This window comes from Proteiniphilum propionicum (genome assembly GCF_022267555.1).
Classification (GTDB): domain Bacteria; phylum Bacteroidota; class Bacteroidia; order Bacteroidales; family Dysgonomonadaceae; genus Proteiniphilum; species Proteiniphilum propionicum.
The window spans coordinates 461,372-519,042 of sequence record NZ_CP073586.1; the positions used below are offsets into that span (position 1 = coordinate 461,372).

The following is a 57,671-nucleotide window of genomic DNA, read 5'->3' on the forward strand; positions in this document are numbered from 1 at the left end:
AACGACGAACTAAATATTCAAAAAGGCGATACCGTTACCATAATGGGACGAACGGATGAAATTGCCTTTGTGGATTTTAACATTAAAACAAAAGACGGAAAGACCGGGACAGTAGGCCATGATGGAATAATAAGCGTCACAGGTAAAAAACTGGCAAAATATAATCTCAACGATAGAAGGGCTTTTTATATGACAAAGCAAAAGTTTGAACGGTTATATATGGGCAGGACTTTCGATGAAGTCGAAAATCTGTATTGTAATGCATTCATTATAATGAACAAAGGCAAAAACAAAGAGGCTGTTTATCCACTGAGGGTTTTCAATAAATCGGACGGGAAGTTCTATAAACCAACCCTTGTTTTTGAAGATAGCATCGCGAAGTCGTATTCCATGGAAACGGTTCATTATCATAAAAAATCATGGTTTCCCAAAAATTATCTTTTCTTGAAATACCTGCCGCTCTCAGGCACTATTTTAGACATCGATTTATTTGCGAACATGATAAACGGGCTTATGTTCGAGAGTGAAATTGTTGATGATTTTACCGATACACCTATCCGAAAAACCTTGGGTATAATTATGGCGATTTTTGTAGGATTAGGAGCACTCTTGTGGATATTTTCCACTAACCTTGCTATTCCGCTTTTGCTTTTCGGGTTGTTGAAATTCCGCTATCCTTTACTATTTGTGAGCAATAAGGCTTTCCCAATTACATTTTTGGTGGTTAGCATTATTACCACATACATATGGATAGTTTTGGGACTGAGCTATCAGTTCTTTTGGTGGTTCTTTATCCCAGTTGTTTTGTATCTGTTTTTCTTTTCATATAGACAAATCAACGATTTTTTTGATGAATTTCCCTATAACCGCTGTCCCGACTGCAAGCATCTGTACACCATCAATTATAATGCTAAAAATCTTATCAAAAAATACGAAGAATGGCGGCCCAAAACAGAAAGAGGCAAGCTTTTAGATTCGCATACTGAAAGATGGCAAACAGGCGACAAGGTTACAACATACGATCAATATAGCGATGGCTCAAGAAGAAACTACCAAACAAAAATAGAAAATATTCAAAATCACTCTCGTACAATTAATGTGTATCAATACAATGAGTATAATGTTTTATATAAGGTGTATGAATATGAGCATGTTTACAAATGCACAAAATGTGGTTATGAGCAATATTCGCACTCTGAAGAGTTGGAGGAACTCGACCGTAAATTTGTAAAATCATACGCAAAATAAAAATATTTAAAAGCATGCTTGTCAAAACAGACCTGATTTGCGATATTGGCTGCGTAAGGCAGAAGAACGAAGACATAATACTGCTGGATGGAGAGTTGTATCGTGATAAATCGGCACAGAGCAAGTACGAGCTCACCCCGGAAGTCCGCTTTGTAGCCATAGTTGCCGACGGCATGGGCGGACACAAGGGAGGTGATGTTGCCTCCGAGATTGTCGCTCAGCAATTCAACGAGTTTGTTTACAACCTGCCCGGCAAATTGAGTCAAGAGGAAGTAATTTCGCGAATAAAAGATTGGACACAAGCAACACATCAGCTTCTTGTCCACTTAAGCAGTGTGAATAGGGAGTTGGAAGAGATGGGTTCTACTTTTTGCGGTATGCTGTTTTACGAAAAGATGATTTTCATTCTCAATATCGGCGACAGCAGGATTTATCGATTTCGCGACGGTATATTCAAGCAACTAAGCACCGATCACTCTTTGCGTCAGCTCACGGGCGATATGTCCATACCCAACAACATTATCTACAACTCGTTTGGCGGCAACGATGATGTTTATATTGATGTGAAAAACATCTCCGGACAAGTTTTTGAAAACGATATTTTCCTGATATGCTCCGATGGACTGGCAGATATGGTTTCTGACACTGAAATAGAAAAGACTTTGATAGAGACTGTTTCGGCACAGAAATTAGTGGATAAAGCCAAACAAGCGGGCGGAAAAGACAATATAAGCGTAATAATAATGCAAATCTGCCAATCAACTAACTCCGGCCTATGATTGAGATTTCTTACGAACTTAAAAACGCCCTAATTCCTTTGCTTAACTCAAAGCAGAGTTTTGAACTGTTCGATGCGAATAAAACGTGCTTGCACACCACGGTCTTGTCTTTCTTTAGGTATTATGATTTGATTTCGGCTCGCACCTTCTCAACCATTCCGCCGGTAACGATGGAATACCTCTGGAACCGAAACAACAACCATATTATTAAGTTAGACGGCACATGCGACTGTATTTTTGACAACCTCGAAAAATTGGGGTTGAACCTGAACGACAACAACTTTTCCGATTACCTGACATTTGTTCTTGAAAACGTTCAAAGCGAGCAGGGAAAATTGCGATTGGTGCAAAGCATTGACGATGTAGAATATTCGCAAAACCCCACGAAAGAAGAAATCAAGTTTCTCGAGAGAAATATCAAACCGATAGAAGTCGAACTTAAAGATGAAACATGCAGGGTTCAATGTCATATCCTGTACGGAGATACGCTCTATCGTGCAGAAATAAATGTTTCTGACGACGGCACTTTTGAATTTGTATCCGAAGAGTGTCTAAGGGCCGGATTGCCCGTAAGGCAAATATTTTTAGAGTAGACGCACTAGACCATATAACCATGATTATCAAAGATATAATACGTAATCTCGATGAATATGTCCTTGCAAATCCTCCGGCTACCGGCAAGGATATCGACAGATGCAACAACCAGATGACAAAAATCAACGCTCCGCGGTTGCCTGTCGACTTTGTAGCGTTTCTTCAGATATGTAACGGCATGCAGTATAACGGCATGCAGATATTTGGCAGCAAACAAAACGAAATTATTCATTTTACCGCACAAAACCGTATCTATTACGAGCGTTTTGACGAGATAAATGATTTGATTTTCTTCGGGCAAATTGATGACGACTTGTACACCTATAACGCACAAACACAAAAATATCAGGCACGCGACATTTGCAGTTTTGATATTTGGGACGAATATAACTCCTTCAGTGAGTTTTTCTCGAAAGAAATGATGAAATGGCTTGCTTAAAAACAATAAAAGAAACGTGATGAACAAATCGCTTGAAGCACTTAAACAACTAGCCGGACAGGACGATACCGAAGCCCAATACCAACTGGCCTTGCTCTTGCTTACCGATGCCGAAACCTACTGGGAAGGCATGGAATGGCTCAAACGAGCTGCCGATAATGGGCATGAACTTGCCCGGCAAGCCTACGACGATGAATTCATAGATGACGATGGCAGGTTTGACGCTTGGGCTTAAACGTTGGTAGTATCCATAAAACGTGTAATTTTTATCTCTTATTCATTATAACAATACTTCGGTAAATATTCAATTAACTAATTAGTCAGCCCTTAAAAAGTATTCAATTATCTATAATGCAAAGGCTAAGTTCAATTTAGAAGTGCAACTTTCCCGGTAAGTTTTATATAGGTTTTTTAATAAAACCATGAAAAAACACTGCGGGGGTTACCTAACGGGCGGAGGCGCGCGGCCCCCGAAGAGAGTCAAACAGCAACATAAATAAAAAGGAGACCGAAGTCTCCCTAAAATTAACTATTAGTGTGAGTTCGGGATAATATTTACCTCCAAATGGTTAATTGACTTGACTTTTCTACTTCAAATTTGATTGGAAGTATTTGGGGAGCATCATAATCTGTTGAATTATATTTTTCAAAATTATATTTTCTGAAATAGCTGAAGATCAATAAAAATATTGTATCTTTGTACTCTAAACAATCAAGCTTATATTGATATCTTTCACAGCAATGCTTTGCATTACCCTCATCGGGTAAGTCTTTTCATCGTCTAAATCGACCTCAAAATCAGCTTTCTTGTTTGGATCAACCAGGTGTTAGTGTGCAATACACCTACATCTTTACACCCATTTACAGAGATGTTCAAATCATTTTTTATTGGAGAAAAAGAAATTAAATTGCCCATTATTCAGGGCGGCATGGGTGTTGGCATATCCCTTTCAGGCCTAGCTTCGGCAGTAGCCAACGAAGGAGGAATTGGAGTGATTTCAAGTGCAGGCTTAGGATTGCTATACCGGCGAAAACCGGGTGATTATCTGAAAGACTGCATTTGGGGACTAAAAGAAGAATTGCGCAAATCTCGCGAAAAGTCCAAAGGAACAATCGGTGTGAATATCATGGTTGCTTTGTCAAATTTCGCCGATATGGTGCGTACCACAATTGCTGAAAAGGCCGATATAATTTTTGCGGGTGCAGGATTGCCCTTGGATTTACCATCCTACCTATCCACTTCAAGCGAAACAAAGCTCGTTCCCATCGTATCATCAGCACGTGCCGCAAAAGTGATTTGCGAAAAGTGGCAAACCAATTACAATTATCTCCCGGATGCCATTGTGGTAGAAGGACCCAAGGCAGGAGGCCACCTCGGTTTTAAGAGAGAAAATCTGGAGGATGCGAATTATTCCTTGGAAAGACTAGTTCCGGAAGTGCTGGCAATTGCCACAAGTTACAAAGACAAGAAAACAATTCCCGTAATTGCTGCCGGCGGAATTTCTACTGGGGAGGATATCCTTCGTTTTATTCAGCTTGGCGCATCAGGCGTACAGATAGGAAGTCTCTTCGTGCCAACCGATGAATGTGACGCTTCAGATGCATTTAAGCAAATTTATGTCAATTCCTCACAATCGGATCTGATGATTATTCAAAGTCCGGTGGGTATGCCGGGGCGCGCTTTTCAGGGAGATTTTTTAGATAGCGTCAATGCTGGCAACGAAATACCCAAATCGTGCCCTTACCACTGTATCAAGACCTGCGATTATTCAAAAAGCCCATATTGCATAATCAAAGCGTTGTATAATGCTTCAAAAGGCAGGATGAACCGGGGATACGCATTTGCCGGAGCAAACGCCTATCTGACAGAAAAAATATCCAGTGTAAGAGAAGTAATATCTAACCTGAAAAAAGAATTTATTGATGCTGAATTTCTGTTGGGTAAAGATTTAGCGCATTAAATGTTTTAAAAACAAATAAGACATCGATTAACGAACGGTCGTGCTGTTAGTACAAACCGGTTTCGAATAATCGCAAATTAAATAAATGATTGAAAAAAAAATTGAAAAAAAGAGAAAATGAACATTTATGTATCAAATTTAAGCTACGACACAACAACTGAAAGCTTACAGGAATTATTTGCAGAATACGGTGAAATATCTTCTGTCAACATAATAAGAGACAGGATCAGTGGTCAGTCCAGGGGTTTCGGATTTGTAGAAATGCCAAATGACGACAACGCTCAAAAAGCCATTGATGAGCTGAATAATAGCGATTTTGAAGGAAAAACAATCACCGTAAACAAAGCCCGTCCAAGACCGGAAAGAAACGACGGTGGTTACAACAGAAGACGGTATTAATCGTCGACTCATTGAATTACTTCCCGGCTGCAATTGATGTAGCCGGGATTTTTTTATCTACTGCCCGGCACTATTTTAACCTTTGGCTTTGGCTGCCGTTTCATTTCTGAGCAGTTCTTCCAGCAAGGCAACCTTCTCTTGTTCAGCTTTAAGCATCCGCTCGTAAAGCTCCACTTTTTCATCGTACAACTGCACGATCCTTTCGATCGGATTATTGATCGTATAACTGTTATATGCCGAGGAATTATCTGAAAAATTGTTCGACACAATATGAACAGCTCCCTCGTCGGTAAAATTCCTTATGGCATCTTCCGGGATATTCAATGCGTTGGCCACTTTTGCCAGCGTTTCGTTATCCAACTCTTCTTTGTTCTCAATTTTGGATATGGATTGCTGAGAGAGCTGAAGCCTCTCGGCCAAATCCTCCTGTTTAACGCCCAGAATTTCGCGAAGACGCTTCACGTTATATCCCAAATGTGTCCGATTAGCCCTGTAAGTTGTTTCCATATTGTTTGTATTACGCTGAAAGATGAAACATAATAACACCTCAATAAGCAAAAATACAAAAAAAAGGAACAAGTTGTATTTTACTCCCCGATATTTGAAGTTAAACAACCGCGATTGTTAAAATACAAGCACTTAATCCCATATGTTTGTGGTTCAAACAAAATCAAATTTTAACTATTTAATATTAAATGATAATCATTGCAAAAGGCGCATCATTCTTAAAAACTCCGTTTTAATCTGTTGTTTTTTTAATCAAAGAGATAGCTAACAAGTTTATTTGCTAGCATATTAAACATCTAAGTTTCTATTTGGAAATAGTTTATATGAATGTTAAGTAACAATTTATTTATTTTTTTGTCATCACTTCGTAACAATAAAAACCGTTCTTTGCCGGAAATTTTAGAAGTGATTCCAAAGTTCTATTAACAAAAAAATTATGAACAAATTATTAAGATTTAAATTATTTGTATTGTCCTTGTGTTTTGCTTTAGCAATAAATGCACAAGACGCGACGCTTTCAGGCGTTGTAAGGGATGTGAGCAACAATCCGCTGATCGGTGTCAACGTCGTTCAAAAAGGAACTACTAAAGGAACCATCACCAATCATGACGGAGAATTCTCTTTTCAGGCTACGCCTCATTCAACCATAGTATTTACCTATATCGGATTTGCCAAACAGGAAATTGCCTGGGACGGGAACAGTCGATTGAATGTTACACTCCATGAAGATTCCGAACTATTGGAAGAAGTAGTGGTGGTTGGGTATGGAACCGCTCAAAAAGTAAACTTGACCGGAGCTGTTGAACAAGTAACCAGTAAAGTATTTGAGAACCGACCCATAACCAATATTACACAAGGCCTTGTAGGTGTTATTCCTAATTTAAACATCAGCTTGACAGATGGAAAACCCACTCAGTCTCCTTCTTATAATGTGAGGGGCACCACCTCTATCGGTCAGGGAGGAAATGCATTGGTGTTGATTGATGGCGTAGAGGGAGACCCTCGTATGCTGAATCCAAACGACATTGAAAGCGTCTCTGTTTTAAAAGATGCAGCCTCTGCTTCCATTTATGGTGCGAGAGCCGCATTTGGAGTTGTGTTGATTACAACTAAAACTGCGTCAAAAGGAAGAACATCATTGAATTACACCGGAAATTTGTCTTCCAAACGTCCTACAACTGTCCCCGACAATATCGTGGATTCATACCCGTGGGCAAAATCTTTTAGTGATGCATGGTCCAATTGGAATGATGACGGAAGAACACCCACCGCCGTCAATAAGACGCTCTCTTTCTCTCCAGAATACTTGGCCGAGATAAAAAGGAGATGGGAAGACCCCTCCTTACCGCGCATAGAGATAAATCCAACCACCGGAGCTTATGAATATTATTACAGCACCGATTGGTATAAGGAACTGTATAAGGATAGTTTTTTTGCACAGGATCACAATGTATCCGTTTCAGGAGGAAATGAACTGGCTTCTTTTTATGTAAGTGGGAGGTATAACAGTGAGGATGGACTCTATAAATACAACACGGATACCTATTCTATGTACAATCTTCGTGCCAGAGGCAACATCCAAATATTCGACTGGTTACTGGTCGATAATAATACAGAGTATTCAACAATGAAATACCATCAACCGATAAATGTGGGTGAAGGGAGCAACATCTGGCGCAATATGGCTGATGAAGGCCATCCTTTAGCCCCGCTCACAAATCCCGATGGAACCTTGACGTTTCCGGCTGCATATACCATTGGAGACAGGTATTTAGGGAAAAGTGGAGCCGACTTACATCAAAAAATTATTAAAAACAAAACCGCATTAAAAGCAGACTTTTTTGACAAAAGTTTAACATTGCAGGCCGATTTTACTTTTCAAAATACGGAATACGGTCATCGGCAAATACGGGTACAAGTGCCTTATAGCCGTTACGAAGGGCAGATCGGTTATACCGGCACAAACACGAATGACTTACAAGAACGTCGCTCTACAACAGAATATCTGGCAACAAATGTGTATGCCAATTATTTGAAGTCATTCAACAAAAAACATAATTTCGAATTCCTGGCAGGATTCAACTACGAACAATCTACTTATAATAATGTAACAATGACAAGAAACGGTATTGTTTACGAAGACGCAAAAGATATTAATCTTGCTTTGGGAAATAACATCAACACATCAGGCGGATATAGCAGGTGGCGGATTGCAGGAAATTTCTTCCGTGTAAACTACAATTACCTGCAAAGGTACCTGATTGAGATAAACGGGCGTTATGACGGTTCATCAAGATTTCCAAGCAACCAACAGTGGGCATTCTTTCCTTCATTTTCCGCAGGTTGGCGATTATCTGAAGAGGCCTTCTGGCAGGTTAATCCCGATGTTATTTCAAACATCAAGTTTAGAGTGTCATACGGATCTTTGGGTAATGGATCCATTAATCCATATACGTTTACAGAGAACTTCAGCATCAGCCAATCCTCCCGGATACTGGGAGACACACGTCCTCAGCGCACATCACAGCCGGGAGTCATTCCCAATACACTTACCTGGGAGACCGCCACTACCGGCAACATCGGACTAGATATCAACGCTCTGAACAATCGAATTTCCTTTACCGGTGATGTATACAGGAGATGGACAGAAGATATGTATACTGTGGGTCCAAGCGTACCGGCTGTTTTCGGAACCGGAGTTCCAAAAGGAAATTATGCCTCCCTAAAGACAACAGGCTGGGAGTTAAGCTTGAACTGGATGGATGGGATTACTTTAGCCGGCAAGCCTTTCAATTATAATGTAAAGGCAAGCCTTGCCGATTCCAAAGCGATCATAACCGATTATTACAATCCCGACAAGCTCCTTACCGACTATTATGTGGGCCAGACAATAGGTGAGATCTGGGGATATAGGGTTGAAGGATTATTTACCTCCTATGAAGAAATAAAAAGTTCTCCCTCTCAATCCAATATTCCTGCTCACAATACGCGTGTAAATCATCCGGGTGATTTAAAATTCAAAAATCTGGATGGCGATGATGAAATTTATCACGGGCTAAACCGTGTAGGAGACTCAGGCGACAAGACGATAATCGGCAACAAATCACCGCGCTATGTATTTGGATTGACGTTAGGGGCTGACTGGAATAATTTTTTCTTCACAACTTTTTTTCACGGTGTTGGAAAACAACAGTGGTATCCCTCCACAGAATCGAGATTCTGGGGACAATATAACAGGCCGTACAACCCATATCCTCGTTGGCAGGAAACCAAACAGTTCCGGCCCGAATTACAAAACTTTGACGCCTATCTCCCATTCTTATCCGGCTATACAGCATCAAGTGGAAGCCGTCAACTGGGAATGCCTAACGACCGATATTTGCAGAACGTAGCTTATATACGTTTAAAAACACTGAATTTGGGATATACACTTCCTGTTTCGATCTCATCCAAACTCCAGGCTGACGACATAAAAATATATCTTTCCGGTGAAAATTTATGGACTTGGTCACCTTTATATAAAATCACAAAAGACACGGATGTTACCAATGTGTGGAGAGCTGGGTCACAATTAACCGGTTTGGACAGCGACAATACCCGAGGTGACGGAGATGGCTATAATTATCCTACACTCGGCACAATTTCTGTGGGTTTATCCATTAACTTTTAATATTACAATCATATGAAGAAAAATATACGACACATCTTTGCAAGCATGCTGGTCCTGACTGGATTTCTAAGCTGCGACATGGAAGAATTACCGCAGGCCACGGCTTCACGTGTAGCCATTTTTGAGTCAGCCAGCGGACTGGAACTTTATTCCAATTCCTTTTACGAAATACTGCCCACTCCATACGACGGTGTCTTTGCCATTGACGACAATTCGGATTTAGTAGCGCGCAACGGGGTTGATACACGATTCATGCCCAATGCCCTGAGTCCTACAACAAGTGGCGGTTGGTCGTGGGGAAACCTACGCAATATCAACTATTTCATTGAGAATGCTGAAGAAAGTACGGTACCCACAAAAGATCACTACCTGGGCCTTGCCCGCTTTTTCCGGGCTTATTTCTACTTTGACAAGGTCAAACGATTCGGAGATGTGCCCTGGATTGATCGCACTATTGATGTTGATGATGAGGAAACCCTTTATGCTCCGAGGGATGATCGTTTTGAAGTCATGGAACATGTGTTGGAAGATTTAAATTACGCAATATCGCATATATCCGACAAGTCAGAACCTACCCGAACCCTGATTACCAGGGATGTAGCCAGAGCATTTAAAACAAGGGTATGCCTGTATGAAGCATCCTTTAGGAAGTATCACACATCGTATGGCAAAGAGGGAACAGCCAACAAGTGGTTCGAAGAAGTTGTTAAAACAGCTGATGAAATTCAAGGATACACATTGGTAGAAGGGCCATCTGCTTACAGGAATCTGTTTCTGCAGAAAATACCCAACAGCAACGAAGTAATTCTGGCCGTCACATTAGATGCCGATCTGCAGGTGTTTAGCTCCAGAAACAGGAGAGTTATCAGTCCTACATATGGCAACAGGCCGTCGTTAACACGCCGCTTTATCAACACCTATCTAAATATTGACGGCACCCCTTTTACAAGTAATCCCAACTACAAGACAACTCCTTTTGCAGAAGAAGTTAAAAACAGGGATGGCCGCCTACAACAAACGATACGTATGGGAAATTATCGACGTACCGAGAACGGGGTTCCCGTTATTGCACCGCCTAACCTCGACCAAGCTTACACGGGCTACCAGATTATCAAAGGGTGTTACGACGAGCGTTTTCCTTATGACGATGAAAGCCGAAATGAAAATGCACACATTATTTTCCGTTACGCCGAGATTCTCTTGAACAAGGCCGAAGCTTTGGCTGAACTGGGAACAATGACCGATACCCAGTGGGCGTCTACCATTGGAGCCTTGAGAGCCCGTGCCGGAATTACAGGTCCTTCCCTGACACAGAAACCTGTAACAGCCGACCCCTATATGGTGAACTTTTACAACAATAGATTTACCGATCCTGTGCTGCTAGAAGTCCTTCGGGAGCGTGCGGTAGAGATGATAACGGAAGGACTGAGGCCTGATGATTTGTCACGATGGCGCTTGGGTGAATTATTTGCTGAAGCTCCTATGAACGGAATGTATGTTCCTGCTCCAGGAGAATACGATCTTAACGAAGACGGAGTAATGGATGTCTGTTTTTATATAGGTAAACGGCCTGCTAATGCTACAGCTTCAATCTTTGTGGATGTCACATCGGAAGGGGTTGGTAGGAGAGTTTTATCTGAAGGTGATTCCGGTGAAGTTATCTGGAATCCGGGGCAGCGGGAATGGTTAGACAAAAAGTACCTTTATCCTATTCCTGAAGCCGACAGGCTAAAAAATCCCAACTTAGGGCAAAACCCCGGTTGGTAATAGAAAATTAATCATTTAAATTGATGGGCCCGGAATACACCGGGTCCAGTCTTAAAAATAAAAGTATAATGAGAACAACAATTATTTGGGCACACCTCTTTTTATTGATTTCAATTGTCCTCTCAGCCCCCAAAAGCAAGGTGGCCAGATTCAATGTAGCCTCTTATAACCTCCGTATGGATACCCCAAGGGACAGCATGGATTCATGGGAACACCGTAAAGATATGGTAAATGGTCTGATACGCTTTCATGATTTTGATATTTTCGGCACACAGGAAGGATTTCACCATCAGATAACGGATATAATTAAACCTGGAGATTATGCTTATACAGGAGTGGGGCGAGACGATGGCAAAGATGCCGGAGAACATTCTGCCATAATTTATAAAAAAAATAAATTTCTGGTTCTGGATAAAGGCGATTTCTGGTTCTCTGAGACTCCCGAAATCCCAGGAAAAGGATGGGATGCCATCTGTTGTAACCGTATCTGTTCATGGGCAAAGTTCAAAGACATTATATCCGGTAAAGAGTTTTATTTCTTTAATGTACATTATGACCATCAGGGAAAAGAGGCTCGAAAACAATCATCTATATTGTTGATGAAAAAAATTCGCAAGATTGCAGCAGGTTATCCTGTAATCTGTACAGGCGATTTTAACGCGACCCCCGATTCCGAACCTATTAAAATCATTAATGAAAACGGGCTACTCAACGACTCATACAAAGTCACTCTTCAGCCTCCTTATGGTACAACCGGTACCTCCAACTCGTTTAATATCTTTGCGAAAATGAAAAACAGAATTGATTATATCTGGATAAGTAAAGAATTTACAGTTAACAAATATGGCGTTCTGAACGATGTACAATATGGACATTTTCCTTCCGATCATTTTCCGGTAATGATAAACGTGAGTTTTTAGGCATAACTCTTTGAAATGCTAAACAAATGCCCCTTTTGATCACCAGATATCCATTCAAACGGTAATTTTAGAAAAAAATGACTATTTTTGCTCATAATTAAATGAAAAAAAAATATTCACATGTCATGAAAAAAATTACAAAACGAGTATGTCTTATTTTATTGCTGTCTTCTGCCCTGTTCTCATTGAACGCGGAAATCAGAATGCCGGCCATTTTTGGTGATAATATGGTATTGCAGCAACAATCGGAGGCTGCAATCTGGGGCTGGGCAAAAGCAAACACCTCCGTACGGGTAACCACCTCCTGGAACAAGAAAAGCTATTCGGCGAAAAGTGACGGACAAGGGTATTGGAAACTGAAGGTAAAGACACCGGCAGCAGGCTATACACCCTATACCATCACCATAAGCGACGGCAAAGCGGTCACATTGAATAATATCCTGATCGGAGAAGTATGGGTCTGTTCGGGGCAATCCAACATGGAGATGCCGATGAAGGGATTTGGAAACCAACCGATCGAGGGAGGGCCGGAAGCTATTGCCACTTCCAGGAATCACGGCATCCGTTGCTTCACCATGAAAAAGGCTTCCAAGTCAGCCCCTCAGACCGACGGTGAAGGCTACTGGGAGGTTGCGGGGCCGGAGACAACACCGGATTTCACGGCGACAGGCTATTACTTCGGCCGCTTGCTGAATCAGACGCTGGACGTTCCTGTCGGACTGATCCACACCAGCTGGGGAGGTTCGCGCATCGAAGCATGGATGACGCCTTCTTCCATCAAAAGCGTGATCCCCGACGTTCAGATACCCGCGACCGACGCCGACATAAAATCACAGAACGGGACACCCACCGTATTATATAACGGTATGCTGCATCCTATCGTAGGGTATGGTATACGCGGCGCTATCTGGTATCAGGGCGAAGCCAACCGGGGTGAACCGGACAGATACGTGGAGCTGTTTGACAGGATGGTGCGCGAATGGCGTACGATCTGGGAAGTGGGCGAATTTCCGTTTTATTACTGTCAAATTGCTCCTTTCAACTACGGAGGCGGGTTTAACTCTGCCTTTATTCGCGAAGCACAGGCCAAAGGGATGAAGACCACACCCAACACGGGAATGGCCGTCCTGATGGATTCGGACAGTCCCGGTTGCATTCATCCGCCTAAAAAGAAATATGCCGGTGAGCGCTTGGCGCTTTGGGCACTGGCGAAAACATACGGTATGGACAAGATGCATTACCGCAGTCCGGAAATTCAGTCCTTAACCGTGGACGGACGAGTAGCCATTCTCACGATGGACATTCCTTCCAGCCCGGGACTCACCACGCACGGGAAAGAGATCCTACAGTTTCAGGTTGCCGGAGATAACAAATGGTTCCATCCGGCCAAGGCGGCTGTTGCCGGTAACCGGATTTATGTTTTCTCACCCAACGTGGAAAAACCGGTAGCTGTTCGTTACTGTTTTAACGACACCGAAGCAACGGAAATATTCACAGTGGAAGGAAACCTTCCAATTTCTTCTTTCCGTACCGATGACTGGTAAACAGTGATTCGAAATAATACTGTCCTCAGGTTGCTTCAAAAGATAAATAACTGAAAACCGGCTAAAAAAAGAGGTGGTGGCTTAAAAAATTTACACCCCATAACGTTGATGTTTATATTTATATTTTATAACTTTGCAGCCCAAACAGAAGGGAGGTTATTGAAACACTCAGAAACAGATAAATATTTTATATCTATTTACATTACGGATCATTGGTCCCAAAAGCCAGGGTAAATATTATGGATTACCCGACAGAATATTCGTGCATGAAGTAAAGGTATAGGGACCATTGTACATGATTTGGTGTTTTTCCACAGTAACAAAATTGGGAACACTAATCATCCCGTAAGTTTTCAAGAAACAATAATCTCAAAACAAATTTCAAAAAAATCAATTTTCAAACTATGATAGTAGTACAACTGAAAGAAGGCGAAAACATTGAAAGAGCCTTGAAAAAATTTAAACGTAAATATGAAAAAACTGGCGTGGTAAAAGAACTTCGCGGCCGTCAGGCCTATACAAAGCCTTCGGTAAAAAAGCGCAAATCAAAACAACACGCCATTTATGTACAGCAAATGCAACAAAATGAAGAATAATTTTCTTATCTTCGTAGTCACATCCATTCAGGGATAGGTGCGGCATGTGGAAAGAAAAATTCATAAAATATCTCCGTTATGAGAAGAACTATTCCTCTCTAACGGAGATTGCTTATTTAAAAGACCTTACACAGTTCGAGGAATTTATAACAGAAATATGTGGGGAATTCAACCCGGCTAATATTGATAGCGACCTTATACGTATATGGATGAGCAGGCTGATGGAACAGAAATTGAAAGCCCGTTCGGTAAACAGGAAACTAAGCGCGGTGAAGTCGTTTTTCCGATACCTGAAAAAGAACGAAGTAATCGCCCGAAATCCCGCCGAAGCCGTTGCAGGGCCGAAAGCCTCAAAAAGGCTTCCATCTTTTGTAAACGACCGGGAGATGACACAAGTAATTGATGATTCACTTGATTATACCGATGATTTTCGTGGGCATCGCGACAGGTTCATTATTGAACTGTTATATCTTACCGGGATGCGGCGTGCCGAGCTGATTGCCCTGAAAGACAGCGACGTTGATCTCTCTTCATGCACGCTTCGTGTAACAGGAAAACGTAATAAACAGCGTATTATACCTTTTTCTGACGATACAAGAGAAAAAATTAAAAATTACATTCAGATAAGAGACGCCGAAATAGAGAACAAATCTCCTTTTCTGTTTGTTAAAGAAGATGGAGCACCTTTATATCCTAAACTGGTTTATAACATAGTTAATGAACATCTCAGCAACATCCCCACTTTATCAAAAAAAAGTCCGCACGTGCTACGGCACTCTTTTGCCACCGAAATGTTGAATAACGGTGCAGAGATTAATGTGGTAAAGGAACTGCTGGGGCACTCAAGCCTTGCTTCAACAGAGGTCTATACACACGTTACATTTGAAGAATTGAAAAAAGCTTATCATAACGCTCACCCAAGAGCAAAAAAATGAAGGAGGAAAAGTATGGAACTAACAATTCAATCTGTAAATTTTGACGCTACCGACCAGCTGAAAGCGTTCATTGAGAAAAAAATTAAAAAACTGGAGCGATTCACCGATGATATTATCCAAGCTGAAGTAATCCTCAGGGTGGTAAAACCGGAAACTGCAAATAATAAAGATGCAGCAGTGAAATTAAACCTCAGACACAGAGAAGCATTTGCAAACAAAAAAGCCGATTCATTTGAAGAAGCCATAGATCTATGCGCTATGGCGATAGAAAAACAAATAATTAAAACCAAAGAAAAAAAGGAGAGATGACGCCAAAAAATTAAGATAAATGTTTTGGCATCAAAAAAAATATCACTACCTTTGCGACCGTTTCTCTCCTAAAAAATGGAGGGAAGCGGTTAATATCAAGAAAATAAGCCTCTTTAGCTCAGTTGGCCAGAGCACGTGATTTGTAATCTCGGGGTCGTTGGTTCGAATCCGACAAGAGGCTCAAGTTTTTAGGGCAGTTACCAGAGTGGCCAAATGGGGCTGACTGTAACTCAGCTGGCTTACGCCTTCGGTGGTTCGAATCCATCACTGCCCACAAAATTGTAAGTGTGAGCAAATGCTCAATATGCAAAAGCAATAATCATTTGCAAATGTGCATATTAAAAAATTTGCACATTAATACTGCGGAAGTAGCTCAGTTGATAGAGCATTAGCCTTCCAAGCTGAGGGTCGCGGGTTTGAGTCCCGTCTTCCGCTCTATAGCGTGTAAAAAACCTCCTGTCGGGAGGGATCCCGGCACTTGTTGGGAAGTGACGCTCTTATTGCCTATGTAGCTCAGAGGTAGAGCACTTCCTTGGTAAGGAAGAGGTCGCGGGTTCAACTCCCGCCATCGGCTCAATTACAAATGATCGGCATTTCGTCAAGATAAAGGAGTGTGCCTGTGTCTTGAGATTTACTGTTTACGACAATAGAGACGAAAATACAATTTTTATTTACACTAATTAATAGTACATTTTATGGCAAAAGAACATTTTAACCGGACGAAACCGCATGTAAACATCGGTACAATAGGTCACGTTGACCACGGTAAAACTACCTTAACGGCTGCAATCACAACCGTATTAGGTAAAAAAGGATTCTCGCAGGTTCGTTCGTTCGATTCAATCGACAACGCTCCAGAAGAGAAAGAGAGAGGTATAACCATTAATACTTCACACGTTGAATACGAAACTGAAAATCGTCACTATGCTCACGTTGACTGTCCCGGCCACGCCGACTATGTGAAGAACATGGTTACAGGTGCTGCCCAGATGGACGGTGCAATAATTGTAGTTGCAGCAACTGACGGTCCGATGCCCCAGACACGTGAGCACATCCTTTTGGCCCGTCAGGTAAACGTTCCCAGACTGGTTGTTTTTATGAACAAGGTTGACCTGGTTGACGACGAGGAGATGCTGGAATTGGTTGAAATGGAAATGCGAGAACTGCTCTCATTCTACAACTTCGACGGAGACAACACGCCCATTATCAGAGGTTCAGCACTTGGCGGTTTGAATGGCGAGCCCAAATGGGAAGAAAAGATCATGGAGTTAATGAACGCTGTTGACACTTGGATTCCACTGCCTCCGCGCGATGTGGACAAACCTTTCCTTATGCCGGTTGAAGACGTATTTTCTATCACCGGACGTGGAACCGTTGCTACAGGCCGTATAGAAACAGGTATTATTAAAACCGGCGAAGAGGTTCAGATTATCGGTCTTGGAGCAGAAGGCAGGAAATCTGTTGTTACAGGTGTGGAAATGTTCCGCAAGATTCTCGACGAAGGCCAGGCTGGTGACAACGTAGGGTTGCTACTCCGCGGCATCGAAAAAGATGAAATCAAGCGCGGTATGGTTCTCTCTCACCCGGGCAAGGTTAAACCTCACTCTAAATTCAAAGCTGAGGTATATATTCTGAAGAAAGAAGAAGGAGGACGTCATACTCCGTTCCACAACCATTACCGTCCTCAGTTCTATATACGCACACTCGACGTTACCGGAGAGATTCAGTTGCCCGAAGGCGTAGAAATGGTTATGCCGGGCGACAACGTAACCATCGAGGTAGATCTCATCTATCCTGTTGCATGTAACATTGGTCTTCGTTTCGCTATACGCGAAGGTGGCCGCACGGTTGGTGCAGGACAGATTACGGAGCTGATCGATTAATAACAACTGCTCTGCTGGCATCCGGCTTCCGGATTGTCAGAAGACAACAATAAAGCCCTGCCGGATAAATGTTTTCCGCAATGAAAAGCAAAGGCAGGGTTTATACGGGTCTAGCTCAGTCGGTAGAGCACTGGTCTCCAAAACCAGGTGTCGGGAGTTCGAGTCTCTCGACCCGTGCAAAACGATCCGAATTAAATGAAAAAAATAGTTGCATATCTTAAGGATTCTTATAATGAACTAGTTCACAAAGTATCCTGGCCATCCAGAGAAGAGCTTTCCGGTAGTACGGTAATTGTATTGATTGCTTCCCTTATAATTGCCCTGATTGTTTTCGGAATAGACTCTTTATTTGAGTGGATAGTTAAACTCCTGTACGGTATTTTATAATTCTGAAAAAAGAAACAATGACTGAAGAGAGAAAAAAATGGTACGTTTTGCGTGCTGTTAGTGGAAAAGAAAACAAAGTCAAAGAGTATCTTGAGTCAGAAATGAAAAAAACCGATTTAGGAAAGTACGTTTCTCAAGTTCTCATCCCCACAGAAAAGACTTATACAATACGCAACGGAAAGAAAGTGATGAAAGAACGCGCTTATCTTCCCGGATACGTGCTTATTGAGGCTGAGCTGACCGGTGATGTGGTTCACGAACTTAAGAATATCAATTACGTAGCCGGCTTTTTGCCAAACACAGCCGATCCCCAGCCTTTACGGGATTCGGAGGTTAAACGTATCCTCGGCACAATGGATGAGCTGGAGGAAGCTGGAAACGAAATGGATGCCAAGTACTATGTCGGTGAAAATGTGAAAGTGATTGGCGGTCCTTTCAGCAGTTTCTCCGGTGTGGTTGAAGAGGTGAATGACGAGAGAAAGAAACTCAAAGTGATGGTCAAAATTTTCGGACGGAAACAACTCCTGGAGTTGAGTTATATGCAAGTAGAGAAAGAATAGTCAGATATTTGGTTACGCAGATTCTGTAAATTCTTCAAAGTGTTTCGAAAACCGTAATTAATTAAATCAAAAAAATGGCTAAAGAAGTTGCCGGACAACTAAAATTACAAATCAAAGGAGGAGCTGCAAATCCATCTCCCCCTGTAGGACCTGCATTAGGTTCAAAAGGGATAAACATTATGGAGTTTTGCAAGCAATTCAATGCCAGAACTCAGGACAAGGGCGGTAAAGTTTTACCTGTGGTAATTACTTATTATACCGACAAGTCTTTTGATTTTATTGTTAAAACACCACCGGTTGCGATTCAGTTATTAGAAGCCAGCAAACAGAAAGGCGGTTCGGCAGAACCCAATCGCAAAAAGGTTGCGGAAGTAACCTGGGATCAGGTAAAAACTATCGCCGAAGAAAAAATGCCCGATCTGAACTGCTTCACACTGAAATCTGCAATGAAAATGGTAGCAGGAACGGCCCGGAGCATGGGTATCACAGTAAAAGGGAATTTCCCGGATATTATAAATAATTAAAACTTCAATTGAGACATGGGTAAACTGACAAAAAATAGAAAGTTGGCTTTAAGCAAGATTGAAGAGGGAAGGACCTATTCACTGAAAGAGGCATCGGCCTTGGTTAAGGAGATTACCACAACCAAATTCGATGCATCTATTGATATCGATGTACGCCTCGGCGTAGATCCGCGTAAAGCTAACCAGATGGTAAGAGGCGTTGTGTCTCTGCCACACGGGACAGGAAAACAAGTAAGAGTTCTTGTATTGTGTTCTCCAGAGGCTGAAGCCGCTGCTACAGAAGCTGGCGCAGACTATGTAGGACTCGACGAATATATCGATAAGATTAAAGGAGGTTGGACTGATGTGGATGTGATAATCACACAGCCGCAGATTATGGGTAAAATTGGTGCGCTCGGCCGTATATTAGGGCCTCGCGGATTAATGCCTAATCCAAAAAGCGGTACAGTTACTCCCGACGTTGCAAAAGCCGTAAAGGAGGTAAAACAGGGAAAAATCGACTTTAAAGTAGACAAAGCCGGTATTATTCACACCTCTATTGGGAAAGTATCTTTCACGCCCGAACAGATTCGAGACAACGCAAAAGAATTTATCCTAACGTTGATCAAATTAAAACCTGCCGCGGCAAAAGGTACCTATATTAGGAGTATTTATCTTTCCAGCACGATGAGCCCGGGTATAAAACTGGACACTAAATCGTTAGAAGAACAGAAATAAAAAGTTTTAATTGAATGAAAAAGGAAGATAAACAACAAATAATAGAACAGATAGCTGCAAATCTCCAAGAGTACGAAAACTTCTATCTTACCGATATTGCTACACTCAATGCAGTAAAGACAAGCAATTTAAGAAGGGAGTGTTCAAAACAGGAGATCAAGCTGCTGGTGGTTAAGAATACCTTGTTGCAAAAAGCATTAGAATCGCTCGAAAGAGACTATAAGGAGTTGTATCCCGTTTTAAAGGGCAACACTGCTATCATGTTCTCCAACGTAGCAAATGCTCCTGCAAAGCTTATTGACAAATACAAAGCCGACAAAGTGCCCGCTTTTAAAGGCGCGTACGTACAGGAGAGTTTCTTCATCGGCGATAAAGCGTTGAAAGACCTTATAAACATCAAGAGCAAGACAGAGCTTATAGGAGACGTTATTGCACTCTTGCAATCTCCTGCCAAAAATGTTATTTCTGCACTCCAATCCGGCGGTAATATACTTCACGGAGTATTGACAACGTTAACGGAAAAAGAACATTCTCATTAAACAAAAACAACAGAAAGCGACTGATAGAACCGGTAATCAAAAAATAAACATTATCAGATTTTATATTGATGAGGTGCTATGTAAAAAACAAAGTCACGTTTATTAGCACTAATCGGTTGAAAGAGAATGTTGAAGAATTCAAAATTAATTTCACACAACAAACAGAATTAGTAATCAATTTAAACAAATACAAAAATGGCAGACTTAAAAAAATTTGCTGAAGACCTGGTTAACTTGACAGTAAAAGAGGTTAACGAACTGGCTGAAATTTTAAAAACAGAGTACGGTATTGAACCCGCTGCTGCAGCCGTTGCTGTTGCTGCAGGACCTGCTGCCGGCGCCGAAACCGCCGTAGAAGAAAAAACATCTTTCGATGTTGTTCTCAAGAGTGCCGGTGCAGCTAAGCTGGCTGTAGTAAAAGCCGTGAAGGAACTTACCGGTCTCGGATTGAAAGATGCTAAGGATTTAGTGGACGGAGCTCCCAGCGAATTGAAAAAGGGTATAACAAAAGACGAAGCAGAAGCTTTGAAAAAACAACTTGAAGAGGCTGGAGCAGAAGTTGAACTTAAATAGCATTTACCTAATTTAGGTTAATACGGTTAGGAATCTTCTACCTGAAGATTCTTAACCTTTTGTGTCAATATATACAAGGTTCAAAAACTCACATCCATGTCTGTAAATAACGCCAATCAAAGAATAAATTTCGCGTCGATAAAAAATCCACTCGATTTCCCTGATTTTCTTGAAGTACAATTAAAATCGTTTCAGGATTTTATCCAACTTGACGCACCTCCAGAGAGTAGAAAAAATGAAGGATTGTATAAGGTTTTCACGGAGAATTTCCCAATCGCTGATACCCGGAACAATTTTGTACTTGAATTTTTAGATTACTACGTTGATCCACCCCGCTATACCATTAAAGAGTGTATAGACAGGGGGCTAACCTACAGCGTTCCGCTGAAGGCAAAACTTTATTTGTACTGCACGGATCCCGATCACGAAGACTTTACCCCTGTTATACAGGATGTTTACCTTGGGACAATCCCCTACATGACAGAAAAGGGAACATTCGTGATAAACGGTGCAGAACGTGTAATCGTTTCGCAGCTTCACCGCTCTCCGGGCGTATTTTTCGGCCAGAGCCTCCATGCTAATGGTACAGTTCTATACTCGGCCCGTGTCATTCCGTTTAAAGGGTCATGGATAGAGTTCGCTACAGACATTAACAGTGTGATGTACGCGTATATCGACCGCAAAAAGAAATTACCGGTCACCACACTTCTCCGCGCCATCGGTTTTGAGAGTGACAAAGATATCCTCGAAATCTTTGACCTGGCCGAAGAGGTTAAGGTAAACAAGACAAACCTTAAAAAAGTGTTGGGCCGGAAGCTTGCCGCCCGCGTACTGAAATCGTGGATGGAAGATTTTGTTGATGAAGATACCGGTGAGGTAACCTCCATCGAAAGAAACGAGGTTATCATTGAACGTGAGACCATTCTTGAGGCCGAACATATTGACGAGATAGTTGAATCGGGAGTTGCATATATTCTCCTGCACAAGGAAACGCCTAACACCTCCGATTATTCTATCATTTACAACACTTTACAGAAAGATCCCAGCAATACTGAGATCGATGCAATACGCCATATCTACCGCCAGCTGCGCAGCGCGGAACCTGCTGATGATGCCAGTGCACGCGAGGTGATCAATAACCTCTTCTTCTCGGAAAAGAGATACGATTTGGGCGATGTAGGGCGTTACAGAATTAATAAGAAACTGAATCTCGATATTGATGTAAACATCCGTGTGCTTACTAACGAAGACATCATAGAGATCATCAAATATCTTATAGAGCTAGTCAACTCCAAGGCAATAGTGGATGATATAGACCACCTCAGTAACAGACGCGTACGTACGGTAGGAGAACAATTATATACTCAGTTCGGAATAGGGTTGAACCGCATGGCACGTATTATCCGTGAAAGGATGAACGTTCGTGACAACGAGGTTTTCACACCCATAGACCTTATAAATGCAAAGACTATATCGTCGGTTATCAACACCTTCTTCGGGACCAACGCGCTGTCGCAGTTCATGGATCAGACCAACCCTCTGGCTGAGATAACACACAAGCGCCGCCTGTCGGCCCTTGGTCCTGGTGGACTTTCACGTGAGCGTGCAGGTTTCGAGGTGCGCGACGTGCACTACACTCATTACGGGCGACTTTGCCCAATTGAAACGCCGGAAGGGCCCAATATCGGTCTTATCTCGTCGCTCTGCGTATATGCAAAGATCAATGACTTAGGATTTATTGAAACACCTTATCGCAAGGTAGACGATGGAGTGGTAAATATTGTAAACGACGAAGTAATCTATCTGGCAGCGGAGGAAGAAGAAGACAGAATTATTGCACAGGGTAATGCACCACTCGATGACAAGGGCAACTTCGTAAACCCACGCGTGAAAGCAAGGCAGGATGCCGATTATCCTGTTGTAGCACCAGATGAAGTTGAGCTGATGGACGTATCGCCCATGCAGATTGCATCTATAGCGGCTTCACTCATCCCGTTCCTCGAGCATGATGATGCTAACCGCGCCCTGATGGGTTCCAATATGATGCGCCAGGCTGTTCCGCTAATAAGAGCTGAAGCACCTATTGTGGGCACAGGAATCGAGGACCAGCTTATTAAAGACTCCCGCTCACAGATTATGTCGGAAGGCAATGGTGAGATCATCTACGTGGATTCAACCACTATAAAAATAAAATACGAACGCACAGAAGAGGAGGAATTCACCAGCTTCGATGATGCAGTTAAAACATATAACATCCCTAAATTCCGTAAAACCAACCAAAATACCACCATCGACCTGCGTCCTGTATGCAAGGTGGGGCAAAAGGTAAAGCCCGGTGAAATCCTTACAGAAGGTTACGCTACACAAAATGGAGAACTGGCATTAGGCAGAAACCTTAAAGTTGCTTTCATGCCATGGAAGGGTTACAATTTCGAGGATGCTATCGTACTAAGTGAAAGAATGGTGATTGATGATGTATTTACATCTATTCATGTTGAGGAATTCTCTCTGGAAGTACGCGAGACCAAACGGGGGATGGAAGAGCTCACCTCCGACATACCTAACGTAAGTGAAGAAGCTACGAAAGATCTCGATGAGAAAGGTATCGTGCGCGTTGGTGCGCGAATTAAGCCTGGAGATATACTGATAGGGAAAATAACCCCTAAAGGGGAATCGGACCCGTCGCCGGAGGAAAAACTGCTTCGTGCTATCTTCGGCGACAAGGCAGGCGACGTGAAAGATGCCTCGCTGAAAGCTTCTCCTTCGCTCAATGGGGTGGTTATACATACCAATCTCTTCGCAAAAGCTTCTAAAAAGGGAAAAACAAAACTCTCCAATAAGGCCCTTCTTCCAAAGCTTGAAGAGGAGTACGAAAACAGAATGGAAGAGCTAAGAAAGGTTCTTATCGACAAGCTGCTGAAGCTTACCGAAGGCAAAACTTCCGCCGGGGTTAAGGATTACACCAATATGGATGTCGTTCCAAAAGGTGCAAAATTCACGGTAAAAGTGCTTTCAGACATCGATTTCCAGTCTGTTCAGTTAAACAAATGGACAACCGACACACATAAGAATGAACTCATACGTACAACAGTTATCAACTATCTGCGCCGCTACAAGGAGCTTGATGCCGAATTGAAACGTAAACGTTTCGATTTAACCATCGGAGATGAACTCCCCTCGGGTATAATGCAGATTGCAAAGGTGTATGTAGCAAAAAAGAGAAAGATACAGGTAGGCGACAAAATGGCAGGACGCCACGGAAACAAAGGTATTGTGTCTAGAATTGTACGTCAGGAAGATATGCCTTTCCTTTCAGACGGGACACCCGTGGATATTGTACTTAACCCGCTGGGTGTACCTTCTCGTATGAACCTCGGGCAAATATTCGAGACTGTTCTGGGATGGGCCGGGAAAGAACTTGGCGTAAAATTTTCCACTCCCATATTCGATGGAGCATCGCTGGACGACCTGAGCGTATGGACCGACAAGGCTAAAGTGCCGGCATACGGTAAAACTTACCTCTTTGATGGAGGTACCGGAGAGCGTTTCGACCAGCCCGCAACTGTGGGAATAATATATATGCTCAAACTGGGGCACATGGTGGAAGATAAGATGCACGCGCGCTCAATTGGGCCTTACTCGTTAATCACACAACAACCGTTGGGTGGTAAAGCGCAGTTTGGAGGCCAGCGTTTTGGGGAGATGGAGGTCTGGGCACTCGAGGCATTTGGTGCTGCGCACATACTTCAGGAAATTCTCACTGTTAAATCAGACGATGTGGTAGGCCGTTCAAAAGCATATGAAGCAATTGTAAAGGGCGAGGCAATGCCTCAGACAGGTATCCCCGAATCACTGAACGTACTGCTTCACGAGCTGAAAGGGCTGGGGCTCAACCTCAGTCTCGATTAACGACTGTACTCAAGGTTATTATACTATTCAACATCTTAACTCTTTTTATATACAATATATATGGCATTTAGAAAAGAGAACAAAATAAAGAGTAACTTTTCAAAAATTACTATAGGGTTGGCATCGCCGGAACGAATTCTGGAGAACTCTTTCGGCGAAGTTCTAAAACCTGAAACTATCAACTACCGTACCTATAAACCGGAACGGGATGGCTTGTTCTGCGAACGCATCTTCGGGCCGGTAAAAGATTACGAATGTCATTGTGGCAAATATAAACGTATTCGTTACAAAGGCATCGTGTGCGACCGCTGCGGTGTGGAAGTGACAGAGAAAAAAGTGCGTCGCGAACGTACAGGACACATTCATCTGGTAGTACCCGTGGCACACATCTGGTACTTCAGGTCGCTACCCAACAAAATAGGTTATCTGTTGGGCATCCCTACCAAAAAACTGGATTCCATCATCTATTACGAAAGATATGTGGTGATACAGCCAGGTGTGCTTGAAGAAAAGGTGGCAGAAAAAGATCTGCTCACCGAAGACGAGTATCTTGACCTGCTGGAGACGCTCCCGAAAGAGAACCAGCAACTGGAAGATACCGATCCCAATAAATTTATAGCTAAAATGGGTGCCGAGGCTGTGCTCGACCTGCTCGAAAGACTGAACCTCGACAAGCTGGCTAATCAGCTGCGCCACCGTGCTAGCACCGACACATCACAGCAGCGTAAAAACGAAGCGTTGAAACAGCTGCAGGTGGTGGAGGCATTCCGCGGATCGAAAAATATCAATAAGCCGGAATGGATGATAATGAAGGTGGTTCCCGTGATTCCGCCTGATCTGAGGCCACTGGTTCCGCTCGACGGAGGACGCTTTGCCACGTCCGACCTCAACGATCTCTATCGTCGCGTGATTATTCGCAACAACCGTTTGAAACGACTGATTGATATCAAGGCACCGGATGTGATTCTGCGTAACGAAAAGCGCATGTTGCAGGAAGCTGTAGACTCACTGTTCGACAACTCACGCAAGTCGAGCGCCATCAAAACAGAATCTAACCGCCCGTTAAAATCACTTTCTGACAGCCTTAAAGGCAAGCAGGGCCGTTTCCGTCAGAATCTGCTCGGCAAGCGCGTCGACTATTCTGCCCGTTCGGTTATTGTTGTAGGTCCCGAACTTAAGATGCACGAATGCGGGCTACCCAAAGATATGGCAGCCGAACTATATAAACCGTTCATCATCCGTAAGCTCATTGAGAGAGGTATAGTGAAAACGGTTAAGTCTGCGAAGAAAATCGTAGACAGAAAAGAACCGGTTGTATATGATATTCTGGAATATGTGATGAGAGGCCACCCAGTTCTGCTGAACCGTGCCCCTACCCTTCACCGCCTGGGTATCCAGGCATTTCAGCCCAAGCTGATAGAGGGTAAGGCCATTCAGCTGCACCCGCTGGCATGTACGGCGTTCAATGCCGACTTCGACGGTGACCAGATGGCTGTACACCTTCCACTTGGCAACGAAGCCATACTGGAGGCACAGCTGCTGATGCTTGCTTCCCACAACATTCTTAACCCGGCCAACGGTGCACCAATCACAGTGCCTTCACAGGATATGGTGCTTGGATTATACTATATCACAAAAATACGTCCGGGAGCTAAAGGCGAAGGGATGACATTCTACGGCGAAGAGGAAGCCATAATAGCTTACAACGAGGGAGCAGTAGATATTCACGCGCTGGTGAAAGTGATAGTAGATGACATAGACGAGGAAGGTAACCCTGTCCGTAAGATGCATGAAACAACTGTAGGACGTGTAATCACTAACGAAGCTATCCCGAAAGAGGTGGGATATGTAAACGAGCTGCTCTCAAAAAAATCACTCCGCGACATCATTGGCAAGGTGATAAAAACTTGTGGAGTTGCGCGTACAGCCCAATATCTTGACGATATAAAAGATCTTGGCTATTACATGGCATTCAAGGGGGGACTCTCATTCAACCTTGAAGACGTGATCATACCCAAAGAGAAAGAGACTCTTATTCAGGAAGGATATAGCGAAGTGGAACAGATCATGGACAACTACAATATGGGTTTCATCACCTATAACGAACGTTACAACCAGATCATCGACACATGGACACATATAAATTCCAAGCTTTCGAACATACTGATGAAGCAACTTTCGGAAGACGACCAGGGATTCAACTCTGTATATATGATGCTTGATTCGGGTGCCCGCGGTTCGCGCGAACAGATTCGCCAGCTGTCGGGTATGCGCGGATTGATGGCAAAACCGCAAAAGAGCGGTGCTGAAGGTGCTCAAATCATCGAGAACCCCATCTTGGCTAACTTCAAGGAGGGCCTGTCGGTGCTGGAGTACTTTATCTCTACCCACGGAGCGCGTAAAGGTCTCGCCGATACGGCTCTCAAGACAGCCGACGCCGGATATCTGACCCGCCGTCTTGTTGACGTATCACAAGATGTGATCATCAACGAAGAAGACTGCGGCACATTGCGCGGGCTGGTAGCTACTGCTATCAAAAACAATGAAGAAGTTATCGCTTCACTATACGAACGCATACTTGGACGTGTTTCCGTTCACGACGTTCAACATCCAACTACCGGAGAAATCATTGTAAACGCAGGGGAAGAGATCACTGAAGATGTTGCCAAAAAGATAGAAGACTCACCAATAGAACGTGTAGAGATTCGCTCAGTACTAACCTGCGAATCGCATCATGGTGTGTGCGCGAAATGCTACGGCAGAAACCTTGCCACGGGACGTATGGTTCAAAAGGGCGAAGCGGTGGGAGTTATTGCGGCCCAATCGATTGGCGAGCCGGGTACTCAGCTTACACTGCGTACTTTCCACGTGGGAGGTATTGCATCTAACATTGCAACTGAAAACAACATTACAACCAAATACGATGGCTATATTGAGTTCGATGAACTACGCTACGTGGAAACCACAGATGCCGAGGGTAAGCCATACAAGGTAGTGGTAAGCCGGTTAGTGGAAATGCGTATCGTTGACCCCAACACAAAGATCGTACTGTTAGCTCACAACGTTCCCTATGGTTCGAAGCTCTATTTCAACCAGGGCGACAAAGTACAGAAGGGCGATCTGATATGCGAATGGGACCCGTTCAATGCTGTAATTGTTTCTGAAGCTACCGGTAAGATACGTTTCGAGAACTTCACCGAAAACATGACTTACAAGGTAGAGTCTGATGAGCAGACAGGGCTGAAGGAGAAGGTGATCATCGAATCACGTGACAAGACCAAAGCCCCCTCGGCACACATTGTAAATGAGAACGACGATATCCTGCGTACATATACGCTTCCACTGAGCTCCCACATAGTGAAGAACGAAAATGACGATATCAAAGCCGGTGATGTGCTTGTGAAGATACCGCGCGCTGTGGGTAAAGCCGGCGATATTACGGGAGGACTGCCGCGAGTAACCGAACTGTTTGAAGCACGTAACCCGTCGAATCCGGCAGTGGTTTCCGAGATAGATGGAGAGATATCATTCGGTAAGATTAAGCGTGGAAATCAGGAGATATCGGTCACGTCAAAGACTGGGGAGATGAAAAAGTATATGGTTTCCCTTTCCAAGCAGATACTGGTTCAGGAAAATGACTATATACGTGCCGGGATGCCTCTTTCCGATGGAGCCATTACACCTGCCGACATTTTGGCAATCATGGGACCGACAGCCGTTCAGGAATACATTGTGAATGAGGTTCAGGATGTTTATCGACTGCAGGGTGTGAAGATCAACGACAAGCATTTTGAGGTTATCGTCCGTCAGATGATGCGCAAGGTAGAAGTGGTTGATCCGGGTGACACACGCTTCCTTGAACAACAGCTTGTTGACAAGCTTGATATGATGGAAGAGAACGACCGCATCTGGGGTAAGAAGGTGATTATTGATGCCGGAGATTCACAGGTGTTTGAACCGGGACAGATTGTTACCGTTCGTAAACTGCGCGACGAAAACAGCTCTCTCAAACGCCGCGACCTGAAGCCGGTGGAAGCACGCGATGCCGTTCCTGCAACTGCCAACCAGGTTTTGCAGGGTATCACGCGCGCTGCTCTTCAGACAACCAGCTTTATGTCAGCCGCCTCTTTCCAGGAGACGACCAAGGTGTTAAACGATGCAGCCATCAATGGCAAGACCGACACGCTGGAAGGATTGAAAGAGAACGTAATATGCGGTCACCTGATTCCTGCCGGAACCGGCCAGCGCGAATTCGAAAAGTTGGTGGTAGGCTCACGCGAAGATTTCGAAAAGCTTAGTGCCAACAAGCGAAGCAACCTGTTCCAGGAAGCCGCTGTAAAAGAATAATAGCTTAGAGATAACTTTTTTTAAACCCGTGCCGGCAATCCGACACGGGTTTTTTTATGGGTTCAAATTTACAAAGGCTTCATGGTTTATTATGATAATAGACTGAATAAGATGTTACTGGAGCATAAACTTACTGCCCGGTCGACTTTTTCAGGTAGTCGTAAATGGCTTGCTGAGCACGTACGGGGTGCGCGTCAAGCGTATTACTATCACGTTTAAACACGTTCTGCAGGTTCTCGTCAACCCACACCGCACTCTGGTTATCGGCAAGCTGTATCTTCAGTATATCGATAATCTGTCTCTTTATATTCTCTGTGTAGATAGGGAATGCCACCTCTATACGGCGATACAGGTTTCGCTGCATCCAATCGGCTGAAGTCAGAAAGATATTATCATCCCCTTCGTTAAAGAAATACCATACCCTGGCATGTTCAAGGTAAGCATCAACAATACGGGTAACAGTGATATTTTTGCTGAAAGGCTGATTTGGCACCAGACAGCAGATACCTCTGATAATCAAGTCGATCTTTACCCCTGCTTCGCTGGCACGATAAAGTTCGCTTATCATCACTTTATCCTCCAGGCTGTTCATCTTTAAGATAATATAACCTTTACCTCCATTTCTCACATGCTCAATCTCCCGCTCTATCATCCTGTGTATCTCAGGAAGCATATTAAACTGCGTTACCAGCAGATGTTTGAAACTGTGATTATGTGGTTTCCCCTCCAGTACCCTGAAGACCTCGTCAATATCTTTAATGAATTCTTTATTAGAAGTAAGCAATCCCTTGTCGGAGTATATGCGTGCGGTTTTTTCGTTGAAGTTACCTGTACCCAGATAAGCGTAACCCTTGAGCGGTTCCTTGGGGTCGTTACTTCGCTTACGCACATAAGCCAGCTTGGCATGAACCTTCAGGCCCGGCAGACTGTAAATAATTTTCACTCCCGCCTGTTGCATCAACTCAGAGGAGAGATAGTTGCTTACCTCATCGAAACGGGCTTTAAGCTCAACAAAGACCGTCACTTTCTTCCCGTTCTTGGCCGCACTGATAAGACTGTTTATAACAGCAGAATTTTCGGCCACCCGGTACTGTGTAACCTTAATTTCCAACACTTTGGGATCAAAAGCTGCCTGCATAAGGAAACGCAGTAGATAGTCGAACGACTGATATGGAAAATGAAGCAGTACATCCTGCTTTCGTAAAACTCTAAGGATAGAATCGTTTGTCTCCAACTCAGGCACACGAAGCGGTTGGGGCAGACTCTGCTTGAGGGAATTTCCAACCGGGTTAGGCAGTTCCATCAGATCAGACAAGTTAAGGTAACGCCCCGAGGGGAGTAGCTCCTCTTCCTCAATTTCATACGCTTCGCGAAGGTATTGCAGGAAATAACCGGGCATATCCCTGTCGTACTGAAACCGGGTAACTGCCCCTATCTTACGTTTGCGCACCTTCCGGAGAATCTTTACTGCAATATCGTTCTGATCCTCGTCCTCGAGTGAGAAATCTGCATCGCGTGAAATCTTTATACTATAACAATCCCTAATATCATATCCCGGAAATACACTCTGCATGTTAGCCCTTATCACGTCATCAATAAACATAATGTAATAATTACCCCCGAAGGACGGCAGCTCAATGAATCGGGGTATATCTTTATATGGAATTTTCATAATGGCATAAGTATAGCTCAACTGATTAGTATTCCTCTTTTTTTTCTTCCTTGTAAGACTAATAACCTGGTAGATACGGCCATCCTGTATAAAAGAGTGAATATCATCCTTTTGGATAATCATCGGTTGCAGATAGGGGAATACCTCCTCATTGAAATAATTCTTCACATAATCGCGGTGAAAATGCTCAACCTTGTCGGTCTGATACAACACAATACCATTCCTTTTCAATTCAGGAAGGATCATATTATTAAAAATATTGTTATACTCCTTCTCCTGCGCAGTAACCTCACTGTTAATCTCCACAATGGTCTTCAATGCCTCTTCAACAGATTCATCGCGGTTGATGCTCCCCAACAGCGAACTGTGATAACCCGAAACACGAATCTTATAAAACTCCTCCAGGTTAGAAGAGTAGATTGAGAGAAACTTGATGCGTTCATAAACGGGCAAACGCTCGTCCCTTGCCTCCAAGAGTACTCTATAATTGAACGATAACCAGCTGATATCGCGCTTAAAGTAAGAATATTTATTATTTCCCATTGTAACCGGCTTGCTTTAATACATTTAATCTTCAAAAATACAAAGTTTGTTTGAATAAACTATTTTTTTGAGTCCTGGGTTACGGATGATTGTGAGAATTGTTTTGCCAAAAAAGCTTTATCTTTGCTGCAAACGTAAAAAAAATGAAAAAAATCGGGTTGCTTTCCGACACTCATGGGTATTGGGATGAGAAATTTGAAACCTACTTTGCACCTTGTGATGAAATCTGGCATGCGGGCGACATCGGTTCCACAGCTCTTGCTGACCGCTTTGAGGCATTGAAGCCTTTTCGGGCGGTGTACGGAAATATCGACGATTACAAAACCCGTGTCGTCTATCCGCAGACCCTGCGGTTTACCGTAGAAAAGGTAGAAGTGCTGATGACCCACATCGGCGGCTACCCGGGTCGTTATGACCCGGCTATTCGTGCACAGCTCCTTGCTCATCCACCAAAATTGTTTATCTCCGGTCATTCGCACATTCTGAAGGTGATGTACGATAAAAAGCTGGACTGCCTGCACATGAATCCCGGTGCTGCGGGAAAGTATGGCTTTCACCGTGTACGTACGCTGCTCCGTTTTGTGCTGGACGCCGGCGACATCAGAGACCTTGAAGTAATAGAGATCGGAAGGCAGTAGTAGAACATGGCTAAAAGAGGTCTGAGAACAGAGATAACACTATTCCCCCCACACCCAGTAACATTAATATTAAGCCTACCGTAAGATTTAGCATAACCAATCCTCTCCGGTTAAAATGCCTGCTTAACATAGAGACAAAAGCTGTAAGAAAAAACCACCATAAAATTGAAGCAGCAATAAACGAAACCAGTCCTGCAATGAGAGAAACCCACCCGTCTGACAGAGGGTTAAACGAAAAACTTGCATTAAGCCCTATCAGCACAAGTATAATTGCCGGGTTTGAAAACGTAAGAAAAAAAGAGGAGATAAAATCTTTCACATAACGCGTCTCCCGCGGAATCATATCAGTAATATGCCCTTTAAGTGGGTTGGAACGAAAAACAAACAAGCCGAAAATAATGAGAATAATGCTTCCTGCAATTTGAATCCATCGCTCATTATCAGTCAGAAAATCTGAAACAAAACTTAACCCCACCACTGTGATCAAGGCGTATATGAGGTCCGACAAAACAGCCCCCATCCCTGACACTAATCCATGCTGACTTCCTCTGTTAAGCGTTCGTTGAATTACCAGCATATTTATTGGTCCCATCGGTGAAGAAGTCAGGATGCCGATAATAAAACCTTTAGCAATCGTTTCTAACATAAATTGAAGTTTGCCTGAACAGCCTGTAGATTGATGCCTGCAAAGATACACTCATTATCATAACTGACAAAATGAGATTTTTAAGTGTTGACTTAACGAAAAAGTTCAAGCAAGTTTAGACTTTTTCTCGCCATGGCATAATACAAGTAAACTTGTCTTCTGCTCACTTGACTTAACGAAAAAGTTCACTAACTTTGTCTCTCCATTCTGATTGACGGAAGGATGGCCTTTCTCAATCTTCTTAATCTCATTCAAGTTCAGTAAATAATAAAAAGCAGAGATATGATTTCATTTTTCAGAACCCCCTCACAGAGCGTTATAGCCGTTCAGACAAAATCGGCATTCTCACCTGAAACAGAACTGAAGCTGGCATGGCTGTTCGGAGAAGCAGAGATGCTTGCCACTGAGATAGTAGACCGGCCGTTTGTCGGCCCCCGCCGCGAAATGATTACCCCCTGGAGTACCTGTGCGGTAGAGATCACACAAAATATGGGGATCGGGGATATCTCACGTATTGAAGAATATATTCCCCGGACGGAAGACAATGAAAATGATTTCGATCCGATGCTGCAACGCAAGTATGCAAGGCTGGATCAAACTATATTCAGCATCGACAGAAAGCCTGAAGAGATAGTATATATTGATGATATTGATACATATAACAATACAGAAGGGCTTGCGCTGAGCAGTGACGAGATCGATTATCTCAACTCCGTCAGCAAAAAGATGGGTCGCAAACTCACCGACAGTGAAGTATTCGGCTTTTCGCAGGTGAATTCGGAACATTGCCGGCACAAGATATTCAATGGCAAATTCATCATCGATGACGAGGAGAAGGAGATGTCGCTATTTCAGCTAATTAAAAAAACTTCGTCTGTTAACCCGAACAGCCTGATCTCTGCTTACAAAGATAACGTGGCTTTTGTCCAGGGGCCTTTAATAGAACAATTTGCACCTACAAGCGGTGATAAACCCGATTTCTTCCAAACAAAAGATGTTGAGAGCGTGCTTTCACTCAAAGCCGAAACACATAACTTTCCTACAACTGTGGAGCCATTCAACGGAGCATCCACAGGTACGGGTGGAGAAATACGAGACCGCCTTGCAGGCGGAAAAGGATCTCTTCCCGTAGCTGGAACGGCCGTTTACATGACCTCCTATCCGCGACTAGAAGAAGATCGCACATGGGAGCAAACACTGCCTCCGCGAAAATGGCTTTATCAGACGCCCGAACAGATACTAATAAAAGCCTCCAACGGAGCATCCGATTTCGGCAACAAGTTCGGGCAGCCTCTTATCTGCGGATCAGTACTGACTATGGAACACTTCGAAAACAACAAGAAATTTGGCTATGACAAAGTGATCATGCTTGCCGGAGGTATAGGTTATGCCAACAAACGCGATGCAAAGAAAGGAGAACCGCAAAGCGGAGAGAAAGTGGTAGTACTGGGCGGAGACAACTACCGTATCGGCATGGGCGGTGGCGCTGTTTCGTCTGTAAACACGGGCGAATATTCATCAGGGATTGAATTAAATGCCGTGCAGCGCGCCAATCCCGAAATGCAGAAGCGTGTGTCGAATGTTATCCGTGCTCTGGCAGAGTCAGATGACAATCCAATAGTCTCAATTCACGATCACGGTGCTGGCGGACATCTTAACTGCCTGTCAGAGCTCGTGGAAAAAACCGGCGGGGTAATTGATATTGACAAACTGCCTGTAGGCGATGAAACACTTTCAGCTAAAGAGATAATAGGAAACGAAAGCCAGGAGCGTATGGGCTTGTTGGTTAAACAGCAGGATATTGAACGAATAGAGCGGATAGCTTCACGTGAACGTTCACCAATGTATGTTGTGGGAGAAACCACCGGCGATATGATGTTTACCTTCCGTCAGCCCGATGGCACCTGCCCTATCAGCATGGAGCTGGGAGATTTCTTCGGCAAGCCGCCGGCGACAGTCATGGAAGATAAAACCATTGAAGAGAGATACAGCGCTCCGGAGTATACCCAGGAGATGTTGGAGACATATATAGAGAACGTTCTAAGGATGGAAGCTGTTGCCTGTAAGGATTGGCTCACCAACAAGGTTGACAGAAGCGTCACCGGAAGAATTGCCCGTCAGCAGTGCCAGGGCGAGATACAACTGCCCTTGAGCGACTGTGGCGCCATTGCCCTCGATTACAGGGGGTGTTCCGGCATGGCTACATCTCTTGGGCATGCCCCGATGACAGCCATGATAGATCCGGCTGCAGGCTCTGTAATGGCCGTTGCCGAATCACTGACAAACATTGTTTTTGCACCACTTGCAAACGGTTTGCAGAGTGTCTCGCTAAGCGCCAACTGGATGTGGCCCTGCCGCAATCCGGGTGAGGACGCGCGACTCTACAAAGCGGTAGAGGCATGTTCCGATTTTGCCTGTGACCTGGGTATCAATATCCCCACCGGCAAAGATTCACTCTCAATGACTCAAAAGTATGGCGATGACAAGGTATTTTCTCCCGGGACAGTTATCATCTCTGCTGCTGCCGAGGTTATTAACATAAGAAAAATTGTATCTCCAGTATTGGCATATATAAGAGGAACCTACCTCTATTACATTGATTTTTCGTTTGATACGTTTAAGCTGGGAGGATCGGCTTTTGCACAGTCGCTGGGAAAGATTGGAGATGAGGCTCCAACGGTGAACGATCCGGAATATTTTAAGAACGCTTTCGCTGCCGTCCAGGAGCTGGTTAACCGTGGATTAATCCTTGCCGGCCATGATATTTCTGCGGGTGGTATTATCACCGCCATGCTCGAAATGTGCTTTGCAAATCCCAGGGGCGGGCTCGAATCACGGCTCGATAAAATCCGCCATGCCGACCTTGTTAAAATACTGTTCTCCGAAAATCCCGGTGTCCTTATTCAGGTTAAACATCACCGCCTAGTGGAGAAAATCCTGGGTGACTACGGTGTAGGCTTTGCAATAGTAGCAAGGCCTGTTGAAGAGCGCAGCCTGATTATTGAAAAAGATGGATTCCGGCAGGAGTTCAACATTGACAGATTGCGTGATATATGGTACAGAACATCATATTTGCTTGACATTAAGCAGAGTGGAGAAACATGTGCCGGACAACGTTATAAGAACTACGGGAGTCAGCCTCTTCAGTTCAATTTCAAACCATCTTTTACTGGAAAACTTGAGGATTTGGGTTTAAATCCAGATAGAAAGATAAAAACGGGACTCACAGCTGCCATCATCCGTGAAAAAGGCACCAACGGAGAGCGTGAGATGGCATATGCGCTTTGGCTTGCCGGATTTGATGTGAGAGATGTGCATATGACCGACCTCACATCGGGACGAGAGACACTTGAAGATGTGCGGTTTGCTGTATTTTGTGGCGGATTCTCCAATTCCGATGTTCTGGGTTCCGCCAAAGGGTGGGCCGGTGGTTTCCGGTACAATGAAAAGGCAAAAACCTCGCTCAGTAATTTTTTCGCCAGGGAAGATACACTCAGTCTCGGCATCTGCAATGGCTGCCAGCTGCTTATGGAGCTAGGGCTTATTTATCCTGAGATGGGCGACTCTCATCCCAAAATGGCACACAACCTGTCGCACAAGTTCGAATCGGCTTTTGTAAGCGTTGAGATTCCGAAGAACAGGTCGGTAATGTTCAAATCGCTCGAGGGCACAAAGCTTGGCATATGGGTGGCACACGGCGAAGGACGCTTTAATTTGCCTGAACCTGAATCAGCATACAATATTGCAGCCAAATATGTGTATGATGAATATCCAGGCAATCCCAACGGCTCCGATTACTCAGTTGCTGCCATCTGTTCTCTCGATGGCCGCCATCTGGCAATGATGCCCCATCTCGAACGGACTGTCTTCCCCTGGCAGAACGCCTGGTACCCACACGAATACCGGAAACATGAGGTCACCCCATGGATGGAAGCATTTGCAAATGCACGGGAGTGGTTAAAATTAAGTGAAAAGTAAACAAAGGAATTGTGAAAATGACTCAGCCTGCTTTTGAACATATAATGAAAGTGCGTGATTACGAATGCGATACGCAAGGCCACGTAAACAACGCCAATTACCAGCACTATTTTGAGGTTACGCGCCATGAGTTTCTGGAAATGGTGGGATTGAATTTCCATCAGCTCCATACTCAGGGTATCGATGCAGTAGTCTCCCGGGTTGAGATCCGCTACAAAGTACCCCTTAGGGGGATGGATGAGTTTAAATGTACCGTTACGCAGCTTGAAAGAGCAGGCGTGAAATATATTTTCCACCAAGAAATCATTCGATTAAAGGATAATGCGTTGTGCGCCAAAGCAAAGATAGAGGTGGTGAATCTAGTTAACGGCATTCTAAAAAAGCCCGAAGTGTTTGACGAAGCGTTTGCAGAATATATTCAGGTTTAATAAGCAAATGGCAACAGACAAATCTTTATACCGGATAGCACTCACTCAGATAAAAGGCGTGGGAGTGATGCATGCGCGTAACCTGCTGAAAGTAATAGGTGATGAAGAGGCTATTTTCAGAGAGAGCGTAAGCAGGTTAGAAGCCATTCCCCGCATCTCGAGACAACTTATCAGGGAGATACGTGATCCTGAAGTGCTGAGAAGGTCTGAAAAAGAGCTGGAGTTCATCACTAAAAACAACCTTCAGCTACTTTTTTTCACCGATCCAGGTTACCCCAGGCGGCTAACACAATGTATTGATGCTCCATTGTTGCTCTATGCCAAAGGGAATACCGATTTCAACCACGAAAAAACAATCAGTATTGTAGGTACACGCAACGCTACAGGGTATGGGCTCGATTATTGCAAGAAGTTCATCCGCGAGATCTCTTCAAAAATCCCTGATATTCAGATCATCAGCGGACTGGCATACGGAATAGACATCTGCGCTCATCGCGCTGCACTGCAACATGGCTTATCAACCATAGCCGTACTGGCCCACGGGCTTGACAGAATATATCCTCAATTGCACCGCAATACCGCTGTAAAGATGCTTCAAGACGGAGCCTTGCTAACTGAGTTTCCAAGTGAAACAAATCCTGACAAGCATAATTTCGTGAGACGGAACCGTATTGTCGCGGGCATGGCAGATGCAGTGGTAGTAATAGAATCGGGAGTAAAAGGCGGTTCACTAATCACTGCCGATATCGCGAATTCATATTTCAGGGAGGTATTTGCCCTGCCCGGTCGTGTTCATGATAAGATGTCAACCGGATGTAATCGGCTGATATCCGACAATAAAGCGGTATTACTGCAGAGTACCGATGATTTTATTGCCCACATGGGATGGGAAACAAAAGAAAAAGAGACTCTCCCTGTACAACAAGAGCTGTTCCCGGATCTGTCGGAAGAGGGAAAACAGATTTTCAGTGCTCTGGAAAGATCCGGCTCAATGCATGTGAACAAGCTCGCCATTGAACTCAACACACCCGTTCCGGAGCTATTCATGACTCTCCTGGAGCTGGAAGTGAAAAACCTAGTAGAATCACTGCCGGGAGGAATGTATAAACTGACGTAAAAATAGACAATTATTCATTTTCCGGCTACCGATTATTTTCTTATCTTTGACGAGTAACCCACTTAAAAAACTATTCAATGGCTTTATATATTGGCGACAAAATACCCGAAATCCTGGGAACTGACCAGAACGGAAAGACAGTGAAAATGAGCAATTTTGCAGGGAAAAAGCTTGCCCTTTACTTCTACCCAAGAGACAACACACCGGGATGCACGGCTCAGGCATGTAGTTTGCGCGATGGCTACACTGAACTTCTCAGGGCCGGTTACGAGATAGCAGGCGTAAGCATAGACAGTGAAACATCGCATCAAAAATTTATTGATAAGTTTTCACTCCCCTTTCCTCTTATTGCCGATACCGATAAAAAACTGGTAGAACTGTTCGGCGTTTGGCAGGAGAAATCCATGGCGGGCAAAAAATACATGGGTACCGTTCGTACCACCTTCCTTATCGATGAAAACGGCATTATACGGCACATCATTGAGGGTAGAAAAGTGGATACAAAGAATCATGCAAAACAGATATTAGAGATGGGATAACGCCATTGGCAAAGGTGCGTCACACACACTTTAATTGCATTGTCCCCCGATTTAGATGTTTGTTTCTTTGAAAGAATCGTCTGAAAGATCAACTGAATTATCAATCAAACAAAAAATAATATGGCAGAAGAAATAAAGGACAACAAAAACAATGAAAAACTGAAAGCGTTGCGTGCCGCAATGGACAAGATTGAAAAAACATACGGCAAAGGCTCCATAATGATTATGGGTGATGAGAAGGTGGAAGAAATGCCGGTGATCTCTACCGGATCAATAGGATTAAACGTGGCTTTGGGCGTGGGCGGATATCCACGGGGCCGTGTAATTGAAATTTACGGGCCGGAATCGTCCGGTAAGACCACACTTGCTATCCATGCTATTGCAGAAGCTCAGAAAGTAGGTGGCGTGGCTGCTTTTATTGATGCAGAGCATGCATTCGACCGTTTCTATGCTGAAAAATTGGGTGTTAAGACAGACGACCTGCTTATTTCACAACCCAGCAGCGGCGAGGAAGCACTGGAGATCGCTGAACAGCTTATCCGCTCTTCCGCTGTGGATATTATCGTGATAGACTCTGTTGCCGCACTCACTCCTAAAAAAGAGATCGAAGGAGAAATGGGGGACTCCAACGTGGGGCTTCAGGCACGTCTGATGTCACAGGCGCTCAGGAAGCTTACTGCCGCAATAAGCAAAACAAACACCACCTGCATTTTTATTAATCAGCTTCGTGAGAAAATTGGGGTCATGTTCGGTAATCCTGAAACAACTACCGGCGGCAATGCTTTGAAGTTTTACGCATCGGTGCGCCTCGATATCCGAGGCAACGGTTCTCCCATAAAGGATGGAGAAGAACAGATAGGAAGGCCGACGCGCGTAAGGGTAGTAAAAAACAAAGTTGCACCTCCATTCAAAAAGGCAGAATTCGATATCATGTTCGGTGAAGGTATTTCTCGTACCGGTGAGATTATTGACTTAGGAGCAGATCTGAACATCATCAAAAAGAGCGGTTCGTGGTACAGCTACAACGATACCAAGTTAGGACAGGGACGCGATGCAGCTAAAGCTGCAGTGAAAGATAATCCCGAACTGTCGGAAGAGCTTGAAAAGCTCATTTTTGAGGCATTAAAAACAAAATAACAGTTTTAAGAAACGAGATTTTCATTTGGGAATCTCGTTTCACTTTAAAATTATTTAGAAGCCATGCCAACCCTGACACCCCCACCCTCCCTCTCGTCATCTTAGCAGGCGCCAACCCAGTCTGGTCATCAAATAAACTTTATTATGCGAATCTATAGGAATTTAACACTGTCCGGAATAAATCTGTCCGGAATAAATCTGCTCGAAAAAAACGGATGCAGTTCTCCCGGGAACAAACAGGCGTGTTATCCGTTTATCTATCAAAAGCAACTGCATTAAATTTCTTTCTAAACTCACATCATAATGACCAACAATACTTTAGAACTTATACAACAGTTCAATCCCCCACCAATCAGCATTCCTATCAACAAATGCGAACTGGATAAAATTATCGATTCTTTTATCACCTTTATGTTTCCCATATGCGATTGTCCCAAATCGCATAATGTACACGGAGGGTTGATTGAAACTGCGGGTTTATTTCACTCTAACATAGCCGCACTAACCAGTGAAAAAAAGGCTGATGATATTACTGAAGAATTTTTCAGTAGATTCCCCACACTTCAAAAACGGCTATTCGAAGACGCCACCTGTTATTTGAAGTTCGATCCGGCAGCCAAGACTCTTGAGGAGGTAATTATAGCTTATCCCGGCTTTTACGCTCTATGCGTGCACCGTATTGCCCACGAGATCCATCACCTTGGTGTGCCACTTATTGCCAGGATCTTCTCCGAATATGCTCACTCAAAGGTGGGCATCGACATCCACCCTGCAGCAAAAATAGGGAATAATTTCTTCATGGATCACGGAACCGGAATAGTGATTGGCGAAACCACCCAAATAGGCAACAATGTGAAGATATACCAAGGTGTTACACTCGGAGCATTATATGTTGAAAAGAAGTTATCCGATGTAAAACGGCATCCTACCGTTGAAGACAACGTGGTAATTTATGCAAATGCAACAATTTTAGGAGGAGAAACTGTAATCGGTCACGACTCCACCATAGGCGGTGGTGCATGGCTCACACAAAGCGTAATTCCCTATTCTATGGTTTACAATACCGTAGATGTAAAAATAAGAACCGTAAAAGATTTTATTCACCCGAATGATTTTGTGATCTGACGCTCTTTCAACCGTTCTTACAACTATTAATACAAACAGGAGCATAGTATCACTCATATCATTCCAAACAGCAAAATAGTTATGAAGTACAACAATATTTTAGAGGCAATTGGAAATACACCACACGTACGTTTAAACCGTTTATTCCCTGCACATGATGTATGGATTAAACTGGAGAAGCAGAACCCTGGAGGCAGCATCAAAGACCGCATTGCATTATCGATGATAGAAGATGCCGAAAAACAGGGTATATTGAAACCAGGTGACACCATCATAGAACCCACTTCGGGTAACACTGGCGTAGGTCTCTCATTTGTTGGTGCTGTTAAAGGGTACAAAGTAATCATTGTTATGCCCGAATCGATGTCGGTTGAACGTCGACGCTTAGTGGCTCTTTACGGCGCAAAACTTGTTCTGACCCCTCGTGAGAAGGGAATGAAAGGAGCCATAGAAAAAGCCGAAGAGATAAAGAGCGCTACTCCCGGTTCATGGATTCCTCAACAGTTTATGAATAAATCCAACCCAAATGTACATGCTGAAAAAACGGCAAAGGAGATACTCAACGATTTTCCTGAAGGCCTTGACTATCTTATTACAGGTATCGGTACGGGAGGCCATATCACCGGTGTTGGAAGAGAGTTGAAGAAAAAATTCCCTTCCTTGCAGGTGATCGGTATTGAACCTGCCGATTCACCCTTCATCACCGAGGGGAAGCAGGGACCACACGCTATTCAGGGTCTCGGGGCGGGTTTTATTCCCGACATTCTTGATCTTACCATCATAGACAGTGTTATAAAAGTGACCAGGGATGAAACTTTTGATTATTCCAGACGTCTTGCCCGCGAAGAGGGTATCGTAGGAGGCATTTCCACCGGCGCGGCTCTGGCTGCAGTAGCGCAGAAAATAACTGAGCTAAGCGACAGGAAGCGTATTCTCACTTTCAATTACGACACCGGCGAGCGCTATCTATCTATAGAGGGGCTGTTTTGAGCATATCCTCAAGAATAGCTACTCCATTCTCCACTGTTTCCACGTTACTGATCATTACAGACCGTTTTTTTCCATTCTCCCGCAGCCGGCATTGCCGCGGATGGAGCTGCACATAATTTAATAAATTATCAAATATTGATGAGCTGTAATATGGAGATTCCGGATCTGAGATCAGGAAGAGAGTCATTTGCCCGTTTTTCAGTACAATCTTTTCCAATCCCAGCGATTTCGCAATACGACGAAGCCTCACTATTCTAATCAGCTCTTTACCCTGTTGCGGTATTTTTCCAAATCTGTCCTCTATCCGCCCGGTAAAATTAAGTATTTCCGTTTCTGTCTCCATACTGTCAAGCTCACGGTATATAGCCACCCTCTCCGAGTCGTTTGGTATATATGTAGCCGGAAACATCAGCTCAAGGTCGCTTTCCACAAGCACTTCATCAACGAAGTTCAGATCCGATGCTTTTATCTCCTGCTGTTCCTTATAGAGTTCCGAAAACTCATCTTTCCGAAGCTCGTGTACAGCTTCGGAAAGGATTTTCTGATAAGTTTCATAGCCCAGGTCGGCTATAAACCCACTCTGTTCCGCTCCCAGCAAGTTGCCTGCCCCCCTGATATCCAGATCCTGCATGGCAATATGAATACCGCTACCCAGCTCTGCAAAGTTCTCTATCGCCTGCAATCTTCGTCGCGACTCACTGCTCAACGTGTAAAGAGGTGGGGCAAGCAGGTAGCAGAACGCCTTACGGTTACTTCGCCCCACTCTTCCCCTCAACTGATGCAGGTCGCTCAACCCGAAATTATGTGCATCCATCACAATAATGGTATTCACATTGGGCATATCAATTCCCGACTCTATTATGGTCGTGGCAATAAGCACATCATGCTCCTGGTTTATAAAGTCGGCAATTACCTCCTCCAATTTTTTCGGATCCATCTGCCCATGTCCCACAGCTATACTTACTCCCTTAATCTCCCGTTTTATAAGAGCCTCTATCTCGTAAATATTCTTGATACGGTTATTCACGATAAACACTTGTCCGTTCCGGCTCATTTCAAAATTCACTGCATCGCGAATAATTTCCATATCGAATGTATGAACTTCGGTCTGCACCGGATAACGGTTTGGCGGAGGCGTTCCTATGGTTGAAAGGTCACGCGACCCCATAAGTGAAAACTGTAAAGTCCTTGGAATGGGCGTAGCAGTCATAGTGAGTGTATCTATATTCACCTTCATCTGTTTCAACTTCTCTTTGGTTGAGACACCGAATTTCTGTTCCTCATCGATGATAAGCAATCCCAGGTCCTTGAATTGCACATCCTTTCCAACCAGTCTGTGAGTACCTATGATGATATCTATTTTACCATCTTTCAGATCGCTGAGGATCGACTTTTGCTCTTTTGACGATCTCGCACGGCTCAAATAATCCACTTTAACCGGGAAATTCGCCAGCCTCTCACTGAACGTATGATAATGCTGTGTAGCCAATACAGTGGTCGGCACCAGTAAAGCAGTCTGCTTGCCATCAACTGCAGCCTTGAAAGCGGCACGAATAGCGATCTCTGTTTTGCCGAAGCCCACATCTCCACAAATAAGCCGATCCATGGGACGCTCGCTTTGCATATCAGCCTTTACATCGCGTGTAGCTTTTATCTGGTCGGGCGTATCTTCATACATGAACGAAGCCTCCAGTTCAGTCTGCATATATGTGTCCCTTGAGTAAGCAAAGCCCTTCTCCTGCAGTCGTTTGGCGTATAACCTAATCAGGTCGCGTGCAATATCCTTGATCTTCGATTTTGTACGCTCTTTCACCCTTTCCCATGCGCCGGAGCCCAGTTTGTTCAGTTGCGGCTGTTCACCCTCCTTTCCCTTATATTTAGAAATCTTATGCAGCGAGTGAATTGATACAAACACCGCATCGTTATTCAGATAAGTAAGTTTAATCACCTCCTGCACCTTATCTCCTATACGAAGCCTCACCAGACCCGCAAACCTGCCAACACCGTGATCCATATGCACCACATAATCGCCCTGTTGAAGCTGATTTATCTCTTTTAGTGTAAGTGTCAGCTTGCCTGAGCGTACTCTGTCGGATTTCAGGCTATATTTGTGAAAACGGTCGAAAATCTGATGATCGGTAAAACAGCAGATTTTCAGTGTCTCATCCGAAAAACCTTCATGCAAAGTTTTATTCACCGGAATAAACGGGATGGGGTCGTCGCGATCTTCAAAAATGTGGTAAAGACGTTTCTGTTGCTTTTCGCTATCGCTTAGTACATATATTGTATAGCCATCATCAATGAACTGATGAAAAGAGCTGCTCACCAAATCGAAGTTTTTGTGATAGAGCGGTTGCAAAGAAGTCTTGAAATCGATGGATGCATCGGGTGTATCTGCCATCTTAACATCGAAACGAAGTTGTTTGAATTGTTTTAAGCCCTTAATAAAATCATTTTTCGATAACATGTCTGCCTTTACAAACTCCACATCTCTGACATCAATATGCAGTAAATCATCATTTAGCGACTCCACACGGCTTGATATCCAGCGAATATCTTCTATCCCTATAACCGAGGTTGCCGGGAGGTAGTCGAACAGCGATGCCTTTCCGGAATCAGAATTCACAAATTCCGGAACGATGCGTATATGGTTGAATTTCTCATTAGAGAGTTGGGTCTCCGGATCGAAATTTCTGATGGTTTCCACCTCATCTCCAAAAAAATCAATACGGTAAGGGAACTCACTTGAGAACGAGAATACATCGAGAATGCTACCCCTAAGGGCATACTGTCCCGGTTCATACACATAATCAGTATATTGAAACCCGTAACTGTCTAACATCTCACTCACGAATGACGAATCAATCCTTTCACCCACCGACACATTAAGTGTATTCTCCCTGAGTAGCACTGCTGAAACGGTTTTTTCCGCCAGCGCATCGGGAAAGCTTACAATAATCAACGGGCTGCTTTCTCCCTGCAGCCGGCACAATAACTCTGTTCGCAGTACCTCGTTTGCCGCATCAGGCTGTCCGTATTTTGCAGCCCTCTTATATGCAGAGGGAAAGAACATCACATCACCAGGCCCGATAAGCTGTAAAACATCGTGATAGAAATAACCTGCTGTTTCCGCGTCATTCAGAATATACAGGTACGTTCGCGGATGTTTCCTGTACATTCCCACGGCAAAGATGGCCCGTGACGACCCCTGCAAACCCTTTACCGATAAAATGTTAACATTTTTCAGTAATGAATCCGCCGCCGCCACATTAGGATGTTTTTCAACCCTTAGCTGTAGTTTATCAATTTTTATTGTTTCAACCATTCATAGAAAGTGCAAAGTTAAGTCATTTTTTATTATCTTTGTCGCGTTTATTCAAGAAAAGGATTTATATGCAGACAGATGCCAGGCATACACCTAACTACATTTTCGAAACCAGTTGGGAAGTATGCAACAAGGTAGGTGGTATCTACACCGTATTATCAACCCGGGCCAATACCCTTCAAAGTATCTATAAAGACAGAATATTCTTTATAGGCCCCGACATCTGGCTTGAAAAGGAGAGTCCATGGTTCAAGGAAGATCCGGCACTTTACGCATCATGGCGCGACTTTGCCTTGCACAATCAGCATCTCGAAATCAGAGCTGGCCGCTGGCTGGTGCCGGGAGAGCCTATTGTTTTTCTGGTGAAATTCAAACCATTCTTTGAGAAGCAGAACGATATCTACACAAAGATGTGGCTTGATTATGGGGTGGACTCGATAGCTGCATACGGCGACTATCATGAATCAGCAATATTTGCATACTCCACGGGACTTGTTATCGAGAGTTTTTATCGTTTCCACCATCTCGAGGCCGACAACGTAATCGCCCATTTCAACGAATGGATGCTTGGCACCGGCGCACTCTATATTAAAAAGTACGTACCCAAGATTGCCACCATCTTCACCACTCACGCCACCTCGTTAGGCCGCTCAATAGCCGGCAACAATCTTCCTCTGTATAATCATTTAAAAGGATACAACGGCGATCAGATGGCACGCCAGCTTAATATGGCTGCCAAACACTCTTTAGAGAAAAAAGCTGCTCTAAACGTCGATTGTTTCACCACTGTGAGCGAGATAACAGCTTCAGAATGTGCCCAGTTCCTTAATCGCCACCCCGATGTTGTCACTCCCAACGGATTTGAGAAAGATTTCATTCCAAAAGGAATTACCTACGACCATGCACGTAAAAAGGGTAGAAAAGTATTAATGAACGTAGCGGAGAAGACTCTCGGGCACGCAATCCACAGAGATGCGTTACTTATAGGCATCAGTGGAAGATATGAATATAAAAACAAGGGAATAGATGTTTTTATTGATGCGATGAACCTGCTAAGGAAAATGCCGCAGCTGACAAAAGATGTAATTGCTTTCATCATGGTCCCCGGTTGGATTAGTGGGCCGCGTAAAGACCTGCAGGCACTCCTTTTGGAAGACAATACACCACCTGAAAAGAATGACTCATCGCAGGGTTGCCCTTATGTTACTCACCAGCTTGTTGACCCGCAACACGACATTGTAATGAGCCGTCTGAGGCATCTTGGTATCTGTAATTCTCCCAATGACAGGGTAAAAATTATCTTTGTTCCCTCATATTTAAATGGCGACGATGGAATTTTCAATCTTCCCTATTACGATCTTCTTATAGGCCTCGACATGTCGGTGTTCCCTTCATACTACGAGCCTTGGGGATATACCCCGCACGAGAGTGTGGCCTTCTCCATCCCCACCATCACCACTTCACTTTCAGGATTCGGGGTGTGGGCCAAAAAGAGGAGTGATAAAAAAAATGGGCTTGACGATGGAATTCAGGTGATTTACCGCAACGATGAAAATTACATGGATGTTGCCGAGGAGATTGCCGGTCTCATAAGCGATTTTTCGCTGAAGAGCAGCGAACAGGTAAAGATGCTTAAACACAGTGCCTCCACACTATCAGACAAAGCCGACTGGCCACATTTCATCTCTTTCTACCAGGAAGCCTACAGCAAAGCTTTGCACAACTCGTTCATCAGATTGTCAAAACCGTATAAACTTAAAGCAGATTAGAAACATAACGTTTGCAGCAGCATCTAATGGTGTTTAACAATGTTTTTTAGGCTATTAACATTAAAATCATTATAATTGCATCTGTATCGTTCAAAATCTTGACATGGTAATGTTTTCTACTCTACCAAATAAAATCAACCTATAATAATTAAGTAAAACTAACAACAATGATTATTCAGTCAAGTTATTCAAATACACCCGTATGGAAAGATATTCATGTTCATTCAGAATTACCTGCCCAGTTGCGGCCGCTAAAAGAGATTACACAAAACCTATGGTGGGTATGGAATGAGGAGGTAAAAGCAATTTTAGAGACCCTGGACCCCGACGAGTGGGAAAAAAGCGGCAAAAACCCGGTTGAGATGCTGCAGAATCTACAACCCAATATCACTGAGAATGTGGTAAATAATCATGAGCTCATGCGACGGATCCAGCATATTTACGACAACTTTAAAAACTATATGAGCATTCCACATGACAAGGAGCGCCCAAGTGTAGCCTACTTCAGTATGGAATACGGGTTATCTCACGTATTGAAGATCTACTCGGGTGGCCTTGGCATTCTTGCAGGAGACTACCTGAAGGAGGCCAGTGACAGCAACGTTGACATGACTGCGGTAGGTTTTCTCTACCGTTACGGATACTTCACCCAGACTCTTTCTATTGACGGTCAACAGATAGCCAACTACGAACCTCAGAACTTCGGCAGCCTGCCCATAACACAGATGATGAATCCTGACGATACTCCAATGATTCTAACCGTACCCTTCCATGACCGCCTCATCTATTCTAACGTATGGAAGGTGGCCGTGGGGCGCATCAACCTTTATCTGATGGATACCGATATTGAGCAGAACAGCGATTACGACCGCTCCATCACCCACCAGCTGTATGGCGGTGACTGGGAGAACCGTATGAAACAGGAATATTTACTGGGCATTGGCGGCATCCTTCTTTTAAAGAAGCTGGGCATCAAAAAGGATGTGTATCATATGAACGAGGGACATGCAGCCTTTATAAATGTGCAGCGTCTGCGCGACTACGTGGTTGAAGAGAAGCTTTCGTTCCGCGAAGCCCTGGAGGTTGTTCGTGCCTCATCGCTATATACGGTTCACACCCCGGTACCTGCAGGTCACGACTATTTTGATGAATCGCTCATAGCCAAATACATGACACCCATTGTTCAAAAGATGGGTATTCCCTGGCAGCAGTTCATGGACATGGGGCGTGCCAATCCAGGCACAAACGAAAAATTCTCCATGAGTGTGTTCGCCCTGAATACTGCACAAGAGACAAACGGTGTGAGCAAACTGCACGGTGCCGTATCCCAAAAAATGTTCCAGCCGGTCTGGAAAGGCTACTTCCCCAAAGAGCTGCATGTAGGCTATGTGACCAACGGCGTGCACCTGCCAAGTTGGGCTACATCTTCGGTAAAGGCGCTTTACGAAAAGTATTTCGGCGATTCGTTCTTTAATGATCAGTCGAATCCCGAAATATGGAAAAAGATTTACGATGTGAGTGATAATGAACTGTGGGCTCTCCGCATGCATCTGAAGAAGAAGCTAGTTGACTATATCCGGATTGAGTTTACCGAAGGATGGCTAAAGAACCAGGCCGATCCTTCCAGGATCATGAGCATGCTAGAAGAGGTGAATCCCAACGCTCTGCTAATTGGTTTCTCACGCAGGTTTGCCACCTACAAACGGGCACATCTGCTTTTCACCGATTTAGAAAGGTTGTCCAGAATTGTCAACAATCCCAAATACCCGGTTCAGTTTATTTTTGCCGGTAAGGCACATCCTGCCGATGGCGGCGGACAAGGGCTTATCAAGCAGATTGTTGAAATTTCGCGTCGTCCCGAGTTCCTTGGCAAGATCATCTTCTTAGAGAATTATGATATGCGCCTTGCCAAGAGATTGGTTTCAGGCGTGGACATCTGGCTTAACACCCCTACCCGTGCACAGGAAGCATCGGGCACATCGGGCGAGAAGGCCGAGATGAATGGTGTTCTCAACCTTTCCGTGTTAGACGGATGGTGGTACGAAGGATACAGGGAGGGCGCCGGCTGGGCATTAACCGAAAAAAGGACTTACGACAGCCAGTCTTTCCAGGATGAGCTTGATGCTTCTACCATCTATTCTATGCTTGAGAACGAAATCATACCGTTATATTACGCTCACAACAGCTATGGTTACTCTTACGAATGGATACAGTACATCAAAAAATCAATGGCTGAGATTGCACCCAACTTCACCACAAAACGAATGATGGACGACTATTACAATCTTTTCTACAATAAGCTGGCAAAGCGTTCACATATTCTCCAGGCTAACAATTACGCTAAAGCAAAAGAGATTGTAAAATGGAAGGAAGACACTGCATCGAAATGGGATAAATTCGAAGTAATCAGGCTTGAGTTCAATCCTAACCAGAAGGTAGATTTCGACAACAGCAACAAAGAGATTTACGGCCGTGTTGTCATCGACAAGAAAGATATGGCCTGCGATTTTGGTGTTGAGTGTGTAGTTGTTGACCACGACACAATGACAAAAGAACCGCAATTTATTGATTCGTACGAGTTTGAGCTTGTAAAGAAAGAAGGCACCCTGTTGTATTTCGAAACAAGCAAGTCGCCCAACGATCCCGGAACACACCAGTATGGAATACGAATATTCCCTAAAAATCCCGATCTGCCCCACAGGATGGATTTTGCATATATGCGCTGGATATAATCCTTCAAGCAATCTGATATTGGAAAAAGCGCCCTCTCACGAGAGGCGCTTTTCAATTTCACCATACACAAGGAAATTTTTAATCCAACCTATTTAATAGAGATTGTGTTAACAAATCTATTTGTAAAAAAGCAGAGTCAGATAGCGTTCGATAATCTGCTCTTGTGAGGTGATATTCCAAATTTTTTACTGAATGCATTTACCAGGTGCGACACACTTTTAAAGTCATACATTTTTGAGATCTCTGTTATTGAGATATCAGAATTTTGTACCAATGAGTATATTTCCTCCATTTTCCGGTCAATCATCCATTGATATGGAGTCTGATCGAAGCTCTTCTTGAAATGTCGGGTAAATGTCCTTAAACAGTCGTAATGACACAGGTTAGCCAGTTCTTTCACGTTTCTTGCCGATGAATAGTTCTTCAGAACGTTATTCTCGAAAATTTTCGATTTAGATGTTCGGGGAATCAGTTTAACAAGTACTACTTCCTTATCGGGCATTGAGCTCACCTTACTTTTGAGCCCATCCGAGAATGTGAAAGTGCATGAAGCCACATCCGTAAGCAAATATTTACGAATACCTCCCGATCTTTCTTTTCTGTTAATTGTTTCCATACATTCCTTTCTTAAATGTTCCTGTAAATGTCTCGGTACCCAACATAATGCGAATGGTATACTTGTCTGCAGGAAGCCCGGACAGGCTTACAACGTCAAATCCCATATCATACACTTCAAAATAGTACTGTTTTGCACCTTTTGATCCAATTATTTCCACCCATGCTCCACCACGGTAGTTCTGTACTGAGATTGTGACAATATTCCTGGAGCTGTGAGCTTCCACTAAAACCGGTTCAGCAACAGTCATGCTCATCATAGTGCGAGAATTCGCAATCCGGGTTGTACCACCCTCTCTTCCTAATTCAATTCTATCTTCCAAATCATCCTTTACCTCATTTGTTATAGTTGAGGGCAACAGAAGTGCAATTGGCACAACAATCAAGAATAACGACAACATAGTTTTTTTCATACTGCTATTATTTTTTTGTTTTAGGTGAATATAACTAAAAATAATTATTTTGTAATGTTAAATATTTTTCATGCGCGTTTCAAAACGTTTTTCAAATTATATAATTACGACACAAAGTAATACAGTAATGACATATAAGTCAATACCCCGATGCAACTTTAACGGCACCAGCAGGCATATCTGCCTAATTATATGAGTGTTACCCTGTGCGACTTTAACGGTAATTAATCAAAAAAAGGAGAGGTTTCGAGTCCTTTTTCAGACATTTTTTTCTTGAGTTGCGATTTTCTTACACGAATACTTTCCACGGTAGTGTTCATAAAAGTGGCCAGCTGCCTGTTATCGGCATTGCACGCCAACAGCATCAGCAACATTTTCTCATTTGCATTAAAGTCACATTGCTCGTTCTTCAACTTTGTATAAGAGTAGAATGTTTCATCGTCGGGTGACAGCGTGTTGGTAATATCTCTGAGATCTGTATCAGTTTTTTTCAGAATATTCTCCATCGCTTTATACACATTCGGATGAGAAGAGATATACCGTTGCGTAAGCATCTCAAATTCTCCCTGCAGGAACGTGAGCCGGTCAGAGATATTGCTATAAAGCTGCAGCAACCACTTTCTCTTTCGTGCCTCATCCATCATTATTTTTGCCTGCAACTCCTGCTGTTGCATCTTGTATTCTGCGTTCATCAGCTTTAGCCGGGCCATTCTTCTCAATCGCAGAGCGTTCATTGCAATAACTATAACCACTATAACCAGTATCAGTGCTCCAATAACAATTCTCAGGTTCTGCTGATGAGTTCTCAACACCTCGTTCTCCGCTTCCGTGAGATCATATTTTTTCTCCAACTCTGCAATCTGAGTATCCAGCCTGTCCCTAACTGAGTTCTTATATAGATCTGAAGCCTCTCTCCGGTATCTGTTTGCCATTTCAAAATTACCCTGTTTCTCTGCTATGTTTGCAACATTTTGATAATAGAGATGATTCTGCCTATAGGAGATATCTTCAATACAGCCTATAGCTATCTGCGCATAAAGCATAGCACTGTCCAACTGTTCAAGACCCACATAAATGTTGGAAATATTGTAATTTACCCTCGACATCTCTATTTTTTCATCTTGAATCCTGAACAAAAGCAATTTAGCTTTTTCTCTCTCCAATGCTTTTTCCGGTTCACCAATAATATCGTGATATATTGACTGTGCATTCAAGATAAAATATTCTTTTCCCGGGAGTTTGTCATAAAAAGTTGAGATAGTATCAAGATACAACTTTCCCTTTACAAAATCTTTCTGCTGCATCTCGTTCCAATATAGAGCCAGATACGTATCGAACAAATGTATTGAATCTCTCTCTTTACGGGCATATTTTAAGGTTTTATTAAAATAATCATTGGCCAGCTTATAATTTCTGTTATTGTAGTGAATATTTCCCAGAAAATAGTTTATTAGATACCCTAATGACGGGTCGGGCACATATGAAGACGCATAGAGCTTATCCGCCTCTTTGAGCGGGTCGTAAACGGTACTGTCTTTCACTCCCATCCTTGTGCGCACTATCCCCTGATAAGCAAGCGCACGAATATAATTCCTGTTTTTCGGATTATGTATCCTGTAATAATCACTGACAGCGTTAATCAGTGAATCGCTAGTGAAATTAACGTACGTCTTGTCGTCAGAGATCACCTTCAAAAGCTCATAATAAGCTCTGTTGGAACGGGAAAGGGTTGACGGATTAAGCAATTTCAAACTATCGGCAACCTGTTTCGGATATCTGTCCACCATGCTATCCCATTGCTTTAACCGATCTAAAGCAACCGAATCACTCCTTTTGCTACATGAGCTGTATGCAAAAAAAGAAACCAAAAACAGCAAAAAAACAGAAATACGCGACATAAATAGAAAAGAAACTATAAAAATTACAAATATAGTGGTTTTTTATATCTATAGCGAATAGTTTTTCACGTATTAGCTCTTTTGTTTTGTGTTATATATCACATATCAGCAAGGTGTGATTATTAGAAAGTAATTAAAGTCAGTTGTGGAAAATGAAAGGTATTCATTTTACTAATTGGCCCCGGAACTGGAGAAAACCCAAATTACGTCTTAAAAAGGTGCTGGAGCTATATAAGAAGGTATAAAAAATATTCATCACGCAATGAACACCCTTGCTCTTGGCTATACACTTCCTGCTATCGGGCGTGTTACGGACTTACACCGATTAGAGAATGTTCGTGTTGAGCGAGCCCCAAAACAAAGAGGGTAGAATCCATATGAATCACCCTCTTTTCGCACTTAAAATCAATTTATCAATTCAGCGATGATAAAATCATTTAGAAATATTATATCAATACTTCGGTAAGTTTTTAAGATGATTTCTGTAATGTCATGAATATCAATAGAATACAGAGCCTGCAAAAAACGCAGCACAACGTATTGATTACCAGCCTCTTAATTGAATATCTACCGAAGTATTGATAATATATAACTTTATTTACCTAATTCAATAGCCCAGGTACCAGAGAAACTACCTGCATTAACAGAAGCCGAACCACTGAATTTGAGCTTAGTATTACATGCATCCACTATGCCTGTGCCATTTCCTAAAGCGAAGTTATTATAAGATGGATTATCCCACCAGGCACCGGAGTTTGGTGCTAAAACTTGTTTATCAAATGAAATAGAGTAATCAACTGGATTAATTGTAATTACTAAAGGATTAGTAGCTTCTCCATTATAAAGACCAGCAATGCTTAATTTATTATCAGCTACTTTTGTAATTTCAACTTCGTATGGAGTTTCACCCCACCATTCATCTACAGTAACAGTGTTGGTACCCACAAAAGCATCTAAGATCAACTCACATACTACTGAATAACGCACATTGTAGGAATAAGCTCTACTTCCTACCCGCCAACCAGTAAAAGCTCTGTTGTTAAATCCCATTTGTTCAGTCCAACCTGTAACTACATACCCATCGTTCAAAACAGCATTTGTCGTAAAATAAAGAGTTTCACCCAATCCTGGAGTCTCTAATCCAAACTTACTATATATATCTGCAATGTTAAGTGTTACATCTGTAGGAAATGACGTGATATTATCTTCCACGATCTTTACGTCTTTTACAGTCTTGGTCTTCTCGGGATTTTCCGTTGTAGGATCAGGTATTACTCTTTCCAATACAGCTACAACTTGTGCATGTTTCATAAATGAATAATCTCCTTGCTGCTTCGGTATGGATAGTGTGACTTTGTAGTTACCATCAGTCTGATCTCTATACAGTACACCATCCGTCCCTTCTGTACGTACAATATCGATGACAACACCTCTCTTAACATCATCTATTGGAAACGGCAACTCTTTATTATCGCAACTTAGTGCAATAAACAATAAAGATAAAGTGAAAAATGCCAAATATATTTTCTTCATATTCATACTTTTTTTAATTATTATTTATATTTATCCCAAAACACAAATGGAATAGATAGATTAGCTTTTTGGGTTATATTTGGGTTCAACTCTGTTTCCGAATTAGTTGGATAATAAAGAGACCGTGGGAAGGTAGCAAAATTAGAAAGCGGAACTCTTGCATCCGATCTTTCCGTAACTGTAGGATTAACTCCAAAGCCAGGGTCTTGAGTCTTACTTGCATCGAAGAAAAGAGGATAACCCGTACGACGATAATCAGTGTACACATCCACAGGATTCATAAAGTTATGTATCCATTTTTGGGTCATTATAATTCTCATCTTACCTTCAGCGTTAGACGAATTATATTTTGTAAGTACAGCTTCAATATAAGCATCTCTATCTTCATTAGAGATTTTTGGAGCCGGATTAGCACTGCCATTTTTTTCAACAACACTGTTAACATGATCAAAAGCAGCAATAATAGCTTCTTGTAACAAAGTTTTAGCGTCGGCGCTTGTTTCTCCACTAAGAGCCAACTCAGCAAGCATAAACTTAAGTGATGAGAAAGTAATCATTTTGTGCGGAGCAATACCCGTACCAGCAGTCCCATCCTTAGTACTTACACGTTGATCCGGATCAGGTTCATTCTCTCCACCTTCATCCTCTTCCGGATCATACAAATAACTTGCATCGAATTTACCACCCATAGGATAAATAGCAAATTTTGTATATGAATTATCATTGCTTCCTCCTGAGTTTGGCCCAGTAGTTGCGAAAAAGATTGAAATGAAATCTCCATTGCGATATTCATGCGGGCTTTCAGAAGGACTATTTCCATGCCCCCCGTACTTCTGATTATAAAAGTAATAGGGGATGCGTGGATCTTCAATACCTGCAAATGGGTTGTCAATTGTATTATAGGTCTGTCCCATCATTGTCTCATAGAAGTAGGGGCTGATAAAATAAGTATGCTGACCCGAATACGATTCGTACGCAGGATGTCGCTCATTGCTGGGATTAGTAACATTGTTAAACCAAAACTGAAAATCTTCATTTGCTTTAATGAAAGCATCTTCTGAAAGCAAAGCATTTAACATACTCTGCCACTCTGATATATCAGATTTTGCATTGCGTGATTGTAATAACAATTTTAATTTAATTGTATTGTTCAACCTAATCCAAGCACTCTTATCCCCACTGTAAAAAAAATCATCTTTCCCAGGCTTTAAAGAATTTTCAGCCTCTGCATCATTCAGATTCTCAAGCCCTTCTTCCAACAAGGAAATAAGTATATTATATATATCCTTACTATTGTCTGGTTTTGGAGCATTTAATCCCGGGACATTAAATTCTAAATATGGAATATCCCCCCAAAGATCCACCATTACAGAAAAAGTATAGGCTTTAAGAGTTTTTGCAATGCCAGCATAAATGAGGTTCCCTTCCGGTTCTGCATTCTTGATTATTGCATCATAATTTGTCAATACATAAGTATAGAGATAATTCCATGTATTAAATGTATTGTTCGCACCCGGAGTCATTCCATAGTTCTGAACTTCACGTGATACCAAATGATGCACATAGGAAGAAAGGCCTGTCCCGATAAAATTACCTTGACTTAATGCCTGGACCATATAATATTGGCTACCAGAAAGGAGCTGATTCAATTCAGGTGTTGTTGGACTATTGGGACTTTTATTTATATCTAGATAATCTTTGGTACAACTTCCAAGATATAAAACAAAAGACAAGCCTAAAAAAAGCTTCATTATATTTTTCATATTCATAATCATTTTAATGTTCATTGTCAAAATGTTAGTCTAGCATTAAATCCGATTCTTCTTGTAGAAGGTGCACTTTCACGGTCGATTCCTTGCACGTTACCACTACCGAATGCATTGGAACCCGGATCATAATTTGTATATTTAGGGAAACCCGGAGCAAAGTACCAAAGATTTCTAGCTATTACAGATAAATTTAAAGAACCTATAAATGTATTTTGCAACCACTTTTTTGGTAAATCATAGCCTAAGGATATTTCACTTAAGCGAAATACTGTAGCATCAAATGCCTGGAATTCATCCACACTATTTATAGAAAAAGTATTACCTTCTGATGGAGAGAACCATAAATCATTTTCCGAAAGTTGTATTGTGTTTTGTATCTTATTGCCATTTGCGTCAAGAAGCGGTTCTTGAGTGTCAGGATTACCTAAAACACCAGGAAGTATACGGGAACCCAAACGATCTTCCGTATCCTTTGTGACTCCACGCCCTAACATATCGGATGCAGGTCCTGATATCAGTATTCCTCCAACTCTTGCATCAAACATAACATTCAGAGAAATTCCTTTATAAGATAATGTATTGCCAATTCCAACCTTATAGTTAGGATATGGATCGCCCAAATCGCCTAATTCCGGATCCTCTATATATGCCCCACTGTTCGGATTCACAAGGAGATTACCTTCGTCATCACGCGCAATCACAGTACCACGTAAGAAACCATAAGGAAGGCCTGGTTTTAATGTCGGTTGGGGTTCGGAGGTTGAGCCAGTCGATAACGTGATTTGATCAATACCCTCAACTAATGAAACAACTTTACTAATATTCTTCGTATAATTTGCGAATATCTCCCACTTGAAATCCCTCACCCGAACAGGAACAATCCTAACACCTATTTCCACTCCTTTATTATTTAATTCACCGAAATTGGTATAATATATTCTCGAACCAGTGGAAGAAGGCAAACTGAGTGGAGCAATTTGATCGGTTGTGGATCTATCATACCAAGTAAAATCCAAACCTATCCGATTCTCAAGGAACTGAAGCTCAGTTCCAATTTCAAATTCGGTAGTAAACTCAGGTCTTAACTCTGCGTCATATGTTGTGGTTGGCAACAACATTATAGGATTTCCGCCAAATGGAGTATCCTGAAGATACGTACCATTTACATAATAAGGACCTGCATCATTACCTACTCTACCCCAAGCAATACGAACTTTACCAAAATTTAAAATATCTGGATCTATTTCGAAAGCATCGCTAAACACAAAAGAGCCGGTTACTGCTGGATAAAAATAGCTATTATTCTCAACCGGCAATGTCGAAGAGTGGTCATTACGCAGTGTAAGATTCAAAAAAGCGTAATTTTTATATCCTAACAAAGCATCTGCATATATAGCCCACAATCTCCTCTTGGATTTTTCTTCACTTGCAGTTTGCTCCTGTGTGTTTCCAACATTATCTATACCTTTAAATATCATTTTATTACCAATAGCATCAGAGGTATGTATAATCCTTTGGTTAACATTATGCCCTACAGTGACCCTTAAATCAAAATCTTCTTCAAACTTACGTTTAAAAGTAAGATTAAAGTTGGACTCTAATTCCTGAGTAGTATAATTATCGTTGGTAATTTGACCTAATCCTTCGAAATCCTCAGGACCTACAGAACCAATATTAATAACTTGTTTACGATCCA

43 protein-coding genes and 5 tRNA genes (2 of these 48 running past the window's edge) are annotated in these 57,671 nt (G+C 43.0%); 38 read left to right on the plus strand and 10 right to left on the minus strand.

The features are described from left to right. The 7 genes from KDN43_RS01695 to KDN43_RS01725 all read left to right on the plus strand — a co-directional run. Nucleotides 1-1,248, plus strand: partial view of a hypothetical protein gene (locus KDN43_RS01695; RefSeq protein WP_238867977.1) — the 3' portion only. It extends 342 nt beyond the left edge of the window; the window shows 1,248 of its 1,590 coding nt (coding positions 343-1,590); its start codon lies off the left edge, out of view; its stop codon occupies nucleotides 1,246-1,248. A 14-nt stretch (nucleotides 1,249-1,262) separates the two neighbouring features. After that, complete coding sequence (locus KDN43_RS01700; RefSeq protein WP_238867978.1) at nucleotides 1,263-2,027, plus strand: PP2C family protein-serine/threonine phosphatase; 765 nt, start codon at nucleotides 1,263-1,265, stop codon at nucleotides 2,025-2,027. After that, nucleotides 2,024-2,620, plus strand: coding sequence for a hypothetical protein (locus KDN43_RS01705; protein WP_238867979.1), 597 nt, complete (start codon nucleotides 2,024-2,026; stop codon nucleotides 2,618-2,620). Before KDN43_RS01700 ends, KDN43_RS01705 begins: the two co-directional genes overlap by 4 nt. A gap of 20 nt (nucleotides 2,621-2,640) precedes the next feature. Next, a complete protein-coding gene (locus KDN43_RS01710; RefSeq protein ID WP_238867980.1) occupies nucleotides 2,641-3,060 on the plus strand; it encodes a YrhA family protein in 420 nt (139 codons plus the stop codon). A gap of 16 nt (nucleotides 3,061-3,076) precedes the next feature. Further along, entirely contained in the window at nucleotides 3,077-3,295 is a 219-nt protein-coding gene (locus KDN43_RS01715) for a hypothetical protein (RefSeq protein ID WP_238867981.1), read from the plus strand. A gap of 634 nt (nucleotides 3,296-3,929) precedes the next feature. After that, nucleotides 3,930-5,021, plus strand: coding sequence for an NAD(P)H-dependent flavin oxidoreductase (locus KDN43_RS01720; RefSeq protein WP_238867982.1), 1,092 nt, complete (start codon nucleotides 3,930-3,932; stop codon nucleotides 5,019-5,021). 117 nt (nucleotides 5,022-5,138) lie between these two features. Further along, nucleotides 5,139-5,420, plus strand: coding sequence for an RNA recognition motif domain-containing protein (locus tag KDN43_RS01725; protein ID WP_238867983.1), 282 nt, complete (start codon nucleotides 5,139-5,141; stop codon nucleotides 5,418-5,420). Nucleotides 5,421-5,495: 75 nt separating this feature from the next. On the opposite strand, the gene KDN43_RS01730 is transcribed toward KDN43_RS01725, so the two are convergent. Further along, a complete protein-coding gene (locus tag KDN43_RS01730; RefSeq protein WP_238867984.1) occupies nucleotides 5,496-5,927 on the minus strand; it encodes a helix-turn-helix domain-containing protein in 432 nt (143 codons plus the stop codon). Nucleotides 5,928-6,363: 436 nt separating this feature from the next. Between KDN43_RS01730 and KDN43_RS01735 the strand changes: the two genes are divergently transcribed. From KDN43_RS01735 to rpoC, 21 genes are all read left to right on the plus strand, one after another. After that, nucleotides 6,364-9,597: a SusC/RagA family TonB-linked outer membrane protein gene (locus KDN43_RS01735; protein WP_238867985.1), complete on the plus strand. Its 3,234-nt coding sequence runs from the start codon at nucleotides 6,364-6,366 to the stop codon at nucleotides 9,595-9,597. Nucleotides 9,598-9,609: 12 nt separating this feature from the next. Beyond that, nucleotides 9,610-11,364 carry a RagB/SusD family nutrient uptake outer membrane protein gene (locus tag KDN43_RS01740; protein ID WP_238867986.1) on the plus strand — a complete coding sequence of 585 codons (1,755 nt, stop codon included), beginning with the start codon at nucleotides 9,610-9,612 and terminating at the stop codon, nucleotides 11,362-11,364. 68 nt (nucleotides 11,365-11,432) lie between these two features. Further along, nucleotides 11,433-12,284, plus strand: coding sequence for an endonuclease/exonuclease/phosphatase family protein (locus KDN43_RS01745; protein WP_238867987.1), 852 nt, complete (start codon nucleotides 11,433-11,435; stop codon nucleotides 12,282-12,284). Nucleotides 12,285-12,409: 125 nt separating this feature from the next. Next, nucleotides 12,410-13,828, plus strand: a complete 1,419-nt coding sequence (locus tag KDN43_RS01750; RefSeq protein ID WP_238867988.1) for a sialate O-acetylesterase — start codon at nucleotides 12,410-12,412, stop codon at nucleotides 13,826-13,828. A gap of 404 nt (nucleotides 13,829-14,232) precedes the next feature. After that, nucleotides 14,233-14,424: a 30S ribosomal protein S21 gene (gene rpsU, locus KDN43_RS01755; protein ID WP_238867989.1), complete on the plus strand. Its 192-nt coding sequence runs from the start codon at nucleotides 14,233-14,235 to the stop codon at nucleotides 14,422-14,424. Nucleotides 14,425-14,468: 44 nt separating this feature from the next. Next, nucleotides 14,469-15,359, plus strand: coding sequence for a tyrosine recombinase XerC (locus KDN43_RS01760; protein ID WP_238867990.1), 891 nt, complete (start codon nucleotides 14,469-14,471; stop codon nucleotides 15,357-15,359). Nucleotides 15,360-15,371: 12 nt separating this feature from the next. Beyond that, nucleotides 15,372-15,668 (plus strand): ribosome hibernation-promoting factor, HPF/YfiA family, encoded by a 297-nt coding sequence (gene hpf / locus KDN43_RS01765; RefSeq protein ID WP_238867991.1) that lies wholly within the window; start codon nucleotides 15,372-15,374, stop codon nucleotides 15,666-15,668. A 107-nt stretch (nucleotides 15,669-15,775) separates the two neighbouring features. Further along, nucleotides 15,776-15,849 (plus strand) — tRNA-Thr (locus tag KDN43_RS01770). Between the two features lie 10 nt (nucleotides 15,850-15,859). Further along, nucleotides 15,860-15,942 (plus strand) — tRNA-Tyr (locus KDN43_RS01775). Between the two features lie 88 nt (nucleotides 15,943-16,030). Then, nucleotides 16,031-16,103 (plus strand) — tRNA-Gly (locus KDN43_RS01780). A gap of 67 nt (nucleotides 16,104-16,170) precedes the next feature. Next, nucleotides 16,171-16,242 (plus strand) — tRNA-Thr (locus tag KDN43_RS01785). A gap of 121 nt (nucleotides 16,243-16,363) precedes the next feature. Beyond that, the gene (gene tuf / locus KDN43_RS01790; RefSeq protein ID WP_238867992.1) at nucleotides 16,364-17,551 is read left to right on the plus strand and encodes an elongation factor Tu; all 1,188 of its coding nucleotides are present in this window, start codon (nucleotides 16,364-16,366) and stop codon (nucleotides 17,549-17,551) included. A 104-nt stretch (nucleotides 17,552-17,655) separates the two neighbouring features. After that, nucleotides 17,656-17,728 (plus strand) — tRNA-Trp (locus KDN43_RS01795). Between the two features lie 18 nt (nucleotides 17,729-17,746). Further along, on the plus strand, nucleotides 17,747-17,938 hold the full coding sequence (gene secE / locus KDN43_RS01800) for a preprotein translocase subunit SecE (protein WP_238867993.1): 192 nt from the start codon (nucleotides 17,747-17,749) through the stop codon (nucleotides 17,936-17,938). Between the two features lie 17 nt (nucleotides 17,939-17,955). Next, a complete protein-coding gene (nusG, locus tag KDN43_RS01805; RefSeq protein WP_238867994.1) occupies nucleotides 17,956-18,498 on the plus strand; it encodes a transcription termination/antitermination protein NusG in 543 nt (180 codons plus the stop codon). A gap of 74 nt (nucleotides 18,499-18,572) precedes the next feature. Continuing rightward, nucleotides 18,573-19,022: a 50S ribosomal protein L11 gene (rplK, locus tag KDN43_RS01810; RefSeq protein ID WP_238867995.1), complete on the plus strand. Its 450-nt coding sequence runs from the start codon at nucleotides 18,573-18,575 to the stop codon at nucleotides 19,020-19,022. A gap of 15 nt (nucleotides 19,023-19,037) precedes the next feature. Beyond that, complete coding sequence (gene rplA, locus KDN43_RS01815; protein WP_238867996.1) at nucleotides 19,038-19,739, plus strand: 50S ribosomal protein L1; 702 nt, start codon at nucleotides 19,038-19,040, stop codon at nucleotides 19,737-19,739. Nucleotides 19,740-19,753: 14 nt separating this feature from the next. Further along, complete coding sequence (gene rplJ / locus KDN43_RS01820; protein ID WP_238867997.1) at nucleotides 19,754-20,278, plus strand: 50S ribosomal protein L10; 525 nt, start codon at nucleotides 19,754-19,756, stop codon at nucleotides 20,276-20,278. A gap of 195 nt (nucleotides 20,279-20,473) precedes the next feature. Beyond that, on the plus strand, nucleotides 20,474-20,851 hold the full coding sequence (gene rplL / locus KDN43_RS01825; protein WP_238867998.1) for a 50S ribosomal protein L7/L12: 378 nt from the start codon (nucleotides 20,474-20,476) through the stop codon (nucleotides 20,849-20,851). Nucleotides 20,852-20,947: 96 nt separating this feature from the next. Beyond that, entirely contained in the window at nucleotides 20,948-24,760 is a 3,813-nt protein-coding gene (rpoB, locus tag KDN43_RS01830; RefSeq protein WP_238867999.1) for a DNA-directed RNA polymerase subunit beta, read from the plus strand. A gap of 60 nt (nucleotides 24,761-24,820) precedes the next feature. Further along, nucleotides 24,821-29,107 carry a DNA-directed RNA polymerase subunit beta' gene (rpoC, locus tag KDN43_RS01835; RefSeq protein ID WP_238868000.1) on the plus strand — a complete coding sequence of 1,429 codons (4,287 nt, stop codon included), beginning with the start codon at nucleotides 24,821-24,823 and terminating at the stop codon, nucleotides 29,105-29,107. A gap of 130 nt (nucleotides 29,108-29,237) precedes the next feature. Here rpoC and ppk1 read toward each other — a convergent pair whose 3' ends face one another. Continuing rightward, nucleotides 29,238-31,322: a polyphosphate kinase 1 gene (ppk1, locus tag KDN43_RS01840; RefSeq protein WP_238868001.1), complete on the minus strand. Its 2,085-nt coding sequence runs from the start codon at nucleotides 31,320-31,322 to the stop codon at nucleotides 29,238-29,240. 143 nt (nucleotides 31,323-31,465) lie between these two features. Between ppk1 and KDN43_RS01845 the strand changes: the two genes are divergently transcribed. Beyond that, entirely contained in the window at nucleotides 31,466-31,960 is a 495-nt protein-coding gene (locus tag KDN43_RS01845) for a metallophosphoesterase family protein (protein WP_238868002.1), read from the plus strand. Nucleotides 31,961-31,970: 10 nt separating this feature from the next. Here the strand turns inward: KDN43_RS01845 and KDN43_RS01850 are convergent, their stop codons facing one another. Further along, a complete protein-coding gene (locus KDN43_RS01850) occupies nucleotides 31,971-32,606 on the minus strand; it encodes a LysE family translocator (protein ID WP_238868003.1) in 636 nt (211 codons plus the stop codon). A gap of 282 nt (nucleotides 32,607-32,888) precedes the next feature. On the opposite strand from KDN43_RS01850, the gene purL reads away from it, so the two are divergent. The 7 genes from purL (at nucleotide 32,889) to cysK (ending at nucleotide 41,920) form a co-directional block, all read left to right on the plus strand. After that, nucleotides 32,889-36,584, plus strand: a complete 3,696-nt coding sequence (gene purL / locus KDN43_RS01855; RefSeq protein ID WP_238868004.1) for a phosphoribosylformylglycinamidine synthase — start codon at nucleotides 32,889-32,891, stop codon at nucleotides 36,582-36,584. Between the two features lie 17 nt (nucleotides 36,585-36,601). Then, nucleotides 36,602-37,012 (plus strand): acyl-CoA thioesterase, encoded by a 411-nt coding sequence (locus KDN43_RS01860; RefSeq protein ID WP_238869520.1) that lies wholly within the window; start codon nucleotides 36,602-36,604, stop codon nucleotides 37,010-37,012. A 7-nt stretch (nucleotides 37,013-37,019) separates the two neighbouring features. Beyond that, the gene (gene dprA / locus KDN43_RS01865; RefSeq protein WP_238868005.1) at nucleotides 37,020-38,129 is read left to right on the plus strand and encodes a DNA-processing protein DprA; all 1,110 of its coding nucleotides are present in this window, start codon (nucleotides 37,020-37,022) and stop codon (nucleotides 38,127-38,129) included. A 77-nt stretch (nucleotides 38,130-38,206) separates the two neighbouring features. Next, complete coding sequence (bcp, locus tag KDN43_RS01870; RefSeq protein WP_238868006.1) at nucleotides 38,207-38,668, plus strand: thioredoxin-dependent thiol peroxidase; 462 nt, start codon at nucleotides 38,207-38,209, stop codon at nucleotides 38,666-38,668. A gap of 120 nt (nucleotides 38,669-38,788) precedes the next feature. Next, nucleotides 38,789-39,805, plus strand: a complete 1,017-nt coding sequence (recA, locus tag KDN43_RS01875) for a recombinase RecA (protein ID WP_238868007.1) — start codon at nucleotides 38,789-38,791, stop codon at nucleotides 39,803-39,805. Nucleotides 39,806-40,108: 303 nt separating this feature from the next. Then, the gene (epsC, locus tag KDN43_RS01880; protein ID WP_238868008.1) at nucleotides 40,109-40,930 is read left to right on the plus strand and encodes a serine O-acetyltransferase EpsC; all 822 of its coding nucleotides are present in this window, start codon (nucleotides 40,109-40,111) and stop codon (nucleotides 40,928-40,930) included. A gap of 81 nt (nucleotides 40,931-41,011) precedes the next feature. Then, nucleotides 41,012-41,920 carry a cysteine synthase A gene (cysK, locus tag KDN43_RS01885; RefSeq protein ID WP_238868009.1) on the plus strand — a complete coding sequence of 303 codons (909 nt, stop codon included), beginning with the start codon at nucleotides 41,012-41,014 and terminating at the stop codon, nucleotides 41,918-41,920. On the opposite strand, the gene mfd is transcribed toward cysK, so the two are convergent. After that, the gene (gene mfd, locus KDN43_RS01890) at nucleotides 41,901-45,245 is read right to left on the minus strand and encodes a transcription-repair coupling factor (RefSeq protein ID WP_238868010.1); all 3,345 of its coding nucleotides are present in this window, start codon (nucleotides 45,243-45,245) and stop codon (nucleotides 41,901-41,903) included. The two genes, cysK and mfd, sit on opposite strands and share 20 nt — an antisense overlap. Nucleotides 45,246-45,313: 68 nt before the next feature. On the opposite strand from mfd, the gene KDN43_RS01895 reads away from it, so the two are divergent. Both KDN43_RS01895 and glgP read left to right on the plus strand, forming a co-directional pair. Next, on the plus strand, nucleotides 45,314-47,014 hold the full coding sequence (locus tag KDN43_RS01895; RefSeq protein WP_238868011.1) for a glycosyltransferase family protein: 1,701 nt from the start codon (nucleotides 45,314-45,316) through the stop codon (nucleotides 47,012-47,014). Nucleotides 47,015-47,181: 167 nt separating this feature from the next. Continuing rightward, entirely contained in the window at nucleotides 47,182-49,746 is a 2,565-nt protein-coding gene (gene glgP / locus KDN43_RS01900) for an alpha-glucan family phosphorylase (RefSeq protein ID WP_238868012.1), read from the plus strand. A gap of 137 nt (nucleotides 49,747-49,883) precedes the next feature. On the opposite strand, the gene KDN43_RS01905 is transcribed toward glgP, so the two are convergent. From KDN43_RS01905 to KDN43_RS01930, 6 genes are all read right to left on the minus strand, one after another. Next, entirely contained in the window at nucleotides 49,884-50,363 is a 480-nt protein-coding gene (locus tag KDN43_RS01905) for a helix-turn-helix domain-containing protein (RefSeq protein ID WP_238868013.1), read from the minus strand. Continuing rightward, entirely contained in the window at nucleotides 50,350-50,775 is a 426-nt protein-coding gene (locus KDN43_RS01910; RefSeq protein WP_238868014.1) for a hypothetical protein, read from the minus strand. Before KDN43_RS01910 ends, KDN43_RS01905 begins: the two co-directional genes overlap by 14 nt. 224 nt (nucleotides 50,776-50,999) lie before the next feature. Beyond that, complete coding sequence (locus tag KDN43_RS01915) at nucleotides 51,000-52,562, minus strand: hypothetical protein (protein WP_238868015.1); 1,563 nt, start codon at nucleotides 52,560-52,562, stop codon at nucleotides 51,000-51,002. A 705-nt stretch (nucleotides 52,563-53,267) separates the two neighbouring features. Continuing rightward, entirely contained in the window at nucleotides 53,268-54,206 is a 939-nt protein-coding gene (locus KDN43_RS01920) for a hypothetical protein (protein WP_238868016.1), read from the minus strand. 20 nt (nucleotides 54,207-54,226) lie between these two features. Beyond that, nucleotides 54,227-55,969, minus strand: coding sequence for a SusD/RagB family nutrient-binding outer membrane lipoprotein (locus KDN43_RS01925; protein ID WP_238868017.1), 1,743 nt, complete (start codon nucleotides 55,967-55,969; stop codon nucleotides 54,227-54,229). 26 nt (nucleotides 55,970-55,995) lie between these two features. Continuing rightward, on the minus strand, nucleotides 55,996-57,671 hold the 3' portion of the coding sequence (locus tag KDN43_RS01930) for a SusC/RagA family TonB-linked outer membrane protein (RefSeq protein ID WP_238868018.1). The gene runs 1,495 nt beyond the window's last position; the window shows 1,676 of its 3,171 coding nt (coding positions 1,496-3,171); its start codon lies off the right edge, out of view; its stop codon occupies nucleotides 55,996-55,998.

Excerpts from the sequence above, each read along its gene's own strand:
- KDN43_RS01700 (WP_238867978.1), top strand. The coding sequence starts at position 1,263 with ATGCTTGTCAAAACAGACCTGATTTGCGATATTGGCTGCGTAAGGCAG.
- KDN43_RS01705 (WP_238867979.1), top strand. The coding sequence starts at position 2,024 with ATGATTGAGATTTCTTACGAACTTAAAAACGCCCTAATTCCTTTGCTT.
- KDN43_RS01710 (WP_238867980.1), top strand. The coding sequence starts at position 2,641 with ATGATTATCAAAGATATAATACGTAATCTCGATGAATATGTCCTTGCA.
- KDN43_RS01720 (WP_238867982.1), top strand. The coding sequence starts at position 3,930 with ATGTTCAAATCATTTTTTATTGGAGAAAAAGAAATTAAATTGCCCATT.
- KDN43_RS01725 (WP_238867983.1), top strand. The coding sequence starts at position 5,139 with ATGAACATTTATGTATCAAATTTAAGCTACGACACAACAACTGAAAGC.
- KDN43_RS01730 (WP_238867984.1), bottom strand. The coding sequence starts at position 5,927 with ATGGAAACAACTTACAGGGCTAATCGGACACATTTGGGATATAACGTG.
- KDN43_RS01735 (WP_238867985.1), top strand. The coding sequence starts at position 6,364 with ATGAACAAATTATTAAGATTTAAATTATTTGTATTGTCCTTGTGTTTT.
- KDN43_RS01740 (WP_238867986.1), top strand. The coding sequence starts at position 9,610 with ATGAAGAAAAATATACGACACATCTTTGCAAGCATGCTGGTCCTGACT.
- KDN43_RS01745 (WP_238867987.1), top strand. The coding sequence starts at position 11,433 with ATGAGAACAACAATTATTTGGGCACACCTCTTTTTATTGATTTCAATT.
- KDN43_RS01750 (WP_238867988.1), top strand. The coding sequence starts at position 12,410 with ATGAAAAAAATTACAAAACGAGTATGTCTTATTTTATTGCTGTCTTCT.
- rpsU (WP_238867989.1), top strand. The coding sequence starts at position 14,233 with ATGATAGTAGTACAACTGAAAGAAGGCGAAAACATTGAAAGAGCCTTG.
- KDN43_RS01760 (WP_238867990.1), top strand. The coding sequence starts at position 14,469 with ATGTGGAAAGAAAAATTCATAAAATATCTCCGTTATGAGAAGAACTAT.
- hpf (WP_238867991.1), top strand. The coding sequence starts at position 15,372 with ATGGAACTAACAATTCAATCTGTAAATTTTGACGCTACCGACCAGCTG.
- tuf (WP_238867992.1), top strand. The coding sequence starts at position 16,364 with ATGGCAAAAGAACATTTTAACCGGACGAAACCGCATGTAAACATCGGT.
- secE (WP_238867993.1), top strand. The coding sequence starts at position 17,747 with ATGAAAAAAATAGTTGCATATCTTAAGGATTCTTATAATGAACTAGTT.
- nusG (WP_238867994.1), top strand. The coding sequence starts at position 17,956 with ATGACTGAAGAGAGAAAAAAATGGTACGTTTTGCGTGCTGTTAGTGGA.
- rplK (WP_238867995.1), top strand. The coding sequence starts at position 18,573 with ATGGCTAAAGAAGTTGCCGGACAACTAAAATTACAAATCAAAGGAGGA.
- rplA (WP_238867996.1), top strand. The coding sequence starts at position 19,038 with ATGGGTAAACTGACAAAAAATAGAAAGTTGGCTTTAAGCAAGATTGAA.
- rplJ (WP_238867997.1), top strand. The coding sequence starts at position 19,754 with ATGAAAAAGGAAGATAAACAACAAATAATAGAACAGATAGCTGCAAAT.
- rplL (WP_238867998.1), top strand. The coding sequence starts at position 20,474 with ATGGCAGACTTAAAAAAATTTGCTGAAGACCTGGTTAACTTGACAGTA.
- rpoB (WP_238867999.1), top strand. The coding sequence starts at position 20,948 with ATGTCTGTAAATAACGCCAATCAAAGAATAAATTTCGCGTCGATAAAA.
- rpoC (WP_238868000.1), top strand. The coding sequence starts at position 24,821 with ATGGCATTTAGAAAAGAGAACAAAATAAAGAGTAACTTTTCAAAAATT.
- ppk1 (WP_238868001.1), bottom strand. The coding sequence starts at position 31,322 with ATGGGAAATAATAAATATTCTTACTTTAAGCGCGATATCAGCTGGTTA.
- KDN43_RS01845 (WP_238868002.1), top strand. The coding sequence starts at position 31,466 with ATGAAAAAAATCGGGTTGCTTTCCGACACTCATGGGTATTGGGATGAG.
- KDN43_RS01850 (WP_238868003.1), bottom strand. The coding sequence starts at position 32,606 with ATGTTAGAAACGATTGCTAAAGGTTTTATTATCGGCATCCTGACTTCT.
- purL (WP_238868004.1), top strand. The coding sequence starts at position 32,889 with ATGATTTCATTTTTCAGAACCCCCTCACAGAGCGTTATAGCCGTTCAG.
- KDN43_RS01860 (WP_238869520.1), top strand. The coding sequence starts at position 36,602 with ATGACTCAGCCTGCTTTTGAACATATAATGAAAGTGCGTGATTACGAA.
- dprA (WP_238868005.1), top strand. The coding sequence starts at position 37,020 with ATGGCAACAGACAAATCTTTATACCGGATAGCACTCACTCAGATAAAA.
- bcp (WP_238868006.1), top strand. The coding sequence starts at position 38,207 with ATGGCTTTATATATTGGCGACAAAATACCCGAAATCCTGGGAACTGAC.
- recA (WP_238868007.1), top strand. The coding sequence starts at position 38,789 with ATGGCAGAAGAAATAAAGGACAACAAAAACAATGAAAAACTGAAAGCG.
- epsC (WP_238868008.1), top strand. The coding sequence starts at position 40,109 with ATGACCAACAATACTTTAGAACTTATACAACAGTTCAATCCCCCACCA.
- cysK (WP_238868009.1), top strand. The coding sequence starts at position 41,012 with ATGAAGTACAACAATATTTTAGAGGCAATTGGAAATACACCACACGTA.
- mfd (WP_238868010.1), bottom strand. The coding sequence starts at position 45,245 with ATGGTTGAAACAATAAAAATTGATAAACTACAGCTAAGGGTTGAAAAA.
- KDN43_RS01895 (WP_238868011.1), top strand. The coding sequence starts at position 45,314 with ATGCAGACAGATGCCAGGCATACACCTAACTACATTTTCGAAACCAGT.
- glgP (WP_238868012.1), top strand. The coding sequence starts at position 47,182 with ATGATTATTCAGTCAAGTTATTCAAATACACCCGTATGGAAAGATATT.
- KDN43_RS01905 (WP_238868013.1), bottom strand. The coding sequence starts at position 50,363 with ATGGAAACAATTAACAGAAAAGAAAGATCGGGAGGTATTCGTAAATAT.
- KDN43_RS01910 (WP_238868014.1), bottom strand. The coding sequence starts at position 50,775 with ATGAAAAAAACTATGTTGTCGTTATTCTTGATTGTTGTGCCAATTGCA.
- KDN43_RS01915 (WP_238868015.1), bottom strand. The coding sequence starts at position 52,562 with ATGGTGGACAGATATCCGAAACAGGTTGCCGATAGTTTGAAATTGCTT.
- KDN43_RS01920 (WP_238868016.1), bottom strand. The coding sequence starts at position 54,206 with ATGAAGAAAATATATTTGGCATTTTTCACTTTATCTTTATTGTTTATT.
- KDN43_RS01925 (WP_238868017.1), bottom strand. The coding sequence starts at position 55,969 with ATGAAAAATATAATGAAGCTTTTTTTAGGCTTGTCTTTTGTTTTATAT.